General features: G+C 53.5%; 59 protein-coding genes, 4 tRNA genes and 1 riboswitch (2 of these 64 cut by a window edge). Of the genes, 45 read left to right on the top strand and 18 right to left on the bottom strand.

The annotated features are described in order from the left end of the window. On the bottom strand, positions 1-643 hold the 5' portion of the coding sequence (locus ACIQW9_RS06645) for a phosphatase PAP2 family protein (protein WP_402334486.1). It extends 74 nt beyond the left edge of the window; 643 of the gene's 717 nt are visible here — the first part of the coding sequence; it begins with the start codon at positions 641-643; the stop codon falls past the left edge of the window. A gap of 151 nt (positions 644-794) precedes the next feature. On the opposite strand from ACIQW9_RS06645, the gene ACIQW9_RS06640 reads away from it, so the two are divergent. Both ACIQW9_RS06640 and ACIQW9_RS06635 read left to right on the top strand, forming a co-directional pair. Further along, positions 795-1,232, top strand: a complete 438-nt coding sequence (locus tag ACIQW9_RS06640; protein WP_402334483.1) for an antitoxin Xre/MbcA/ParS toxin-binding domain-containing protein — start codon at positions 795-797, stop codon at positions 1,230-1,232. Between the two features lie 2 nt (positions 1,233-1,234). Further along, the gene (locus tag ACIQW9_RS06635) at positions 1,235-1,921 is read left to right on the top strand and encodes an RES family NAD+ phosphorylase (protein WP_402337928.1); all 687 of its coding nucleotides are present in this window, start codon (positions 1,235-1,237) and stop codon (positions 1,919-1,921) included. A 24-nt stretch (positions 1,922-1,945) separates the two neighbouring features. Here ACIQW9_RS06635 and ACIQW9_RS06630 read toward each other — a convergent pair whose 3' ends face one another. Next, positions 1,946-2,230: a hypothetical protein gene (locus tag ACIQW9_RS06630; RefSeq protein ID WP_402334480.1), complete on the bottom strand. Its 285-nt coding sequence runs from the start codon at positions 2,228-2,230 to the stop codon at positions 1,946-1,948. Positions 2,231-2,662: 432 nt separating this feature from the next. Between ACIQW9_RS06630 and ACIQW9_RS06625 the strand changes: the two genes are divergently transcribed. Next, positions 2,663-5,164, top strand: a complete 2,502-nt coding sequence (locus tag ACIQW9_RS06625; protein WP_402334477.1) for an ABC transporter permease — start codon at positions 2,663-2,665, stop codon at positions 5,162-5,164. Positions 5,165-5,228: 64 nt separating this feature from the next. On the opposite strand, the gene ACIQW9_RS06620 is transcribed toward ACIQW9_RS06625, so the two are convergent. Continuing rightward, entirely contained in the window at positions 5,229-6,116 is an 888-nt protein-coding gene (locus tag ACIQW9_RS06620) for a YdiY family protein (RefSeq protein ID WP_402334475.1), read from the bottom strand. Positions 6,117-6,421: 305 nt separating this feature from the next. Here ACIQW9_RS06620 and ACIQW9_RS06615 point away from each other — a divergent pair, with 305 nt between their 5' ends. From ACIQW9_RS06615 to ACIQW9_RS06605, 3 genes are all read left to right on the top strand, one after another. Next, positions 6,422-6,826 carry a group II truncated hemoglobin gene (locus ACIQW9_RS06615; RefSeq protein ID WP_402334472.1) on the top strand — a complete coding sequence of 135 codons (405 nt, stop codon included), beginning with the start codon at positions 6,422-6,424 and terminating at the stop codon, positions 6,824-6,826. Positions 6,827-6,889: 63 nt separating this feature from the next. Beyond that, positions 6,890-8,359: a DNA recombination protein RmuC gene (rmuC, locus tag ACIQW9_RS06610; protein WP_402334469.1), complete on the top strand. Its 1,470-nt coding sequence runs from the start codon at positions 6,890-6,892 to the stop codon at positions 8,357-8,359. Between the two features lie 100 nt (positions 8,360-8,459). After that, a riboswitch (FMN riboswitch) is annotated at positions 8,460-8,634 on the top strand. Between the two features lie 98 nt (positions 8,635-8,732). Further along, positions 8,733-9,236 (top strand): 6,7-dimethyl-8-ribityllumazine synthase, encoded by a 504-nt coding sequence (locus ACIQW9_RS06605; protein WP_402334466.1) that lies wholly within the window; start codon positions 8,733-8,735, stop codon positions 9,234-9,236. A 117-nt stretch (positions 9,237-9,353) separates the two neighbouring features. On the opposite strand, the gene ACIQW9_RS06600 is transcribed toward ACIQW9_RS06605, so the two are convergent. Continuing rightward, complete coding sequence (locus ACIQW9_RS06600) at positions 9,354-12,257, bottom strand: ribonuclease E/G (RefSeq protein WP_402334463.1); 2,904 nt, start codon at positions 12,255-12,257, stop codon at positions 9,354-9,356. A 699-nt stretch (positions 12,258-12,956) separates the two neighbouring features. Here ACIQW9_RS06600 and ACIQW9_RS06595 point away from each other — a divergent pair. The 4 genes from ACIQW9_RS06595 (at position 12,957) to ACIQW9_RS06580 (ending at position 16,124) form a co-directional block, all read left to right on the top strand. Then, on the top strand, positions 12,957-13,976 hold the full coding sequence (locus ACIQW9_RS06595) for an RluA family pseudouridine synthase (RefSeq protein ID WP_402334461.1): 1,020 nt from the start codon (positions 12,957-12,959) through the stop codon (positions 13,974-13,976). A gap of 74 nt (positions 13,977-14,050) precedes the next feature. After that, positions 14,051-14,710 (top strand): HAD-IA family hydrolase, encoded by a 660-nt coding sequence (locus tag ACIQW9_RS06590; protein ID WP_402334458.1) that lies wholly within the window; start codon positions 14,051-14,053, stop codon positions 14,708-14,710. Positions 14,711-14,716: 6 nt separating this feature from the next. Continuing rightward, on the top strand, positions 14,717-15,088 hold the full coding sequence (locus tag ACIQW9_RS06585; protein ID WP_402334455.1) for a Rieske (2Fe-2S) protein: 372 nt from the start codon (positions 14,717-14,719) through the stop codon (positions 15,086-15,088). Between the two features lie 28 nt (positions 15,089-15,116). Beyond that, positions 15,117-16,124 carry a S49 family peptidase gene (locus ACIQW9_RS06580; protein WP_402334453.1) on the top strand — a complete coding sequence of 336 codons (1,008 nt, stop codon included), beginning with the start codon at positions 15,117-15,119 and terminating at the stop codon, positions 16,122-16,124. A gap of 271 nt (positions 16,125-16,395) precedes the next feature. On the opposite strand, the gene ACIQW9_RS06575 is transcribed toward ACIQW9_RS06580, so the two are convergent. After that, positions 16,396-17,148, bottom strand: coding sequence for an SAM-dependent methyltransferase (locus ACIQW9_RS06575; protein WP_402334450.1), 753 nt, complete (start codon positions 17,146-17,148; stop codon positions 16,396-16,398). A gap of 48 nt (positions 17,149-17,196) precedes the next feature. Then, positions 17,197-17,811 (bottom strand): Maf-like protein, encoded by a 615-nt coding sequence (locus ACIQW9_RS06570; protein ID WP_402334447.1) that lies wholly within the window; start codon positions 17,809-17,811, stop codon positions 17,197-17,199. A 106-nt stretch (positions 17,812-17,917) separates the two neighbouring features. Here ACIQW9_RS06570 and ACIQW9_RS06565 point away from each other — a divergent pair, with 106 nt between their 5' ends. The 30 genes from ACIQW9_RS06565 (at position 17,918) to ACIQW9_RS06420 (ending at position 43,937) form a co-directional block, all read left to right on the top strand. Then, entirely contained in the window at positions 17,918-18,412 is a 495-nt protein-coding gene (locus ACIQW9_RS06565) for a YceD family protein (protein WP_402334444.1), read from the top strand. A 126-nt stretch (positions 18,413-18,538) separates the two neighbouring features. Continuing rightward, positions 18,539-18,721: a 50S ribosomal protein L32 gene (rpmF, locus tag ACIQW9_RS06560; protein WP_011871497.1), complete on the top strand. Its 183-nt coding sequence runs from the start codon at positions 18,539-18,541 to the stop codon at positions 18,719-18,721. A gap of 148 nt (positions 18,722-18,869) precedes the next feature. Then, on the top strand, positions 18,870-19,961 hold the full coding sequence (gene plsX / locus ACIQW9_RS06555) for a phosphate acyltransferase PlsX (RefSeq protein WP_402334441.1): 1,092 nt from the start codon (positions 18,870-18,872) through the stop codon (positions 19,959-19,961). Further along, a complete protein-coding gene (locus ACIQW9_RS06550; RefSeq protein WP_011871495.1) occupies positions 19,958-20,944 on the top strand; it encodes a beta-ketoacyl-ACP synthase III in 987 nt (328 codons plus the stop codon). The genes plsX and ACIQW9_RS06550 overlap by 4 nt, the downstream gene beginning before the upstream one ends. A gap of 58 nt (positions 20,945-21,002) precedes the next feature. Further along, positions 21,003-21,935 carry an ACP S-malonyltransferase gene (gene fabD / locus ACIQW9_RS06545; protein WP_402334438.1) on the top strand — a complete coding sequence of 311 codons (933 nt, stop codon included), beginning with the start codon at positions 21,003-21,005 and terminating at the stop codon, positions 21,933-21,935. Continuing rightward, the gene (gene fabG, locus ACIQW9_RS06540) at positions 21,935-22,678 is read left to right on the top strand and encodes a 3-oxoacyl-ACP reductase FabG (protein WP_402334435.1); all 744 of its coding nucleotides are present in this window, start codon (positions 21,935-21,937) and stop codon (positions 22,676-22,678) included. The genes fabD and fabG overlap by 1 nt, the downstream gene beginning before the upstream one ends. A gap of 126 nt (positions 22,679-22,804) precedes the next feature. Next, a complete protein-coding gene (acpP, locus tag ACIQW9_RS06535) occupies positions 22,805-23,047 on the top strand; it encodes an acyl carrier protein (protein WP_011871492.1) in 243 nt (80 codons plus the stop codon). Positions 23,048-23,076: 29 nt separating this feature from the next. Further along, on the top strand, positions 23,077-24,318 hold the full coding sequence (gene fabF / locus ACIQW9_RS06530) for a beta-ketoacyl-ACP synthase II (protein ID WP_402334431.1): 1,242 nt from the start codon (positions 23,077-23,079) through the stop codon (positions 24,316-24,318). 52 nt (positions 24,319-24,370) lie between these two features. Then, positions 24,371-24,871: a hypothetical protein gene (locus tag ACIQW9_RS06525; protein WP_402334428.1), complete on the top strand. Its 501-nt coding sequence runs from the start codon at positions 24,371-24,373 to the stop codon at positions 24,869-24,871. 82 nt (positions 24,872-24,953) lie between these two features. Then, positions 24,954-25,556, top strand: coding sequence for an RNA polymerase sigma factor RpoE (gene rpoE / locus ACIQW9_RS06520; protein ID WP_011871489.1), 603 nt, complete (start codon positions 24,954-24,956; stop codon positions 25,554-25,556). Positions 25,557-25,617: 61 nt separating this feature from the next. After that, the gene (locus ACIQW9_RS06515; RefSeq protein ID WP_402334426.1) at positions 25,618-26,193 is read left to right on the top strand and encodes a sigma-E factor negative regulatory protein; all 576 of its coding nucleotides are present in this window, start codon (positions 25,618-25,620) and stop codon (positions 26,191-26,193) included. A gap of 5 nt (positions 26,194-26,198) precedes the next feature. Further along, on the top strand, positions 26,199-27,215 hold the full coding sequence (locus ACIQW9_RS06510) for a MucB/RseB C-terminal domain-containing protein (RefSeq protein ID WP_402334423.1): 1,017 nt from the start codon (positions 26,199-26,201) through the stop codon (positions 27,213-27,215). Positions 27,216-27,243: 28 nt separating this feature from the next. Then, the gene (locus ACIQW9_RS06505) at positions 27,244-28,719 is read left to right on the top strand and encodes a DegQ family serine endoprotease (RefSeq protein WP_402334420.1); all 1,476 of its coding nucleotides are present in this window, start codon (positions 27,244-27,246) and stop codon (positions 28,717-28,719) included. Positions 28,720-28,787: 68 nt separating this feature from the next. Beyond that, on the top strand, positions 28,788-29,069 hold the full coding sequence (locus ACIQW9_RS06500; protein ID WP_402334417.1) for a glutaredoxin family protein: 282 nt from the start codon (positions 28,788-28,790) through the stop codon (positions 29,067-29,069). Positions 29,070-29,223: 154 nt separating this feature from the next. Continuing rightward, entirely contained in the window at positions 29,224-31,017 is a 1,794-nt protein-coding gene (gene lepA / locus ACIQW9_RS06495) for a translation elongation factor 4 (protein WP_402334415.1), read from the top strand. Beyond that, entirely contained in the window at positions 31,014-31,937 is a 924-nt protein-coding gene (lepB, locus tag ACIQW9_RS06490; RefSeq protein ID WP_402334412.1) for a signal peptidase I, read from the top strand. The genes lepA and lepB overlap by 4 nt, the downstream gene beginning before the upstream one ends. A gap of 18 nt (positions 31,938-31,955) precedes the next feature. Next, positions 31,956-32,348: a DUF4845 domain-containing protein gene (locus ACIQW9_RS06485; RefSeq protein ID WP_402334409.1), complete on the top strand. Its 393-nt coding sequence runs from the start codon at positions 31,956-31,958 to the stop codon at positions 32,346-32,348. Between the two features lie 20 nt (positions 32,349-32,368). Then, entirely contained in the window at positions 32,369-33,355 is a 987-nt protein-coding gene (gene rnc, locus ACIQW9_RS06480; RefSeq protein WP_402334406.1) for a ribonuclease III, read from the top strand. Beyond that, entirely contained in the window at positions 33,352-34,254 is a 903-nt protein-coding gene (gene era, locus ACIQW9_RS06475) for a GTPase Era (protein ID WP_402334403.1), read from the top strand. The genes rnc and era overlap by 4 nt, the downstream gene beginning before the upstream one ends. 12 nt (positions 34,255-34,266) lie before the next feature. After that, positions 34,267-35,121, top strand: a complete 855-nt coding sequence (gene recO, locus ACIQW9_RS06470; RefSeq protein ID WP_402334400.1) for a DNA repair protein RecO — start codon at positions 34,267-34,269, stop codon at positions 35,119-35,121. 13 nt (positions 35,122-35,134) lie between these two features. Then, positions 35,135-35,902, top strand: a complete 768-nt coding sequence (pdxJ, locus tag ACIQW9_RS06465; protein WP_402334397.1) for a pyridoxine 5'-phosphate synthase — start codon at positions 35,135-35,137, stop codon at positions 35,900-35,902. Continuing rightward, on the top strand, positions 35,899-36,291 hold the full coding sequence (gene acpS / locus ACIQW9_RS06460; RefSeq protein WP_402334395.1) for a holo-ACP synthase: 393 nt from the start codon (positions 35,899-35,901) through the stop codon (positions 36,289-36,291). The genes pdxJ and acpS overlap by 4 nt, the downstream gene beginning before the upstream one ends. A 74-nt stretch (positions 36,292-36,365) precedes the next feature. Continuing rightward, positions 36,366-37,379, top strand: coding sequence for a beta-N-acetylhexosaminidase (nagZ, locus tag ACIQW9_RS06455; RefSeq protein WP_402337925.1), 1,014 nt, complete (start codon positions 36,366-36,368; stop codon positions 37,377-37,379). Between the two features lie 40 nt (positions 37,380-37,419). Then, a complete protein-coding gene (gene uvrC / locus ACIQW9_RS06450) occupies positions 37,420-39,276 on the top strand; it encodes an excinuclease ABC subunit UvrC (protein ID WP_402334392.1) in 1,857 nt (618 codons plus the stop codon). 68 nt (positions 39,277-39,344) lie between these two features. Continuing rightward, positions 39,345-39,932 carry a CDP-diacylglycerol--glycerol-3-phosphate 3-phosphatidyltransferase gene (gene pgsA, locus ACIQW9_RS06445; RefSeq protein ID WP_011871474.1) on the top strand — a complete coding sequence of 196 codons (588 nt, stop codon included), beginning with the start codon at positions 39,345-39,347 and terminating at the stop codon, positions 39,930-39,932. Positions 39,933-39,995: 63 nt separating this feature from the next. Further along, positions 39,996-40,071: transfer RNA gene (locus tag ACIQW9_RS06440), tRNA-Gly, on the top strand. Positions 40,072-40,163: 92 nt separating this feature from the next. Continuing rightward, positions 40,164-40,239, top strand: a tRNA-Gly gene (locus ACIQW9_RS06435). A 372-nt stretch (positions 40,240-40,611) separates the two neighbouring features. Then, positions 40,612-41,979, top strand: a complete 1,368-nt coding sequence (locus tag ACIQW9_RS06430; protein ID WP_402334389.1) for an aspartate aminotransferase family protein — start codon at positions 40,612-40,614, stop codon at positions 41,977-41,979. Between the two features lie 13 nt (positions 41,980-41,992). Further along, positions 41,993-43,057 (top strand): GNAT family N-acetyltransferase, encoded by a 1,065-nt coding sequence (locus ACIQW9_RS06425; RefSeq protein WP_402337923.1) that lies wholly within the window; start codon positions 41,993-41,995, stop codon positions 43,055-43,057. Then, the gene (locus ACIQW9_RS06420) at positions 43,050-43,937 is read left to right on the top strand and encodes an arginase family protein (protein WP_402334386.1); all 888 of its coding nucleotides are present in this window, start codon (positions 43,050-43,052) and stop codon (positions 43,935-43,937) included. Before ACIQW9_RS06425 ends, ACIQW9_RS06420 begins: the two co-directional genes overlap by 8 nt. On the opposite strand, the gene ACIQW9_RS06415 is transcribed toward ACIQW9_RS06420, so the two are convergent. Genes ACIQW9_RS06415 through ACIQW9_RS06375 form a run of 9 tightly spaced genes read right to left on the bottom strand, consistent with a single transcriptional unit; the run spans position 43,938 to position 51,668 of the window. Beyond that, positions 43,938-45,179, bottom strand: a complete 1,242-nt coding sequence (locus tag ACIQW9_RS06415) for a DegT/DnrJ/EryC1/StrS family aminotransferase (protein ID WP_402334383.1) — start codon at positions 45,177-45,179, stop codon at positions 43,938-43,940. Further along, positions 45,166-45,579, bottom strand: coding sequence for a DMT family transporter (locus tag ACIQW9_RS06410; RefSeq protein WP_402334380.1), 414 nt, complete (start codon positions 45,577-45,579; stop codon positions 45,166-45,168). Before ACIQW9_RS06410 ends, ACIQW9_RS06415 begins: the two co-directional genes overlap by 14 nt. Next, entirely contained in the window at positions 45,576-45,950 is a 375-nt protein-coding gene (locus ACIQW9_RS06405; protein WP_402334377.1) for an EamA family transporter, read from the bottom strand. The genes ACIQW9_RS06410 and ACIQW9_RS06405 overlap by 4 nt, the downstream gene beginning before the upstream one ends. Beyond that, the gene (locus tag ACIQW9_RS06400) at positions 45,947-46,816 is read right to left on the bottom strand and encodes an alpha/beta hydrolase (RefSeq protein ID WP_402334374.1); all 870 of its coding nucleotides are present in this window, start codon (positions 46,814-46,816) and stop codon (positions 45,947-45,949) included. The genes ACIQW9_RS06405 and ACIQW9_RS06400 overlap by 4 nt, the downstream gene beginning before the upstream one ends. Beyond that, positions 46,813-47,538, bottom strand: coding sequence for an MtnX-like HAD-IB family phosphatase (locus tag ACIQW9_RS06395; RefSeq protein WP_402334372.1), 726 nt, complete (start codon positions 47,536-47,538; stop codon positions 46,813-46,815). The genes ACIQW9_RS06400 and ACIQW9_RS06395 overlap by 4 nt, the downstream gene beginning before the upstream one ends. After that, entirely contained in the window at positions 47,531-48,439 is a 909-nt protein-coding gene (locus ACIQW9_RS06390; RefSeq protein WP_402334369.1) for an HlyD family secretion protein, read from the bottom strand. The genes ACIQW9_RS06395 and ACIQW9_RS06390 overlap by 8 nt, the downstream gene beginning before the upstream one ends. Then, positions 48,436-49,185: an ABC transporter ATP-binding protein gene (locus ACIQW9_RS06385; RefSeq protein WP_402334366.1), complete on the bottom strand. Its 750-nt coding sequence runs from the start codon at positions 49,183-49,185 to the stop codon at positions 48,436-48,438. The genes ACIQW9_RS06390 and ACIQW9_RS06385 overlap by 4 nt, the downstream gene beginning before the upstream one ends. 3 nt (positions 49,186-49,188) lie before the next feature. Continuing rightward, positions 49,189-50,313 carry an ABC transporter permease gene (locus tag ACIQW9_RS06380; protein WP_402334364.1) on the bottom strand — a complete coding sequence of 375 codons (1,125 nt, stop codon included), beginning with the start codon at positions 50,311-50,313 and terminating at the stop codon, positions 49,189-49,191. Continuing rightward, positions 50,310-51,668: an efflux transporter outer membrane subunit gene (locus ACIQW9_RS06375; RefSeq protein ID WP_402337920.1), complete on the bottom strand. Its 1,359-nt coding sequence runs from the start codon at positions 51,666-51,668 to the stop codon at positions 50,310-50,312. The genes ACIQW9_RS06380 and ACIQW9_RS06375 overlap by 4 nt, the downstream gene beginning before the upstream one ends. Positions 51,669-51,679: 11 nt before the next feature. Between ACIQW9_RS06375 and ACIQW9_RS06370 the strand changes: the two genes are divergently transcribed. Beyond that, complete coding sequence (locus ACIQW9_RS06370) at positions 51,680-51,826, top strand: hypothetical protein (RefSeq protein WP_402338052.1); 147 nt, start codon at positions 51,680-51,682, stop codon at positions 51,824-51,826. Between the two features lie 28 nt (positions 51,827-51,854). On the opposite strand, the gene ACIQW9_RS06365 is transcribed toward ACIQW9_RS06370, so the two are convergent. Further along, positions 51,855-53,006: a sensor histidine kinase gene (locus tag ACIQW9_RS06365; RefSeq protein WP_402334362.1), complete on the bottom strand. Its 1,152-nt coding sequence runs from the start codon at positions 53,004-53,006 to the stop codon at positions 51,855-51,857. Then, the gene (locus ACIQW9_RS06360) at positions 52,991-53,713 is read right to left on the bottom strand and encodes a response regulator (RefSeq protein WP_402334359.1); all 723 of its coding nucleotides are present in this window, start codon (positions 53,711-53,713) and stop codon (positions 52,991-52,993) included. Before ACIQW9_RS06360 ends, ACIQW9_RS06365 begins: the two co-directional genes overlap by 16 nt. A gap of 379 nt (positions 53,714-54,092) precedes the next feature. Here ACIQW9_RS06360 and ACIQW9_RS06355 point away from each other — a divergent pair. The 4 genes from ACIQW9_RS06355 to ACIQW9_RS06340 all read left to right on the top strand — a co-directional run bounded on the left by ACIQW9_RS06355 (position 54,093) and on the right by ACIQW9_RS06340 (position 55,211). Then, positions 54,093-54,166 (top strand) — tRNA-Cys (locus ACIQW9_RS06355). Between the two features lie 58 nt (positions 54,167-54,224). After that, positions 54,225-54,311: transfer RNA gene (locus ACIQW9_RS06350), tRNA-Leu, on the top strand. A 5-nt stretch (positions 54,312-54,316) separates the two neighbouring features. After that, a complete protein-coding gene (locus ACIQW9_RS06345; RefSeq protein ID WP_402334357.1) occupies positions 54,317-54,739 on the top strand; it encodes a DUF1178 family protein in 423 nt (140 codons plus the stop codon). A gap of 16 nt (positions 54,740-54,755) precedes the next feature. Beyond that, positions 54,756-55,211, top strand: coding sequence for a MaoC family dehydratase (locus ACIQW9_RS06340; protein WP_402334354.1), 456 nt, complete (start codon positions 54,756-54,758; stop codon positions 55,209-55,211). Between the two features lie 57 nt (positions 55,212-55,268). Here ACIQW9_RS06340 and ACIQW9_RS06335 read toward each other — a convergent pair whose 3' ends face one another. Further along, positions 55,269-55,673, bottom strand: the 3' portion of a protein-coding gene (locus ACIQW9_RS06335) for a glutathione binding-like protein (protein WP_402334351.1). 288 nt of this gene lie beyond the right edge of the window; 405 of the gene's 693 nt are visible here — the last part of the coding sequence; its start codon lies off the right edge, out of view; its stop codon occupies positions 55,269-55,271.

Genomic DNA, 55,673 nt, shown 5'->3' with positions numbered 1-55,673 from the left:
CGACCCATGTTAGTGCCAGAAGGCAACTGCCGGCGATGTCAGATAGGTAATGCAGCCCGAGGTACATGCGACAGAGTGCGACCAGCAGCACAAAAGCGCAGGCTGCCAGCCCGATGGCCCGGATGCGTCGGCTGGCACGCAGCAACACGACCATGGCAACGGCAACGGCCATCGCTTGTGTTGTATGTCCGCTGGGGAAGCTGAAGCTGGATTGCGGTGATACGAGGGCCCACAGGTCAGGCCGGCTGCGCTGGATAGCATGTTTGAGTATGAGATTGAGAATGGACGAGCCGCCGACAGCGAGCAACCAGAACAAGGCGGTATGCCACAAGCGCCGGCAGCATAGATAAATCAGAACAAGAAAACTGAATACGCTGATAGCGCCCGAGATGCCTAGCGCCCATCGATCCAGAAGTGGCGTGGCATGCGCATGCAGCGTCAATAGAAAAGAGCGGTCAAACGGATAAATTTTGCCATGGCCGATATCCACGGCGAGTGCAAAAAAAAGAATCAGCGGAAAAATGACGCACAGCAGGATTTTCAGTCCTGTCCTTGCTTTGGCATGATCGGTAGGCGCTCCGCCAAGGTCGACGGCGAAAGCAGGTGGTGCTCCGGGCATCTTGAATTCGCCTTGCTCGTTCATTGCAACCTCGTCATTTGACTATTGAATGCCGGAAGCTTAGGGAGGGAAACTTAAATGTTTCTTAAGGTGCTTGCGAAAAGCTGCAGGGCCTGAAGTGCTCATGCTTGAATTTCCTTAAATGGAGTATATTATGTCCATAAATGGAGAAAATATGAGCGCTGCTTACACCTATCCAAAAAGCCGATTTGAACCGGCCGGGCTGCTTGACTTGAATGTGAAGTCGGAACGGGAACGTTTGTCGCGTTCTGCGCTGAAGGGATTTTTTCGTCTTGCAGAAGCCTGGAAAGTGCGCGATGAAGATGCGCGCGAGTTGCTGGGCGGGCTGTCGAGCAGTGCATTCTATGAATGGAAAAAGAATCCGGATCGTGTGCTCGAAGTCGATCGTATTACCCGCATTTCGTATCTGATCGGGATCTACAAGGCCTTGCATATCCTGTATGGCGACAAGCTGGCCGATGAATGGGTGAGCCTGGCCAACAAGAATGTCATTTTTTCCGGCCAGACACCGCTGGCCTATATGCAGGCGGGCGGCTTGCTGGGGATGCAGACCGTGCGGAAATTGCTCGATGCCCGCCGTGGCGGATTGTAATGATGGCTGCTTTGCCGATAGTGCCCTTGCGCCAGTTCGATACCTGCCGGCTGATTCCATCGCGCTTTGTCGATAGCGAAGATTCGGTGCTGGTTCCCCTGTCCGACAGTGACGCGCATCTGGCGGATATCTTTGAACTTGATAATGCCAGTAATGAAAGGCTGATTGCCGAGCACGGACGCGCAAGCGGAATCGGCGTGGATGAACTGGTATTCGGCGTGCCGAATTTCCGAATCATTAACGCAGCCTTTTCATATGCACGGCCGGAAGGCAGCCGCTTCAACAGCGATGAGCGCGGCGCCTGGTATTGCGGTTTCGATATCGAGACTGCGCTCGACGAAATCATTTTTCACAAGACGGTGGAATATTACGAGATCGATCGTTTCGACGATAGCGTGCGCTATCAGAATTTGCTGGCGGATTTCAACAGTGCATTCCACGATCTGCGCGGTGCTGGTCGTCATGCAAAATGCCTGGCTCCGGACAGTTATGTCGCTTCGCAAAAACTGGCGATGCAATTGCTGGAAGAGGGGTCGCTTGGCGTCATTTACCCCAGCGTCCGGCACGCAGGCGGGACCAATCTGGCCTGCTTTCGTCCCGCGCTGGTGGGTAATGTGCGGCGCGGCATGGCGTATGAGCTCACCTGGTCCGGTACGCCGCATCCCGAAGTTCGGGCTATCGCTCTTTGAATTTTCAGCTGCAGCGGCGGATGGCTAATCTTCCGGCTTCATTGCCTTGGCAACGCCCGCCTTATTCAGAGTATCCCCCCACGATTCAATACGATAGGTCTCGCTGAACTTATGGATGACCATGCCGTATTGTTCGCGCAACTTGTCGACCTCGCTGTCTATAATATTCTTGTCGATACCGGTCAGATCATCGATCGCGGTAGCGGTCGGGTGTTCCAGCAAATCGATTGCAGAAGCCAGCACAAATAATCTGCGGGCGTCGTCGTGAGGATACTGCGGTACGCCGAACTGGTTCTTGTGGAATGTCATTCGCTTTCCTCTTCCTGCTGTTTTTTATCGCCTGCGTTGCGAAACACCTTGCTGCTCCATCTTGATGATTCAAGACGTGAGTGGAGAGTGGGAGAATCGACGCTCCAGCTTTACTATAATACTGACCGGGGTATCTGACAAAAATTCCAATTGTTTTTCATTAATACGCAGAATGTCGGACGGCATTAGGCGTCACCTAGAATGAGACTTTTCCTTTGCAAAAATCTCATGTGCTGCAGTGTCATGGCCGCCTTCATTGACACGGAGTTCAAACAAAAATATCTCTCTGGCTCGATACCTTGTTTGCGGTATCTGCGACACTTGTACTTTTACGCTAATCTTGTGCGTGCTTGTTTTTCCTATTGCAATTTCCCGTGTCTGTCTCGCTTCATGAGAAGCTGAGTACAGCCTATCCAGAAAGCGAATACCCTGATGTTTGTTCAATCTTTTCGTATGACGCAGCGCGATTGGCGCGCCGGTGAGTTGCGCTTCTTACTGGTGGCATTGATTGTGGCTGTCGCTGCATTGTCGTCGGTCAGTTTTTTTGTTGATCGTATGCGTACCGGTTTGAATCGCGATGCACATCAGATGCTGGGCGCTGATCTGCTGATACGTACAGATGAACAGATTGCACCAGCATGGAAAGCGGAAGCTGAAAAGCGCGGCTTGCAATTGGCGGAAACTGTCGTTTTTCCAAGTATGGCAATTGCAGGTGAGGGCGATCAAGCGGTTTCCAAACTGGCATCAATCAAGGCGGTAACTCCCGGCTATCCATTGCGTGGCAATGTAAAAGTAGCTACACAGATCAACGGTGAAGGCGTTGCAGCAAGCTCTATTCCCGATCCAGGTACGGTGTGGGTTGATGCCGGTATTTTGACCAGTCTGAATACTGCAGTCGGCAATCCACTCAAACTTGGCGACAAAACTTTTACCATTGCCAAGCTCATTACGAATGAGCCGGATCGTGGCGCAGGGTTCATGAATTTTGCACCACGCGTGATGTTGTCTGCCAGCGATGTGGCGGCGACCGGTCTGATACAGCCTGGCTCACGCATTACTTATCGCTTGCTGGTTGCCGGTAAAGCAGCCGATGTCGACAAGTTCGATAAATGGGTGCAGGACAAAATTGATACAAAAAATCTGAAAGGCGTACGCACCGAATCACTGGAATCCGGCCAGCCGCAAATGCGCGCAACCTTGCAACGCGCTGAAGAATTCTTGTCTCTGGTTGGCTTGCTGTCGGCAATGCTGGCTGCAGTCGCTGTCGCCATGGCAGCGCGTCGCTTCATGCTCCGTCACGTTGATGCATGCGCAATGTTACGTTGCCTTGGCATGACACAGAATCAGGTGACATCGCTGTATTTGATCGAATTTTTCGTCGTGGGTTTGATCGGCAGTGCAATCGGTGCTGCAGTTGGTTTTGCTGCTCATTTTGTGTTGATCGAATGGCTAGGGCAGTTGATTACGAATGACTTGCCAGCGGCATCTATCCTGCCCGCGGTGCAGGGCGTTGCAACCGGCTTGTTGCTGTTGATAGGCTTTGCGCTGCCGCCGATCCTGCAATTGCGCAACGTGCCGCATAACCGCGTGATTCGCCGTGAGCAGGATATGCCGCAGCCGATTACGATCATGACGTATGCGTTGGGCTTGGCGACCTTCATTGGTTTGCTGTTGTGGCAGGCTGGAAATATCAAACTCGGTTTGCTGACGGCAGCCGGTTTTATCGGCGGCCTTGCCGGTTTTGCATTGATCGCTTGGTTGGCGTTGAAGTCCCTGCAGTCATTGCGAGGAATAATCAACAACGCGAGCTGGCGCTTTGCAGTGACAGCCTTGCAGCGGCGTCCAGGCGCAACGATAGTGCAAGTCGTTGCATTGGCACTCGGCTTGATGGCCTTGCTGCTGTTGACCGTGATTCGTGGTGATCTGGTCGATGCGTGGCGTAGTGCGACACCGCCGAATGCGCCGAATCGATTCGTCATCAATATTCAGCCGGATCAAAAAGCTGAATTTGAAGCACGTCTCGCGCAAAATAAAATTGCTGACGCCGATCTTTTCCCGATGATACGCGGCCGTCTGCTGGCGATTAATAACGTAGAGATCACTGGCGAAAGTTTTGTCGAAGATAGGGCCAAGCGTCTGGTCGATCGCGAATTCAATTTGTCGACGATGACCAAAATCCCCGCATCGAATGAAATCACTGCAGGTCGCTGGTTCGACGACAGCAAGCCGGAAGCCTCGGTAGAGGCCGGATTGGCAGAAACGCTGAAGCTGAAGATAGGCGATAAATTGAAATTCGAAATTGCCGGCGAAACCATCGAAGTGCCCATCACCAGTTTGCGCAAACTGGAATGGGGATCGATGAAGGTTAACTTTTTTGTCATCATCAATCCTGCCGCGATGAAAGATATGCCGCAGTCGTGGATCACATCCTTTCATCTGCCAGAAGGCAATACGGCTTTCGAGAATCAATTGACGCGGGACTATCCGAACTTGACGGTGGTCGATATTGGCAGCGTGGTTAAACAGATTCAGGCTGTGATCGATCAAGTGGTCACTGCTGTCGAATTCCTCTTCATGTTCACGCTAGCGTCCGGTGTGCTGGTCTTGTATGCAGCGCTCGCCAGTTCACAGGATCAACGTACACGTGAGGCGGGATTGTTGCGTGCGTTGGGTGCGACACGCAAACAATTATCGCAATCGCAGTGGATAGAATTCGCCTTGGTAGGTGGCCTGGCCGGTTTGCTGTCGGCGGGCGGCGCGACAGCCGTCGGCTGGTCGCTCGCACATTTCGTATTCGACTTCGAATGGAAATTCAGCCCGGTCGTCTGGATTGCCGGTTTTGCAGTTGGTGCGGCATGCGCATTCATCGGCGGTTGGGTCGGCTTGCGCAATGTGCTGAATCAACCGCCGTTGCAGACATTACGCGAGGCTTGATTTTTTGGATCGGCACTTTTTATGAATTGTCGGTCTTGAGTCGCAGGTATTCTGCCGAAGACGATTAGAACGCATAACCGACGTTGAAGATCAGCGCGGTATCCATTTTCTTCTTGTCGATAGCCGGTTCATTGTCGTAATCAATATTGAACTGCGTACTCAGGTTGAGGCCGGCGGCGATAGGTATGCGTATGCCCATACGATTACGCAGCAGTATGTCGCTGGTATCGCTCAAATTACTGTCGGCATTGAAATTGTTGAAGTAGACCAGCTTCTTGTTCAGGAATTTCTGTTCATACTTGAAGCCAAATCCAAGTGTCGGAAAAGATCGATCTTCGGAGGTGTTGTAGTCTTCCTTGATGTAATTCACGCTGACTTCGCTGGATAGTTTGGTCACGTCTGTATCGATGAGCTGTCGACCATAACCGAGGCCTGCGCCGCTGCGCAAATTGAGATCGGCGAGTTCATCGCGTTCTGCCTTTGCGTTCACGAACAGGTAGTTCATTGGATCGAAAAATACGTCGTACTGACCTAATAGCCGACGATTTGATGTCGTCGTCATACCCGCTGACGTGGCTTCGTTGAGTTCCCAATTAATCGTGTATCGATCATCAGGATTGCGCGCGACAAATTCGCCGTTGGTATGCAATTGATCGTCATGCGAATTGCCGCGATTGAAAGCGCCGCCCAGATCAAATTTTCCTGAGTACTTGGTAGAGTCGTCGACAACTGGCGGATTTAATGCGGCGATGTCCTGGCGAACCAGCGTTTGTGTTTGAGGTACATCTGTTTTTTCGAGAGCGACTTTACCGCTCTCATCCACGCTAACTTTTCCTGTCACCATTGCACCGTTGTCCAGTTGAATGCGGACACCATCATCAGAAACCAGTTTGGCGACATTCCCCCATGGAATTTTTACTTCGCCGAATACGCCAGACTTGAAGGTCAGCACGTCATCATTTAATTGATGCAGCTCGCCTGTAATTTGATCGCCGTTGTTGAGCGTAACGACGGCTGCGCGTCCATCAGCAGATGCAAGAAAGCTGCTTGCTGAAAATAGAACTAGAAGTGAAACGCAGGATTTTTTATGTCGGGTTCTCAGGTGATTTCTCAATAACATCGTACGGCTCCAAATGGTGATCGTTGTTTGGTAGAGCAGTGCTTTAGTCCTGAGTTCCTCGATGAGATTGAAATGCCAGATACTGGCGGCTATGCGAGAGGCGTGACGACGCTTAAGAACTGACTTGATGCGTTATCATGCAGGCTATGACTGAAAATCAACAACGCACCCTGTACGAACTTCTGGATGGCGAAGCTGGCGTACGCGCGCTGGTCGATCGGTTTTACGACCTGATGGATCTGGAACCGGCCTTTGCCGGGATACGCGCCATGCATCCGACGACGCTGGATGGTTCACGCGATAAATTATTCTGGTTCCTGTCCGGCTGGACTGGCGGCCCCAATCTGTTTGTCGAGCGCTTCGGCCATCCGCGTCTGCGCGCACGCCACCTGCCTTATGCAATTGCTACCGATGAACGTGATCAATGGTTGCGCTGCATGGAAATGGCGATGCAGGACGTCGGCATCGTTCCATCCTTGCAGGAACATCTGCAAAAGGCCTTTGCAGAAACCGCCGACTGGATGCGCAACACACATGGTTAAGAAGTTACATTCGTGCCTTAGCTGTTCCCGATTTGATTCGCCTTGCCCCGGACATACACTTACATGACACAACTGCATTTTATTATTTTGCTGCTCGCGGCAGTCGTCATCATTGCGCTGCAGATCGTCGCCATGTTGCGCAATCGTGCCGTGGATATCACGCCGCAACTGACTACTTTGCAAAACGAATTGCAGCGTCATCAGCAACAAGGCAGCGAGCGCATGGAACGCGAGTTGCGCGAGCAGGTGCAATCGACCGCACAGGCGACACGGCAGGAGCTGGGCAGCAATTTCACGCAATTCCAGCAGGCATTGGCAACGCAATTGACGAGCGTGGCCACGCTGCAAAACAACCAGATCGATTCGTTTGCGCAACAACTCGCCAAATTGAATGAGGTCAATGGGCTGCAACTGGAAGCCATGCGTCAGGCCATTACCCTGCAGGCGCAAACCGGACGGGAAGAGCAGGCAAGTGCGCTCAAGCGTTTCGGCGATACCTTGAATCAAACATTGACGACGCTGACGGAATCCAATGCGCAACGGATGGCCGAAGTGCGCGCCACGCTGGAAGCGAAAATCAAGGATCTGCAAACCGATAACGGCGCGCGCCTGGAAGAAATGCGCAAAACCGTCGATGAAAAATTGCATGCCACTCTGGAACAGCGTTTGGGCGAATCGTTCAAGCTGGTTTCAGACAGGTTGGAAAAAGTGCATCAAGGCCTGGGCGAAATGCAGCAGCTGGCAATCGGTGTCGGCGATCTGAAACGCGTGCTGACCAACGTCAAGACGCGCGGCACCTGGGGGGAAGTACAACTGGAAATGCTGCTGGAACAGGTGTTGACACCGGATCAGTACGCGAAGAACGTGGAAACGATCCCAGGCAGTGGCGCACGCGTCGAATTCGCGATCAAATTGCCGGGCAACGATGACGGCCATACGCCGATCTGGATGCCTATCGATGCGAAATTTCCGAAGGAACAATACGAACGCCTGGCTGAAGCGGCAGATCGTGCCGACGCAGATGGCGTGCTGTTGGCAGGGAAAGAGCTGGAAACCGTTGTGCGTGGCGAAGCGAAAAAAATCGCCGAGAAATATTTGTCGCCGCCGCTGACTACCGACTTTGCGATCCTGTTCTTGCCGACGGAAGGCTTGTATGCAGAAGTCATGCGTCGGCCCGGCCTGGCCGATGATCTGCAACGCACGCATCGTGTCAGCATTGCCGGCCCATCGACCTTGTCAGCATTGCTGAACAGTCTGCAAATGGGATTCCGCACGCTGGCACTGGAAAAGCGTTCGTCGGAAGTCTGGCAAGTATTGGGCGCAGTCAAAACCGAATTCGGAAAATTCGGCGATGTACTGGCCGCAACCAAGGCGACGCTGGAACGGGCGGCGAAAAACATCGAACAGGCAGAGACCAGAAGCCGCCAGATGACGCGCAAACTGAAGTCGGTAGAGGCATTGCCTAGCGAGGCTGCGCAGCAGCTCCTGGGCGTGGATTTGCCACTTGGTGATTTGCTGGATGACAAAGAATAGGATTTTGTTCGCTACCAGCAACATTTTTTGAATCATGATAAATTCATGGCTACTGATGTAATGAATCGCATGATTTTTCAGTGATTCATGACATCAATTTTTACGTTCTCGGGGCGGGGTGCGATTCCCCACCGGCGGTAATGACACAGTTTTTGTGTCTAGCCCGCGAGCGCTTGCTGGAGCTTCCATCCGGTTTCCGGATTTCTTCAGCAAGGTCAGCAGACTCGGTGTGATCCCGAGGCCGACGGTCATAGTCCGGATGATAGAGAACGGGATGATTCATGACGCACCGGTATATTCCGGTCATGTGCGTTTGCCATTCCCGCTTGATATTCCATGCCCTGTTATTTAATTTGCAAACAGGAGCTTCACAATGCAGCACGCTACCGACATCAAAGCAAAATCAGCAACACGTCGTATCGCCTTTATTCAAGCCAGCTGGCACAAGGAAATCGTTGACCAATGCCGTATCGCATTTGTCGAAGAAATGGCTGCGCGCGGCTATTCTGTGGATGTCATCGATTTCTTCGAGGTCGCAGGAGCATTTGAAATTCCGCTGCATGCCAAAGTGCTCGCCAAAAGCGGTCGTTATGCTGCAATCGTCGGCACAGGCCTGGTAGTGGACGGCGGAGTATATCGTCACGAATTTGTGTCGCAAGCTGTCATCAGCGGTTTGATGCAGGTGCAACTGGAAACGGAAGTGCCGGTGATTTCAGCCGTGCTGACGCCACATCATTTCCATTCGCACGATGAGCATCAGGGCTTTTTCTTCCAGCATTTCCTGGTGAAGGGGAGAGAAGCTGCACATGCCTGTGCCGATACCATCCAGCGCCTGCAGCAGATCGACGCGATGATGCAGGAGCGTATTGCGGCATAAGTTTTATTTGTCGCCAGGCTTTTACAGCTACCGGCAGAGGAAAACGAGGAAATAAAAAGGGAGCCTCGGCTCCCTTTTTTGCAACCGGACATCCCGCTTTTGCAGGATGAACAGGTCTTATCGTTTTGTTTCCATTTGCACCAAAGGCTCCGCCGATTGCGGTGGCAGTGGTTTGCGTTCACGCGGTACGCGTGGTGGCGGAACAAACTTCGCAGCTTCTTCCTGTGCCGCACGCAATTTTTCCGGATCGGTGGATGCCAATACCAAACCGGCACTTTGCAGCGCTTCGCTCAAGTCTTCAGCTTTACTTGCGCTTGCTGCCGGAGCGGCTGAGACTGTAGCAACAGGAGCCGGGGCAGGAGCAATGACCGGCGCTGCTTGGGGCGCTGGCGCTGGGGCGGCAGCGGCAACCGGTGCCGGCTCAATAGCAGGCGCTACTTCAACGACCGGTGCTGCTTCAACGGCAACGACTGGTTCCGGCGCCGGCGCCGGAGCAGCAGGTACGGCAACAACTAGCGCTGCAACTTCAGGTTCTGCCTGACGCATTACTTCTTGCGGAATCAGCGGTGCAGCGATTGCCGATGTCAATGCGCTGACTGGCGTTTCGCTTGCAATGCTTGCTTCCGTGACGTGTGCGACTGTTTCCTGGCGGACTGTGCTGACGACGGCAGACGCCATTTCCGTTGCACTTGCGTGCGCTGTGGCTGGAGTCTGAGCCGCTTCATCCTGCAAGCTATCTTCTTGCAGCGCAACTACGCCATCTTCATTGCTTTCGTTTTCAGTACCGGATTCGGTATTGTCACGATCACGACGATTACGGTTGCGGCCGCCACGACGACGACGACGACGCGGTTGCTCTTCACCTTCAACTGCTTCTACCGGAATACCGTTTTCATCCAGTACGACAGCAACGTTGCCGTTAGCTTCAGTCGCTGGCGGTGTTGTTCTGGCTGGAGCGGTACTGGCAACTACTGCGTCAACTGGCAACAAGGATGCATCTTCAGCAACGACTTCCTTGCGCTCTTCGCGCGGTGGACGTGGAGTGCGTTCGCGACGACCTTCATTACCTTCACGTGGTTCACGCGGTTCGCGTGGTTCACGAGGAGGGCGAGGCGGACGAGCATTTTGCGTTTCGCTTGCTGCCGGTGCCGGTTTTGTCGTCGTTTCTTCGCGCTCTTCACCGCGCTCACGGCCTCCGCGGCCGCCACGGCTGCGATTGCGTTGATTGCGGCCGCCGTCTTTACGTTCGCCGCGCTGGTTGCGTTGATTCTTGTCTTCCTGAACAACTTGGGCCGGTGCTGCTTTTGGCTGTTCCGAAGTGCCGCTGAAGAAGGCCATGAGTTTCTGGAAGAAACCTTTTTCGGCAGGCGCAGCAGCTGTTGCTGTTTCTACCGGTTTGCGTTCAACGATGGGCGCATGATCCGGCGTAATGCCTTTGACCATTGCTTCCTGGCGTGGCTTGGCCTCTACTTTCAGACGCTTGTCGTAGCTGATATCGGTATCCGCTTGCTCGGTCATCGCGTAGCTGGCTTGTACTTCTTCCAGACGTGGATCGTCGTGCTTGATGCGTTCCAGTTTGTAGTGCGGTGTTTCCAGATGCTTGTTCGGAATCAGGATGACGGAGACGCGGTGACGCGTTTCGATCTTCAGGATTTCGCCGCGCTTTTCGTTCAGCAGGAAGGCTGCGACATCGACCGGCGCTTGCACGTGGATAGATGCCGAATTTTCTTTCATCGCTTCTTCCTGGATGATGCGCAGGACTTGCAATGCGGACGATTCGGTATCGCGGATGTGGCCGGTGCCGTTGCAACGCGGGCAGGTGACATGGCTGCCTTCGGACAGCGATGGGCGCAGGCGCTGACGCGACAATTCCATCAGGCCGAAACGGGAAATCTTGCCCATCTGGACGCGGGCACGATCGTAGTGCAGAGCGTCTTTCAGGCGTGTTTCGACTTCGCGCTGGTTTTTCGAATTCTCCATATCGATGAAATCGATGACGATCAGACCACCCAGATCGCGCAAGCGCAATTGGCGGGCTACTTCTTCAGCGGCTTCACAGTTGGTATGGAATGCGGTGGTTTCAATGTCGCTGCCGCGGGTAGCGCGGGCCGAGTTGACGTCGACTGAAACAAGCGCTTCGGTGTGATCGATCACGATGGCGCCGCCGGATGGCAACGGCACAGTGCGCGAATACGCGGTTTCGATCTGGTGTTCGATCTGGAAGCGCGAGAACAGGGGCACGTCGTCGCGATAGCGTTTTACGCGATGCACCATGTCCGGCATCACGTGGCTCATGAACTGCTGAGCTTGTTCGTAGATGTCATCGGTGTCGATCAGGATTTCGCCGATATCGGGCTGGAAGTAATCGCGGATAGCGCGGATGACCAGTGACGATTCCTGATAGATCAGGAATGCGCCAGCGCCGGATTGACCCGCGCCTTCAATCGCACGCCATAATTGCATCAGGTAATTCAGATCCCATTGCAATTCGTCGACGTTGCGGCCGATGCCGGCGGTACGTGCAATCACGGACATGCCTTGTGGCAAATCCAGTTTATCCATCGTTTCGCGCAATTCCTGACGATCTTCACCTTCAACGCGACGCGATACACCGCCGCCGCGTGGATTGTTAGGCATCAAGACCAGGTAACGACCAGCCAGGGAGACGAAAGAAGTCAGTGCGGCACCTTTGTTGCCGCGTTCTTCCTTCTCGACCTGGACCATGATTTCCTGGCCTTCGCGCAGCGCATCTTTAATCGAAGCGTTACGGACATCGACGCCTTCTTTAAAGTAAGTGCGGGCGACTTCCTTGAATGGCAGAAAGCCGTGGCGATCTTCACCGTAGCTGACGAAGCAGGCTTCGAGCGAGGGTTCGATACGAGTGATAACACCCTTGTAGATGTTGGACTTGCGCTGTTCGCGCCCGGTTGTTTCGATATCGATATCGATGAGTTTTTGCCCATCGACAATGGCAACGCGCAATTCTTCCTGTTGCGTTGCATTAAATAACATGCGTTTCATGTAAAAGCTCCGTGACCCTAAGGTCGGTTTAATGCCATAGCGTTACCTACAGACATCAGATACAGACAGAAGGCATCTGGCGGGCCGGCGTGAAGCGATGAGCGGCAATAGCATCATGGCTATTGGGGAACATCGCAGCGAATTGCGGCTCGCTGAGCGTTTCTATCTTGCATTGACGGCAATAAGCGCCATCTACAGCATCAGTACAGGGATGTACGCGGGGCAGGAGTGCTTGGGAGAGGGAATTGCCTTGGTGTGTGATACTTAGCGCAGACGCGCTGTGGTCACAACGGGGCGCGGATGCAGTAAAACGGTTGCCGAATGTTCGCTTGATCCGCATCGTGCGCGTCGAATAAATCGAGCGCAACGAAACTTGCAGGGGGCGAACACAGTACTTGATCCATATGAAACATGGCAAATCGGCAAACAGTTAAACCACATCAACCAGCAAGCTTTCCATTAAACGGCGAGCTTGCCAGACTTATCCTTATAATCCAAACATTCTTGACCAACACCCTTGCGCGTTATCCGATTACAACAACGGTGCAACCTTGACTCGCACAGGGGCGGTGCATACACATCTTTTCCATCGAATTTGCAAATTGGCGAGGCCGATGGAGACGCCCCTGTGTAGAATGTCTTTTTTATTCTTACACCAGCAATGGTTTGTGACCATTGCGAAACGATTATATATTCAAAATGAAGGACTTAGCGAGATTTTCAGGGAAAGAGGCTGAAATGCCATCACCCACCCGCTCGTCACAGGTCCAATCCCAAGTTTCGGTCCAAGTTCAACTTGTCACCATTTCCGAAGAAGAAGCCGGTCAGCGCATAGATAACTTTTTGCTACGCATATGCAAAGGCGTGCCGAAAAGTCACATCTATCGTGTGTTGCGTTCCGGTGAGGTGCGTGTCAACAAAGGTCGTATTGATCAAACCTATCGTCTGACTGAAGGCGATGTTGTTCGCATCCCGCCTATCCGCATTGCAGAAAAAGCACCATCCACCGCGCCGGGTGCAGAATTCAAAATATTGCTTGAAGACAATCATCTGCTGGTGATCGACAAGCCGGCAGGGGTTGCCGTGCATGGTGGCTCCGGCGTCAGTTATGGCGTGATCGAACAATTGCGTGCAGCCCGCCCGGATGCCAAGTTTCTGGAACTGGTACACCGGCTGGATCGGGATACTTCCGGTGTGCTGATGCTGGCCAAAAAACGCTCGGCATTGACGAATTTGCACGAACAGATACGCGGCGGCGAGCCGGACAAGCGCTATTTAGTATTAGTACATGGCGATTGGAAAAATACGCGCCAGCATATTAAATTACCGCTGCACAAGTACTCGACCGCTGATGGCGAACGTCGGGTGCGCGTGCAGGCCGATGGCATGGAGTCGCACACGATCTTCAATCTGATTCAGCGTTATGGCGAATTCGCCTTGCTGGAGGCAGAATTGAAAACCGGCCGCACGCATCAGATACGTGTACATCTGGCATCCAGCGGCTTTGCGATTGCAGGCGATGATAAGTACGGTGATTTCGCATTGAATCGTGATCTGCAAAAAGCGGATGGCGAGCGCGTTGCCTTGAAACGCATGTTTCTGCACGCACATCAAATCACCTTCATTCATCCAGAAAGTGGCAAGCCGGTGACGCTGAATGCGCCGCTGCCACCAGAATGCGAACGTTTTCTCAAAAGTTTGAAAAAGACATCCAGTTAATTAAATAATCGCGAGTCTGTTCAAGACTCATAGATATCAGGAAAAGGAGCTGGCAGCGTGTGCTGTCGAAGTAAATGGCAAGAAAGCAATTTGATCTCATCGTTTTCGATTGGGACGGCACCTTGATGGATAGCACTGCGGTGATCGTCAACTGTATACAAGCAGCAGCCAAGGATCTTGGTTTGCCGATTCCAGACCAAAAGGCGGCATCGCACGTCATTGGCCTCAGTTTGCAAAATGCAATGGAAGTGGCGCTGCCGGATATTGACCCTAAATATTATCCGCGTATGGTTGAGCGTTATCGCTATCACTATCTGAATCAGGACGGTGGCCTGGTGCTGTTCGATGGCGTGCATGAAATGCTGAACGATCTTTCGCAGCAAGGTTATTTTCTTGCCGTGGCAACCGGGAAAAGCCGTGTCGGTTTGAACCGGGCACTGAATGCATCAAAATTATTGTCGCTGTTCGATGCAACACGCTGTGCGGATGAAACTTTTTCCAAGCCGCATCCGGCGATGTTGCAGGAATTGACGCGCGAATTGGGGCAGGACATGAAACGCACAGTCATGATAGGCGACACCACCCATGATTTGCTGCTGGCGCAGAATGCCGGCGCGTCCGGTATTGCTGTGCATTACGGTGCGCATACAGTGGCTGAGTTGCAGGCGCTTAATCCGCTATATGCGGCAAACTCGGTTGCCGAGTTGCATGCGTGGCTAGGCACAAACGGGTAATCGGTTTTGACGACGGTGCTTATTCCCATCTGTGACGCATCCTCTCTCGAAGAAGGCGGTAAAGGGATACGCTTTCCCGTGACCGCAGGCGGTGACGACGCGATTGGTTTTGTCGTTCGTTATGGCGGCCTTGCACGCGGTTATCTGAACCGGTGTGCCCATGTCCCGATAGAGCTGGACTGGAATGAAGGTGATTTTTTTGAATCGAGCGGCTTGTACCTGATCTGTTCCACGCATGGCGCGGTCTATGCGCCGGAAACCGGGCGTTGCGAGGGAGGGCCTTGTCGCGGCCGGAGTTTGCGCCGGATAGAAATCATGGAAAAAGATAATCAGGTATTCTGGCAGCCAGACGAATACGTAAGGCCCGCGCGCGCATAAGCCAGCGCGGAACAAAAAAAGTGATGACATGAGCAACGATAGCGACCAATTGAATCAAGCTCCATCGTGGCAGGCTGCAACGCCAGCTGCCGCGCCTAAAAAAGAAGGTTGGGAACGTGAGGTGCTGGAAAAGCTGGCCTTTGCGACGCTCAAGGAACAGCGTGCGCGTCGCCGCTGGGGTATCTTTTTCAAATTCATGACCTTGTTGCTGATTGCGTTCGCCTTGTGGACGAGTTTCGGCCCCAGCGTCAGTGATATGGAGAATGTCGGCCCGCATACTGCCCTGATCAAGATTGACGGCACCATAGAAGCGAAAGGCGCCGGTGATGCAGAAACGGTTATTTCAGCGCTGACCAAGGCGTATGCAGACCCGGGCTCGGTCGGACTGATCCTGCAAATCAACAGCCCGGGCGGTAGCCCGGTGCAGGCCGGCATCATCAACGATGAGATCACGCGCCTGCGCAAGCAATATCCAAAGAAACCCCTGTACGTGGTGGTGAATGAAATTTGCGCATCTGGCGGGTATTACATTGCCGCCGCTGCTGATCGTATTTACGTCAACAAGGCGAGCATCGTAGGCTCGATCGGCGTGTTGATGGATGGTTTTGGTTTCACCGGCACGATGGAAAAACTCGGCGTTGAACGACGCTTGCTGACAGCTGGTGAAAACAAGGGATTCCTGGATCCGTTCAGCCCGCAAACTGAAAAGCAGAAAGAGTATGCGCAAGGCATGTTGAATGAAATTCATCAACAATTCATCGATGTTGTGCGCAAAGGCCGCGGCAAACGCCTAAAAGAAACGCCTGAAATTTTCTCCGGTTTGTTCTGGAGCGGCGCGAAGTCGGTTGAACTCGGTTTGGCAGATGGTTTTGGCACCGTCGAAAGCGTGGCGCGCGATGAATTCAAAGCGACCAATATTGTGGATTACACGCAGCGCGAAGGTTTGTCTGATCGGGTGTTGCGGAAATTAGGTGCGGCAGCCGGTGAATCTGCAGTCAAGTCGTTTGCTGCGCAAACGGCACCCAGCCTCAAATAATTTTCTCTGCTGAAAGAGTGTAAATTATTTTTACAATGGCTTGGAATCGACTTGTAATTTGCTTGCGGCGGGCTATATTAATAAAGCGTTACCGACATCTGAAGATGTGAATGCAACAACGTCTGCAAGTGAAAAATTGCAACCGCTCGCATTTTGGCAACGTGTCGATGTAAAACATGAAGGTCTTTTGACCTCTCCTCATGTCTCCTTCGGAGGCAGGCAAAACGGCGGTGAAACACCGCCGTTTTGCGTATACCCATCAAGGATTTTTCTATTCTGCGAGCAATAAAAATACCGTCGGTTTTTTGTGGAAATCAGGCATCTTGCCGGATGCACATTCGGTTTTCCATTTTGCCGCTGTTTTCGTCTGGATATTTTCGGAAGGCAAGGTCAGATCGGTAGCAACGCTGATCAATGTATTGCCGCTGCAGTGGGTGGCTAGAGTTTCCAGCATGCCCGCGTTGCGATAAGGCGTTTCAATAAAAAACTGGGTCTGCTTTTCTGCACGCGATCGTTCTTCGAGTTGCTTGATGCGCTTGATGCGCGCAACAGCATCGATGGGTAAATAACCGTTGAATGCAAAATTCTGCCCGCTCAGTCCGCTCGCCATTACAGCCAGCAATAAAGAAGACGGGCCGACTAAGGGCTTGACTTGAATGCCCTGAGCATGTGCCAGACGTACCAGATTCGCGCCCGGATCGGCAACAGCCGGTACGCCGGCTTCGGAGATCAGTCCGGCATCTTGCCCGGCTAATATAGGCTCCAGCAAGGCAGGTAAATTCTTTGCGTCAGTGTTGACGTTCAGTTCGGCGATGCGAATTTCCTGTATCGGTTTTGTCAGTGCGTTGCGTGTACCGATCAACTTCAGAAACGCGCGCGTGGTCTTGGCGTTTTCAGCAATGAAGTAATCCAGTTTGGCGGTTATGGCCTGCACTTCGACGGGGATGATATGCGCGAGCGGGTCGGCAGCGTCGATTTCAGTCTGGCCTAGTGTGTTGGGGATGAGATAGAGAATGCCGGGCATATGCTGGATAGAAGTAATAATGGTTGAGTGCGTAGCCGGGTCTGGCCGTTACGGATGGAAAAAACCGATTCCGGCTTGCCGCAGCATGCTGGTGAGGGCGATCAGGGGTAAACCGGTTAATGCAGTCGGGTCGCTGCTTTCAATTTTTTCGAGGATGGCGATGCCCAAACCTTCATTTTTCGCGCTGCCTGCGCAATCGTAAGGTTGCTCTATACGCAAATAGGCGTCGAGTTCGGCGTCAGGCAAATGGCGGAAGGTAACGAAAGTCTGGATGTTTTCCAACTGGATTTTCGGTGATGCAATGCCGGAACGTCCATCGAACAGGCATAGGGCGGTATGAAATGTCACTTTGCGCCCACGCATTTTCTGCAATTGCCGGAGTGCATTTTCATGTGTGCCAGGTTTGCCGATCTGCTCGCCATCCAGCGTGGCTACCTGATCCGAGCCGATGACGATAGTATTTGGTACTTTTGCGGCGATGACCGCCGCCTTTTGCTGCGCCAGCCTCAAGGCAGTCGCTTCGGGCGATTCGCCGGGCAGCGCGGTTTCATCGATATTCGGCACCATGACTTCAAAGGGAAATCCTAGCCGGGCCAGCAATTCCTTGCGATAAATCGAGCTGGAACCGAGTATCAATCGTGCTTGCGGGGAAGGTGAGGGCATTATTTGGAGTTTATTTGAACGACCGCTCAATAAAAGTGCGCTAACACTTTGACGAGTAAGGGAAAAGGCTGTTATTATCGCAGGTTTTCCGGGTTCGACTAAGCCTATGAGCGCTTTTGTAATCGATGCCTTCGAGTTCAGCCGGCTTAAAGAGCGGCGTGAAGGCGATGTTCCCGTCGTCAGTATGGCAAGACTTGCGGCAGAAACCGTGAATACGTCTGCATCCCTGCATTGGTCCTTGCAAGGCGGTTCCGATACGCTGAATCATCCGCAACTGATCATGTCGGTTTCCGGTTCGGTTGAATTGATGTGCCAGCGCTGCATGATGCCGCTGAAATTCGCGATTGAGTCTGAATCCATACTGATTTTGGCGAAAGACGAAGAGCGTGCAGACGAGATTGATGCCTTGCTGGCGGACGATTCGATCGACGTGATTGTCGGGTCGAAGACGCTGAATGTGCTGGAGTTGATAGAGGATGAGGCTTTGCTGGCCTTGCCTTTGGCGCCCAAGCACGATGTTTGTCCGGATAATGCGGCACTGAATGATTTGATGGTGACAAAAAAACCATCGCCGTTCGATGTGCTGAAGGGCATGAAATAATAGATTTTTTGCAATCGTTGCGTGTTGAGCGGACGTATTGAAAATGTGTGGCAAGGATTACGGATTTTGCGTTGGTTTGCAAACCGGATGTGTTAAAATTTTAGAACTTAAGGTTTAGGAGTTATCATGGCTGTTCAACAAAACAAAAAGACACCGTCGAAACGCGGTATGCATCGTTCGCACGACTTCCTGGTTGCTCCGCAACTGAGCGTTGAGCAAACCACGGGTGAAACGCACATGCGTCACCACATCAGCCCGAACGGCTTTTACCGTGGTCGTAAAGTCCTGAAAACCAAAAACGACGAATAATTTGTTTGTCGTTCAGGCGAAGAAAGCGGCGCGATGAGTGTAAACTTTGCGCCGTTTTTTCATGTGCCGAGACAGCACAGTGCGTCATTTTGAATCAAGCCCGGATTTGGCCCACAATTGCGGCTAGAGTGAGGCACGAGTCAAGCCAATGACAATAAAAATATCTATCGACTGCATGGGTGGTGATCATGGCCCTGCGGTCACGATTCCCGCTGCCATTTCGTTCGTCGAAAGCGAGCCAGACGCCGAGCTGATTTTAGTCGGGCTGGAAGAGCAGCTTTGGGCGGAATTAAAAAAACACAAGGCAAGCGAACATCCGCGCCTGTCAGTCGTCAACGCGACCGAAGTCGTCACGATGGACGATACCCTGGAAGTTGCATTGCGCCGCAAGAAAAATTCTTCCATGCGTGTGGCAATCAATCTCGTCAAGCAGGGGCAGGCCGACGCCTGTGTCTCAGCCGGTAATACGGGCGCTTTAATGGCGATTTCGCGTTACGTGCTCAAGACCATTCCTGGCGTCGATCGTCCTGCCATCTGCAGTATTCTCCCCAATCAAAAAGACGGCCCGACCTATATGCTGGATCTCGGCGCCAATGTCGATTGCGAGCCGCAGCATTTGCATCAATTTGCATTGATGGGTTCTGCGCTGGTGTCGGCGATGGAGGGCAAGCCACGGCCGACGGTCGGCTTGCTGAATGTCGGCGAAGAAGATATCAAGGGCAATGACATCGTCAAGCAGACGGCTGTATTGCTGCGCGCCGATCATGAGCGTGGCACCTTGAATTTTTACGGCAATGTCGAAGGCAACGACATCTTCAAAGGCACGACCGATATTGTCGTTTGTGACGGCTTCGTCGGTAATGTGACCTTGAAGGCATCGGAAGGTCTGGGACGTTTCGTCAAAAGCGTTTTGACGACCGAATTCAAAAGAAATCCACTGACGATGCTGGGCGCCTTGATTGCGCGTTCGGCATTGAAGGCAATCTCACAACGCTTGAATCCTTCCCGCTACAATGGCGGCAGTTTGCTGGGCTTGCGTGGCCTGGTTTTCAAAAGCCATGGTGGTGCCGATGCCTACGGTTATCAATGGGCGATCAAGCGCGCCTTCGATGCAGCCAAATATGATGTGCTGGCGCGTATTTCGACCAAGATCGCTGACCTGATGCCGCAATCGGCGCTGACGCCGCTTCCTGAAGATTCAGTTACTGCAACAGAAACAATAGAACAGAAAACCGCATGACTCTCTATAGCAAAATTATCGGTACCGGCAGCTATCTGCCGCCTAACCGCGTCACCAATCAGGATTTGATAGAACGGCTTGCTCTCGATGGCATAGAAACATCCGATGAGTGGATTGTTTCGCGCAGCGGGATTTCCGCGCGCCATTATGCCGATGCTGATATGCAGTCGAGCGATCTGGCGGTTGAGGCGGCAAAACGCGCGCTGGACATGGCCAAATTGGCAGCTAACGATATCGACCTGATCATTTTGGCGACTTCGACGCCGGATTTTTTCGGCGGCTTTCCGAGCACCGCATGCGTGGTGCAACGCAAATTGGGCGTCACGAATGGGTGTGCCGCTGTCGATGTACAAGCAGTGTGCAGCGGCTTCGTGTATGCACTTGCGACGGCCGATAAATTCATCAAGTCCGGTTCGCACAAAAACGTTTTGGTGATCGGTGCCGAAGTATTTTCGCGCATCATCGATTTCAAGGATAGAACGACTTGCGTGCTGTTTGGCGACGGCTCCGGTGCGGTCGTCATGACTGCGTCCGAGGAGCCTGGTGTGCTGGCGACCAAGCTGCATGCAGACGGTAGTTATGGCGATATTCTTTGCGGGCCGGGAAGAATCAGCAATGGTGTGCTTGAAGGCAGCGCGTTCATGTATATGGATGGTCAGGCAGTATTCAAGCTGGCGATCGGATTGCTGGACAAGGTCGCCAATGAAGTTTTGCAACTTGCAAAAATGGATGCATCCGAAGTCGACTGGATAGTGCCGCACCAGGCCAATATCCGCATTATGCAAGGCACCGCCAAAAAACTCGGCCTCAGCATGGATAAAATGATTGTGACGGTTGATCAGCACGGTAATACTTCGGCTGCTTCGATTCCTATGGCGCTGGACGTCGGCGTGCGCGATGGCCGTATCAAGCCTGGTCAGAACGTCATGATGGAAGGCGTAGGCGGCGGCTTTACCTGGGGTGCCGTGCTGGCACGCATGTAAGCGCACGTGCAATTCCATGTACGCGTCCATCTGTTGATTATTCAAATTAAAAAATAATATGAGCAAATTCGCATTCGTTTTTCCAGGGCAAGGGTCACAAGCGATCGGTATGTTGAACGGCTTTGCCGACAACGCCGTTGTGCAACAAACGCTGGCAGAAGCATCGGACGCTTTGCAGTTCGATCTGGCCAGATTGATTGCCGAAGGCCCGAAAGAAGAACTCGATCTGACGACCAATACACAACCTGTGATGCTGACAGCGGCCGTTGCAATGTATCGCGCATGGATTGCGGCTGGCGGCAAAACGCCGGCGCTCGTCGCAGGCCATAGTCTGGGTGAGTATTCGGCACTGGTGGCTGCCGGTGTTATTCCATTCAAGGACGCTGTGCCGCTGGTGCGTTTTCGTGCCAAGGCCATGCAGGAAGCGGTTCCTGTCGGTCAGGGCGGTATGGCAGCGATTCTCGGTTTGTCCGATGCCGACGTGCTTGCCGTATGCGTAGAGGCAGCGCAGGACGATGTCGTTGAAGCGGTTAACTTCAATGCGCCGGCGCAAGTCGTGATCGCCGGGCACAAGGCAGCAATTGAACGTGCTTGTGAGCTTGCCAAGGCCAAGGGTGCCAAGCGTGCACTGGTGCTGCCGGTCTCTGCACCTTTCCATTCATCCTTGCTGAAACCCGCATCGGATCGTTTGCGCGAATACATGGCTGGAGTGGCTTTCAGCGCGCCGCAAATTCCATTGATCAATAACGTCGATGTTGCAGTTATCAGCGACGTGGACAGCATCAAGGATGCGCTGGTGCGTCAGGCGGCAAATCCGGTGCGCTGGGTTGAGTCGGTGCAGAAGATGGCCGCAGCTGGGGTAAAAGATGTGGTTGAGTGCGGTCCTGGTAAAGTGCTGGCCGGTTTGACCAAGCGTATCAATGGCGAGCTGACTGGCCACGCTATTGTCGATCAAGCATCGCTGGATGCTGTTTTGGAGCTATTGAAATAATGACTACAGTTGAATTGGCGGGTCAGGTTGCCCTCGTAACCGGCGCATCGCGCGGTATCGGTCGTGCAATCGCGCAGGCGCTGGCGAAACAAGGCGTAAAAGTAATCGGTACGGCAACGTCGGAATCCGGCGCGGCTGCAATCTCGGAATATCTCGCCGAAGGTGGCAAGGGTGTTGTACTGGATGTCAACGACGCTGCGCGCTCGGTGGCATTGATCGAAGAAATCCAGAAGGAATTCGGTACGGTAACCATTCTTGTCAACAACGCGGGTATTACTCAGGATCAGCTTGCCATGCGCATGAAAGACGAAGAGTGGGACAGCGTGATTGCGACCAATCTGACATCGGTGGGGCGCTTGTCGCGCGCCGTGTTGCGCGGCATGATGAAAGCCAAGCATGGTCGCATTATTAACATTACATCGGTTGTGGGTTCTGCTGGCAATGCAGGTCAAATGAATTATGCTGCAGCCAAGGCAGGTGTGGCTGGCATGAGTCGTGCGCTGGCACGCGAAATTGGCAGCCGCAACATTACCGTCAATTGCGTGGCGCCGGGTTTTATCGATACCGATATGACCAAAACGCTGAGCGAACAGCAAATTTCCTCCTTGCTGCAACAGGTTCCGTTGGGACGTTTGGGTGTGCCGGATGACATTGCTGCGGCTGTGAGCTTCCTTGCATCGCCCCAGGCGAGTTACATTACGGGTACCACCTTGCATGTCAACGGCGGGATGTACATGAATTAATGTTGTAATTAGGTACTTTTAGCTGAAGTTCCTGTTTTATTGGCGGCAAAAGCTAAAAGTGAATTTTCAGTGCGCAAACCTGCTAAAATGCGCGCACTTTCTGTAACCACTCATTGGAGTTAAAACATGTCGGATATCGAACAACGCGTTAAGAAGATCGTCGCTGAGCAACTGGGCGTCGCCGAAGCAGACATCAAAATCGAATCGTCTTTCGTGGACGATCTGGGTGCCGACTCGCTCGACACCGTTGAGCTCGTGATGGCGCTCGAAGACGAATTCGAAATGGAAATCCCTGACGAACAAGCTGAGAAAATCACCACTGTGCAGCAGGCGATCGATTACGCCAAGGCACACGTAAAAGCAGCCTAAGTTTTGTTGAACGACTCCAGGAGAATTGCTTGAGCCGCTCTAGTAAACGTCGTGTCGTAGTCACTGGTCTAGGTTGTGTTTCTCCCGTTGGCAACAATGTTGCCGATGCATGGAATGCCATCCTTGCAGGACAATCCGGTATTGCTACCATCACCAAGTTTGATGCGACTCCCTTCAGCACGCACTTTGCTGGAGAAGTAAAAAACTTCAATATCGAGGACTACATTCCCGGTAAGGAAGCGCGCCACATGGATACATTCATCCATTACGGCGTGGCAGCAGGCATGCAAGCCTGGCAGGATTGCGGACTGGTTGTTACTGAAGAAAATGCCGAGCGTATCGGTGTTATCGTCGGTTCCGGCATCGGTGGTTTGCCGCTGATCGAGAATACGCATGCTGAACTGGTGAATCGCGGCCCGCGCCGTATTAGCCCGTTCTTTGTGCCTGCTTCGATCATCAACATGATTTCCGGTCATCTATCGATCATTTACGGCCTTAAAGGGCCGAATCTGGCGATTGTGACTGCATGTACTACCGGTTTGCATTCGATAGGCGCGGCCGGTCGCATGATTGAATACGGCGATGCAGACGTGATGATTGCCGGTGGTGCAGAATCGACCATTTCGCCATTGGGTCTGGGCGGCTTCGCTTCAGCCCGTGCGCTGTCTTCGCGCAATGACGATCCGACGACGGCTTCGCGCCCGTGGGACAAGGATCGTGACGGCTTCGTGCTTGGCGAAGGCGCTGGTGTCATGGTGCTGGAAGAGTACGAACATGCCAAGGCGCGCGGTGCGAAAATCTATGCGGAGCTGGTTGGCTTCGGTATGAGTGGCGATGCCTACCATATCACTGCGCCGAACATGGATGGTCCACGTCGTAGTATGGTCAACGCCTTGAAGAGTGCGGAAATCGCAGCCGATCAAGTGCAGTACCTGAATGCGCATGGCACATCGACTCCGTTGGGCGACAAAAATGAAACAGATGCAGTGAAAGCTGCATTTGGCGCACATGCAAAAAAACTGACCGTCAATTCGACAAAATCGATGACCGGTCATTTGCTTGGCGGTGCGGGTGGACTGGAATCGGTATTCACAGTGCTTGCACTGCATCACCAGATTTCGCCGCCGACCATCAATATCCTTAATCAGGATCCTGAGTGTGATCTCGATTATTGCGCCAATACGGCGCGTGAGATGCCGATACAGTACGCCATGAAAAATAACTTCGGTTTTGGCGGTACGAACGGCACCCTGATTTTTGGTAAAGCCTGATAAAAATCCGGTCACCTTTCAAGGCTGACCGGATTTTTTACTTCAACCACACATGTCTATCGCGGTCTCTGCCGTGGTGCAGCCATCCAGGCGATTGTTTTTGCTGGTTGGCGGAATGCTTGTGATACTGTTTTTTATTGCCGGGCTTATTGCTTCCGGTCGCATGGAAACGCTGCCGATCGCGGCAAGAATCGTATTGACTGTGATGTGTATTGCGGTGGCATTGCATGTATTTTTTCATGTGATGTGGCACCGGAAAATATATGTCATTCACATTTCAGGCACTGGTCAGATTCGCGTACTGCAGCGACAAAAAAATGGGCCGTCCGAGTACGATAGTGCAGAAGGCGAGGTAGTGCATTTGCTGCCGGTATCCACACTATGGTCAGGTTTGTTACTCTTGCATTTGCAGAATGACCAGCAGCAAACTGTTGTCGTGACGATTTTGCCGGACTCGGTTTCTCCCGCCAGTTTCAAGGCAGTGCTGCTTGCTTGTCGCTGGATAGTGCTGCGTCATGCAGACACCGAAATCCAGCGCCAAAGCGGGAATTAATTCTGGAATTTTTGAACCAATCGCGTTTCGCTTAGTCAATAATGCGAACCGCGTGCGTGTTGCAAAATAACAAGGGAATGGATTGACGACAGAACGCGATATTGATCAGCTCCTTGTCGAACGCGTACAGCGTGGCGACAAAAAAGCTTTCGAGCTGCTAGTGATCAAATACCAACGAAAATTGATGCGACTGGTTTCGCGGCTTGTGCGCGACCAGGCTGAGGCTGAAGATGTGGTGCAGGAGGCATTCATCAAGGCGTATCGAGCACTGCCGCAGTTTCGCGGTGATTCAGCGTTTTATACTTGGCTTTATCGCATCGGTATCAACACTGCAAAAAATTATTTGGTTACTCAGGGACGTCGTGCACCGACATCAACTGAAGCTGATATCGAAGAGGCCGAAACTTTTGACGACGGCGAGCACCTAAGAGATATCAACACACCAGAATCGCTATTGGCTACCAAGCAAATCGCGCAAACGTTGAATCTTGCGATGGAAGAGTTGCCAGAGGAGTTGCGTATGGCAATTACCCTGCGAGAGATCGAAGGCTTGAGTTACGACGAAATTGCAGTGTCGATGGGTTGTCCTATCGGCACAGTGCGTAGCCGGATTTTCCGGGCACGCGAGGCAATTTCGGAAAAACTAAGGCCGTTGCTGGATACGGCGCTCGATAAACGTTGGTGAAAAATAAATAAACGCTTTTTGCTGTAAGTACAGGGGTAGCCTTAATTTTTTCGAGGTAGCGATGAATACGACGAATATGACGCGTGAACAGATTTCCGCTTTTGCTGATAACGAATTGTCCGATGGGCATTTCGACATCGCCTTGGCTGCGTTGCGTCAGCAGGATGGACGTGAGGCATGGACTCTTTATCACCAGATTGGCGATGCCCTGCGCTCCGACGATTTGAATCTACAGCCTGATACTGCTTTTACTGCACGGATCTTTGCCAGTCTTGAGGCGGAGCCGACGATCATGGTGCCGGCGGACAAACGCGTCGGTGGCGGTCGGGACAATACACTGAAACGTTTCGCCATGCCTGGCATGGCGGTTGCTGCCGTTGCGGTTGCTGCATTTCTGACTGTGCCGCAAATGATGCCGCAGCATGCGCCACTAGTTGCTTCCCATTCTGCATCCGCGCCTGTCGTACTGGCCGCAGCTGGACCGGAAACGGTGACGGTCGCCAGCCATGACGGCGATGTGTTGCGCGATCCGCGCATAGATGAATATTTGCTGGCACATCAGCGTTTCTCGCCTTCCGTATATAGCACTGCGCAATATGCGCGCTCGGCTACGTTCGCTGTTGACTCGGATAAGTAATTGACATGCAGCAGACATTAGGAATTTTCCGCCTGGTCATTCTTTTTTCCAGCCTTCTTGCGTTTACTTCACACGCACAAAGCGTTGAACCATCGGGCGCGCAGCAAGACACGCACGCCTGGCTGAAGAAAATTCAATCTTCGGCGCAGAAATTGAATTATTCCGGCACCTTTGTGTATCAGCAGGGGAGTCATGTCCGTACTTCCCGCATCACGCATATTCTGAATGGCAAGAACGAAGTCGAAAAACTTGAAATTCTCGACGGCAAGCCACGCGAATACATACGCAACAATGAAGAAATTACCTGCTATGTTCCAGAGAGTAAATCGATACGGGTAGAAAAACGCGTGACGCCGGATGTGTTTCCTGCAATTCTCCGCGCAAGCCCGGGCGATCTGGCAGAACACTACAAGCTGAAAAAAGGCGAGACTGGTCGCGTTGCCGGTTTTGATTGCCAGGCTATCATTCTGGAGCCGAAAGACAAGCTCCGTTATGGTTACAAGCTGTGGTCGGAAAAAACGACAGGTCTGTTGCTCAAAGCGCAAACCATCAACGAGAAAAATGATGTGGTCGAACAAATCGCCTTTACGCAATTGGTCATCGGCCATGTCGACCCCAGCCGCGTGAAACCCAGCTTCAAGAATACGCATGGCTGGCGGGTTGAAAATACCGTGATGAGCGAAACGAAGATTTCGGGCTGGTCAGCCAAGAACATGCCAGCAGGCTTCAAAAAAATTCGTGAAATGAAACGCCTGATTACCGATACGCCGGCAAATACAACATCCGACAATGCGGTGCCGACGCAGCGCGAAGTATCGCAGATTGTCTACTCGGATGGCCTGGCTGCAATCTCGGTCTTCATTGAATCTGCATCACAAAGCCGTACCGAAGGTTCGATGCAGCAAGGTGCGATGAATATCGTCGGCAAACGCCATGGCGAGCATTGGCTTACAGTAGTAGGTGAAGTGCCTGCGGAGGCCATCAAACAGGTGGCCAATTCGATAGAATTCAAGCCTGAATAATCATCGGCTTTTTGAGGGGGTGAAAAAAATGCTTACAGTTCAGAAAAAACTCTCAGTTATTTTGCTTGGCGTTGCAAGTGCATTTCTTGTTCCGGTCGCGACTGGTTTGGCGCCATCGGCGATGGCGGCGCCATCTGTTGCCGGCTTGCCCGATTTCACTGATCTGGTTGAAAAAACCGGTGCTGCAGTCGTCAATATCCGTACGACTGAAAAGGCCAAGATCAATCAGGGTAATCCGACCAGCGAAGATGAAGAGATGCAGGAATTCTTCCGCCGCTTCTTTGGCGTACCGATTCCTCCGCGCCAGCAGCAACCAGCGCCACGTGGCCGCAACAAGCCGGATGCAGAGGCCGAGGAAGAAGTACCGCGCGGTGTCGGTTCCGGTTTCATTATTTCCGCTGATGGTTACGTAATGACGAACGCACACGTGGTTGATGGTGCGGATGAAGTCTATGTCACCTTGACCGACAAGCGCGAATTCAAGGCGAAGATCATCGGTGCCGATAAGCGCACCGATGTGGCATTGGTCAAAATCGATGGCAGCAACCTGCCGCGCCTGACCATGGGGGACTCCAACAAGATACGGGTCGGCGAATGGGTAATCGCTATCGGTTCGCCGTTCGGGCTCGACAATACGGTGACGGCAGGGATTGTGTCGGCCAAGGCGCGCGATACCGGCGAATATCTGCCGCTGATCCAAACTGACGTCGCGGTCAATCCGGGCAACTCCGGCGGCCCGCTGATCAATATGCGCGGCGAAGTCATAGGCATCAACTCGCAAATCTACAGCCGTTCCGGCGGCTACATGGGTATTTCGTTTGCGGTTCCCATGGATGAGGCAATGCGGGTCTCGGATCAGTTGCGTGCCAGCGGTAAGGTGACGCGCGGCCGTATCGGTGTGCAGATTGGTGAAGTAACGAAGGATGTTGCCGAGTCGCTTGGCCTGACGCGTCCGCAAGGTGCGCTGGTACAGCGTGTGGAAGCGGGCGGTCCGGCGGAAAAGGCAGGAGTGGAAGCTGGCGACGTGATTTTGAAATTCAACGGCGTCGCAGTTGAGCGTTCCAGCGACTTACCGCGTGTGGTTGGCAGCACCAAGCCGGGCACCCGTTCTACCTTGACGGTTTGGCGCAAGGGCGCGATGCGCGATTTGAGTGTGACGATCACGGAACTTGAGCCCGAGAAGACCGCCAAACCGGAGGTGAAAAAAGCCAAGCCGGAGCAGGTGGCGAATACGCTGGGCCTGGTCGTCAGCGACCTCACGCCAGCACAAGTCAAGGATTTGAAAATCGAGGGCGGTGTATTGGTCGAGGCTGCGGAAAATTCTTCTGCACGTGCCGGCTTGCGTGCCGGCGACATTCTGTTGCGCTTGAATAATACGGATATCAAAGATGCGCGCCAGTTCAATGCACTGGTGACAAAACTGGATCCCAAGAAAACGGCCTTGCTACTGGTGCGTCGTGGCGACTCGTCGCAATTTGTCACAGTCAAGCCGCACGTCCAGTAAGCGTGCTTTCAGGGAAAAGGCTGCCTGCTGAAAAGCTTGCAGCCTTTTCTTTTGACCGGAATTCGACCTTGATCAAATTTACTCTTTATTCGCGCAGTTATTGCCATTTGTGCGATGACATGCTCGCGGCCTTGCATGCGCTCAACATCGTCGAAGCGCATACTGTTTCCGTCGTCGATGTGGATGCCGATGAGTCGCTGCTGGCCCGATACGATGAGCTGGTGCCGGTGCTTGTCGCCAGCAAAAGTGCTCAGCCGGCACGGCAGCTGTGCCATTATTTCCTGGATGAAGCGGCGGTACGGACGTTTGTCGCCCATGCCGACTCAGGTGCCGACGGGGACGAGGTATAGAGGAAATTTCTCCTTGCCGGCCCGCAAGCCCGGAATTTACGGGCTTTCGCCTCTGAAATACGGTAAAATGTCGGGCCGTCCTCCCTCTGTAACAAGGCGCTCGCTTGGGGAAATATCCCAGCACTGAGCGCTTTTTTTGTGTGCAACCTGGTTAATGAACAACATCCGCAATTTTTCCATCATCGCCCATATCGACCACGGTAAGTCGACGCTTGCCGACCGCATCATTCAATTGTGCGGCGGCTTGTCCGATCGCGAAATGGAGGCGCAAGTTCTTGATTCGATGGATCTCGAGCGTGAGCGTGGCATCACGATCAAGGCACAGACCGCTGCGCTGACGTACAAGGCGCGCGACGGTCAGGTCTACAACCTGAATCTGATCGATACGCCGGGCCACGTCGATTTCAGCTATGAGGTCAGTCGTTCTTTGTCCGCCTGCGAAGGCGCATTGCTGGTGGTTGATGCATCGCAGGGCGTCGAAGCGCAAACGGTGGCGAACTGCTATATGGCGCTGGATCTGGGCGTCGAAGTGGTACCGGTACTCAACAAGATCGATTTGCCGAATGCCGACCCGCCGGCCGCCATGGCTGAAATCGAGGACGTGATCGGTATCGATGCAACGGATGCCGTGCAATGTTCAGCTAAAACCGGTCTGGGTGTGGCCGATGTGCTCGAGTCACTGATCGCCAAGGTGCCGCCGCCTAAGGGTGATCCGGATGCGCCGCTGCAAGCGCTGATCGTGGACTCATGGTTCGATAACTACGTTGGCGTCGTGATGCTGGTGCGCGTGATGAACGGCACCTTGAAACCGAAAGAAAAAATTCTGCTGATGGCGAGCGGCTCGGTCAATTTGGTCGAAAACATCGGCATCTTTGCGCCGCGCTCGGTATCGCTGCCGACGCTGTCGGCCGGGCAGGTGGGCTTCATCATCGCCGGCATCAAGGAATTGAAGGCGGCCAAAGTTGGCGATACGGTGACGCTGGCCAGCCGTCCGGCTGCCACGCCCTTGCCTGGTTTCAAGGAAGTGCAGCCGCAAGTGTTTGCCGGCCTGTTCCCGGTTGAGGCCAACCAGTACGATGCCTTGCGCGATTCGCTGGAAAAGTTGAAGCTCAATGATGCCGCGTTGATGTACGAGCCTGAAGTCTCGCAAGCGCTCGGCTTTGGCTTCCGTTGCGGCTTCCTCGGTTTGCTGCACATGGAGATCGTGCAGGAAAGACTCGAGCGCGAATTCGACATGGACCTGATCACAACGGCACCGACTGTTGTGTATGAAGTCATCATGGGCGACGGCAGCCTGATCAAGGTGGACAATCCATCCAAGATGCCTGAGCCATCCAAGATTGAAGAAATACGCGAGCCTATCGTTACCGTCAATCTGTACATGCCGCAGGAATATGTAGGCTCTGTGATCACGCTGTGTATCGCCAAGCGCGGCATACAGATGGACATGAGCTACCACGGTCGTCAGGTGAAACTGGTGTACGAAATGCCGATGGCCGAGATCGTGCTCGACTTCTTCGATAAATTGAAATCGACCTCGCGCGGTTATGCATCGATGGATTACGAGTTCAAGGAATATCGCGCCTCGGATGTGGTCAAGGTCGACATGCTGATCAACAGCGAAAAAGTCGATGCGCTCGCCATCATCGTGCATCGCTCGAACAGCCAGTATCGCGGACGTCAGGTAGCGTCCAAGATGCGTGAACTGATTCCGCGTCAGATGTTCGACGTCGCGATTCAGGCCACCATCGGTGCCAACATCATCTCGCGTGAAAACGTGAAAGCCTTGCGCAAGAACGTGCTGGCGAAATGTTATGGCGGCGATATCAGCCGCAAGAAAAAACTGCTGGAAAAACAAAAAGCCGGTAAAAAACGCATGAAACAGGTGGGCTCGGTCGAGATTCCGCAGGAAGCGTTTTTGGCAATTCTACAAGTGGACGATAAATGACATTGCAAGACCTGTTGGGCAATTTTTCGCTAATCCTCTTCGTTCTGACGATAGGAACAGGCATCGTCTGGGTGCTGGATGTATTTTATCTGGCGAAAAAGCGTCGTGCAAAAGCGGATGCCGTGCTGGCCGAATTCGATGCGCGCAATGCCAAGCTGGCAGGCGAGGGTATCAAGCCGGACAATAATGGTCGCGCCGCGCTGCAGGCCAGCCTGATGCGCCAGCCGACGTGGATAGAGTATTCGGGCAGCTTTTTTCCTGTGATTGCGCTGGTGTTCGGTCTGCGTTCCTTCCTGTACGAACCGTTCAAGATTCCATCGACATCCATGGTGCCGACGCTGCAGGTGGGCGATCTGATTCTGGTCAATAAATATACCTACGGCATACGCTTGCCCATCATTAACAAGAAAATCATCGAAGTCGGCCATCCGCAACGCGGCGACGTGATGGTTTTCAAATATCCGGAAAACATGACGCTGGACTATATCAAGCGCGTGGTCGGTGTGCCTGGCGACACGGTGACGTATCGTAACAAGCGATTAATTGTTAATGGACAGCAAGTTTCTTACAAGCCATTGCCGGATTATCTGGATGAAGAGACACTGAGCTATTCCAAGCTGCTGACCGAGAATTTGAATGGCGTGGCGCATCAAATCCTGAATAATCCGCGGGCGCCGTCCTATGTATCGAATCCGCATGATTTCCCGAATCGCGATTTGTGTACCTACGATGCAGAAGGATTTACCTGTAAAGTCCCGGCTGGACAATACTTCATGATGGGCGATAATCGGGATAACAGTCTGGATAGTCGTTACTGGGGCTTCGTACCGGACAAAAATATTGTCGGAAAAGCATTTTTTATTTGGTTGAACTTGAACAGTTTCCCGAATAACCTTGGCCGTATCGGCAGTTTTCAATAATTCTTCAGGAGCGAGTACATGGCATTATCGTCAGGCATGCATCGTCAGCAGAAAGGTGTCACTCTGGTAGGATTGATTCTGGTCCTGGCTATCGTCGGCTTGATTGCAGTGCTTGCGCTGAAGGTAACGCCGACAGTGACCGAATATTTCTCGATCAAGAAGGCCATTGCCAGCGTCAAGGCTACTGGCGGCTCCATTCCTGAAATGCGCGCGGCCTTCAATCGGCAGGCCGAGGTTGGTTATATCGAGGCCATCACTGGCAATGATCTGGAAATCATCAAGGATGGCGATGTGGCCGACATCAGTTTCGCCTACCAGAAAATCATTCCACTCGTCGGCCCGGCCAGTCTGCTGCTTGATTATGCCGGCTCGACCAACGACAACAAATTAAAGAAAAAAGCTGTTCCTTAAGGTAGGAAGCGATCAATAAAATGGATGTAACGTTACTGCAAAACCGGCTAGGCCATACGTTCAAGGATGCTGTGCTGCTGCAGCAGGCCCTGACGCATCGCAGCCATAGCAGCGTGCATAACGAAAGGCTGGAATTCCTCGGCGACTCCATTTTGAATTGCGTGGTGGCTTCCTTGCTGTTCGATCGCTATAGCAAGATCGATGAAGGTGATTTGTCGCGTTTGCGCGCCAATCTCGTCAAGCAGCAATCCTTGTATGAAATCGCCCAACGGCTGGAGCTGTCGCAGTTTTTGCGTCTGGGCGAAGGCGAATTGAAGTCGGGCGGTTTTCGCCGTCCCTCCATTCTGGCCGATACGCTGGAAGCGCTGTTCGGGGCGATTTTCCTCGATGCCGGTTTCAATGCGGCGCGCGATGTGATACGTGCGCTCTACATTCCAATACTCGATAGCGTCGATCCGAAAACGCTGGGCAAGGATGCAAAAACGCTGTTGCAGGAATACCTGCAAGGCAAGAAAATCGCACTGCCGCAATACAATGTCGTTGCCACGCATGGTGCTGCGCACAATCAGGAATTCGAAATCGAATGTCTGGTGCCTAAGCTGGACATTCAGGTATTCGGCACCGGCGGCAGCCGTCGCGCAGGCGAACAGGCCGCGGCCAAACTGGCGCTGGAAGCCGTGCAGGCTGCACTGGTCAAAACACCTGGCACCAGCCGCAAGAGCAAGCCGCGCACCGCACAGTTGAAACTGGCCGGTATCGCGACCGTGCAGCCTGATGCACCACCGCTCAATGAAGTGGCGCCGGCATTAAAATCCTCGAGCAAGGCCGACGCAAAAAGCGCTAAGGCTGAGGTAAAAACAGAATCCGAGCCGGCGAAGCAGCTGGATGAACCAGCAGACGCACAAAAAAGCCTGATTGCCGAAACTGATGCAAAACAAATATCCGACGCTGCATCTGACAATGCAGCAAGCAAATCTTCTACCACTTCCCATTCCAAAATTGCATGACTGAATCTACCGCACTGTCTCACTTTCGATGCGGTTATATCGCGATCGTCGGTCGCCCTAACGTCGGAAAATCGACGCTGATGAATGAACTGATCGGCGCCAAGGTCAGTATTACATCGCGCAAGGCGCAAACCACGCGTCATCGCATCACCGGGATTCAAACCGTGGAAGATGCGCAGTTTGTGTATGTCGATACGCCGGGTTTCCAGACGCGTCATTCGAATGCGCTGAACAAGACCCTGAATCGCACGGTGACGACGACGCTTACCGCATCCGATGTGATTCTGTTTGTCATTGAGGCCGGCACTTTCGGCCAGGCAGATCAGCAAGTGCTAGATTTGATTCCAAAAAATGTGTCATGCATATTGGTGATCAACAAATCGGATCGCGTCAAAGACAAAGCGGTGCTGTTGCCGTTTGCGCAGCAAATTGCAGCCAAGCGCGACTTCACGGCGGTGGTGCCGGTTTCTGCAAAACTGCGTTTCCAGCTGGAAAATCTGCAAGGCGAGATCAAGAAACACTTACCGGAAAACCCGCCTGTCTTCGGCGAAGACGACATCACCGACCGCAGCGAAAAATTTCTTGCTGCTGAAATCGTGCGTGAAAAACTGTTCCGTTTCGTCGGCGATGAATTGCCTTATACTAGCACCGTGCTGATTGAAAAATTCGAGCTTGAAGGCAATCTGCGTCGCGTTTTTGCCGCCATTCTGGTCGAACGCGATACGCACAAGTCCATGGTTATCGGTAACAAGGGCGAACGCCTGAAGGATATTTCCACCCAGGCACGACTCGACATGGAGCGCCTGTTCGGCGGCCCCGTGTATCTGGAGATCTGGGTCAAGGTCAAATCCGGTTGGGCCGATAACGAAGCCGGCCTGCGCGCATACGGCTACGAATAAAACCGATTCAAGATGGCCGCACTCATTGTCGAGGTCGATTCTTCATTTGCTGCTTCCGCTGACGAAAAGTTGGCGAGCAGCGGCGATGCCGGCCTTGTCCAGACTGCTGTAACGCCTGCCAAAACTACCACGCGTCGCCCACGCACTCTGGAAAAAGACAGTCGCATCGCCGAACAACCCGGCTTCGTGCTGCACAGCTACCCCTATAAGGAAACCAGCCTGATCGTCGATGTGTTTACACGCGATCATGGTCGTATTGCGCTGGTAGCCAAGGGCGCAAAACGCCCGCATTCCAAACTGCGCGGCGTCCTGCAAACTTTTCAGCCGCTGTCGGTGAGCTGGAGCGGCAAGGCTGAAGTGAGAACGCTGACTTCCGCCGAATGGGTAGGCGGACTTTTACCCCTTGAAAAATCGGCGCTCCTGTGCGGTTTTTACCTCAATGAATTACTGGTCAAGCTGCTTGCGCGTGACGACCCGCATCCCGCCTTGTTCAATCATTACGTCAGTGCCTTGAATCAGCTGGCGCACGATGAACCGGCGGCCATCGTCCTGCGCAAATTCGAGCGTGCACTGCTGAAGGAAAGCGGCGTTTCCGGCGACTGGAAGATCTGTACCGCTACGCGAAATCCTTTGCTGGGCGGGGTAAATTATGTGGTCGATCCCGAGCGCGGCCCACGCCCGGCGCGTCAGGCCGATACCTGGCCGCAGGTTGCCGGCAAGACCCTGCTGGATATGGAAAAAGAAGATTACAGCGATGCGGCCACGCAAATGCAAAGCAAATTTCTGATGCGCTTTCTGCTCGCGCATCATTTGAATGGCGCGCCCCTGAATACGCGCCAGATACTGATAGACCTGCTGCAGCTTTAACGGAATATTCGACATGAGTTTTCTCCAGCCACAATCATCCATTATCGATCTCGGTATCAACATCGACCACGTCGCCACATTGCGCAATGCACGCGGTACCGTGTATCCCGATCCCTTGCAGGCCGCCTTGCTGGCTGAAGAAGCCGGCGCCGATGCGATCACATTGCATCTGCGCGAGGACAGACGGCACATCAAGGATGCTGACGTCGAATTGATCCGCCCGCAATTGCGCACGCGGATGAATCTGGAGTCGGCAGTAACGAGCGAGATGGTCGATTTTGCCTGTCGCATCAAACCGCAGGACGTTTGTCTGGTGCCGGAACGGCGCGAAGAGGTCACGACCGAAGGCGGTTTGGATGTCGTTAAATATTTTGCAGAAGTCTCGGCTGCGATTAAACAGTTGCAAGCCGAAGGCATACGCGTAAGCCTGTTCATCGATGCCGATGCGGCGCAGATCCAGGCCGCAGCTGAAGCCGGCGCGCCGGTCATTGAATTGCATACGGGACGTTATGCCGATGCGCACGATGCAGCGCAACAGCAGGCAGAATTGCAACGGGTCGAACGCGGCGTGCTGGAAGGTGTCAAGCGCGGCTTGAAAGTCAATGCCGGCCACGGCTTGCATTACACCAATGTGCAGGCGATTGCGGCGATTGAGGACATTGCCGAACTCAATATCGGCCATGCGATCGTGGCCCATGCTGTGTTCGTCGGCTGGCAAAATGCAGTGCGTGAAATGAAGGCGATCATGACGGCGGCACGATTGAGCGGACTGCAACGATGATTTACGGCATAGGCACGGACATCATCAAGATCGCACGTATAGAAGCAGCGGTGGGGCGGCATGGGGATCGTTTTGCCGAGCGCGTGCTGGGTGTCGAAGAACTGGAAAAATATCACAGGCGCAAGGCCAAGGTGGCGGCGCGCGGCTTGCGCTTTCTGGCGACACGCTTTGCGGCGAAAGAGGCATTTTCCAAGGCGATAGGTTTGGGCATACACATGCCGATGACATGGCGTGCCGCGCAGATTCTGAATGCGCCCAGCGGCAAACCTGTCGTGGTCACCAGCGGCAAGCTGGCAGAATTCATGCAGGAAAACGGACTGACCGCGCAGGTTTCGATTACAGATGAAGTCGAATACGCGGTCGCTTTTGTGATTGTGGAGAAAAAATGAACGCAGCAGTGGCTACAAATTCAGTTTCAACATCAGCTTTAAATTCGGCAGTAAATTCCGGCTTCGGTCCGGTGATGCTGGACGTAGTGGGCACGCAATTGTCCGCAGACGATATTCGCCGCATTCAACATCCACTGACCGGCGGCGTGATTCTGTTCGCCCGCAATTACAAAGACCGTGCGCAACTGACGGAACTGACAGCGGCGATCCATGCGGCACGTCCCGGCATCGTGATCGCGGTCGATCATGAAGGCGGTCGGGTACAACGTTTCAAGACGGATGGCTTCACGCATTTGCCTGCCATGCGCAAACTGGGTGCCTTGTGGGATAAGGATGTGCTGGCTGCGACCAAAGCGGCAACGGATATCGGCTATGTACTGGCTGCGGAATTGCGTGCCTGCGGCGTCGATCTGTCGTTCACTCCGGTGCTTGATCTGGACTATGGCGAATCCGGCGTGATCGGTGACCGCGCCTTCCATCGCGATGCGCGCGTGGTCAGCCTGCTGGCAAAAAGTTTGAATCACGGTTTGATGCTGGCTGGTATGCTGAACTGCGGTAAACACTTTCCCGGCCACGGTTTTGTGAAAGCGGATTCGCATCTGGAAATTCCGGTCGATGAACGTGAGCTGAAGGAGATTCTGGCAGAGGATGCCGCGCCTTACGACTGGCTCGGTTTGAGCCTCGCTGGCGTGATGCCGGCGCACGTCATTTATCCCAAGGTGGATAAACATCCGGCCGGTTTTTCCCGCAAATGGCTGACGATGTTGCGCAAGGATTTTGGCTTTGACGGAATTATTTTCAGCGACGATTTGAGCATGGAAGGCGCGAGCGTCGCCGGCACCGTGATCGATGGCGCGCATGCGGCTTTGGCTGCCGGTTGCGACATGGTCCTGATTTGCAATGCGCCGGATAAAGCCGATCAATTGCTGGCCGGCTTGCAGATCAAGAATGGCAAGGCAATGGCGCAATCGGCGGCACGCATTGCCGCGTTGACGCCGCAAGCGCCTGCACTGGATTGGAATGACTTGCAGCAGGAAGCGCGGTATATCGCAGCGAAAAAAACAGCATTGTCGCTGGCTGCGGCTTGATGATGTTTTCCGGTTTTCGATAATGGGCAGGTAGTGCAATATGTCTGACATGGAGAAGCCAGATCCGCGTGCAGTCGTGCTGGATACGGTAGCCAAGCTGCCGAATCTGCCGGGCGTGTATCGCTATTTCGATGCCGAGAATAATTTGCTTTATGTCGGCAAGGCGCGCGATCTGAAGAAGCGTGTCTCCAGCTACTTCCTGAAAAATCTCGCCAGTCCGCGCACGGCGCTGATGGTGGAAAAAATCGCGCGACTGGAAACCACGATCACGCGGAGTGAAGCCGAAGCGCTGCTGCTTGAGAATAATCTGATCAAGACTCTGCAGCCGCGTTACAACATCCTGTTTCGCGATGACAAGTCTTATCCCTACCTGAAAATCACCGGCCAGACATTTCCGCGCATGGCCTATTACCGCGGCGCGGTGGACAAGAAAAATCAGTATTTCGGCCCTTTTCCCAGCGGCTGGGCGGTCAAGGAATCGATGCAAATTTTGCAAAAGGTATTCCTGCTGCGTACCTGTGAAGATTCCGTTTTTGCCAATCGCACACGGCCTTGCCTGCTGCATCAAATCCATCGCTGCAGTGCGCCGTGCGTCAACTACATCAGCCAGGAAGATTACGCGCTCGATGTGGATAATGCAGCGAAATTCCTGCGAGGTCGACAGACTGAAGTGCTGGAAGTGTTGCAGGCCAAGATGCTGGCGTATGCGGAAGAACTGAAGTTCGAGCAGGCCGCGCTGGTGCGCAATCAGATCAATGCCTTGTCGCGCGTATTGCATCAGCAAAGCATGGACACCGGCGGCGATGCCGATATCGACATCATTGCGGTGATCGTGCAGGGCGGACGTGCCTGCGTGAATCTGGCGATGGTGCGCGGCGGCAGACATCTGGGCGATCGCGCCTATTTCCCGACGCATGTCGATAATGTGCTGACGAATGCAGAAGAGTCTGTGGCCGGGGAGGTGATGAAGGCTTTTCTGGCACAGCATTACATCGACAAATTCATACCCGGAACATTGATCCTGAATACGGAAATCGATGAGCCGGAACTGATGCTGGCCCTGATGCAGCAATGCGGCCATCGCATCAATCTGATTTTCCAGCCGCAGGGGCCACGCCGCCAGTGGCTGGAGATGGCGCAGAAGGGTGCCGAGATTTCGCTGGCGCGCCTGTTGTCGGAACAGGGCTCGCAACAAACACGCACGCGCATGCTGGTCGATGCACTGAAGATAGACGTAGAAGACATCGAAACATTCCGCGTCGAGTGTTTCGATATCAGCCATACGCAGGGCGAAGCGACGCAGGCTTCATGCGTGGTGTTCCATCATCACGCGATGCAGAATGGCGAATACCGTCGTTACAACATCAACGACATCACCCCCGGCGATGATTACGCAGCCATGCGGCAGGTACTGATGCGCCGCTATGAAAAAGTCGCCAACGGCGACGGCGTGATGCCTGACGTCGTGCTGATCGATGGCGGCAAAGGCCAGGTTGAAATGGCGCGTCAGGTATTTGTCGAGCTGGGGCTGGATATCAGCCTGATTGTTGGCGTTGCCAAAGGCGAGGGGCGCAAGGTCGGCCTGGAAACGCTGGTCTTCGTCGATGGTCGTGCGCCGCAGGAGCTGGGCAAGGAGTCCGGCGCCTTGATGCTGATTGCGCAAATTCGCGACGAGGCGCATCGCTTTGCCATTACCGGCATGCGCGCCAAGCGCGCAAAGGCACGGCAGACCTCGCGGCTGGAAGAAATAGAAGGCATAGGCGCCAAGCGACGGCAGAAATTGCTGGCGCGCTTTGGCGGCCTGCGCGGCGTGGTGGATGCCAGCGTCGAGGATTTATCGTCGGTCGAAGGCATTTCGCGGCAATTGGCAGAAGACATTTACAAGCAATTGCATTAGATTACGGGTGCGCATCCAATGCGTGCCTACGCAGTACTCAGCACATTCATGAAAATGTAAAGTTTGATATGCCCATCAATATCCCTATTCTTCTCACATGGTTGCGCGTTGCGCTGATTCCGCTGATGGTCGGCGTGCTGTATATACCAGACGCCTGGCTGGGATCGTTCAATAAAACGCAAGGCCTGGCGGCCACCCTGATTTTCATTGTTGCGGCTCTGACCGACTGGATAGATGGTTTTCTGGCGCGTCGCTGGAATCAGACTTCGGCCTTCGGTGCATTTCTCGATCCGGTGGCCGACAAACTGATGGTGGCCGGCGCCTTGCTGGTGTTGATCGAACTTGATCGGGTCAATGCAGTCATTGCCTTCATCATCATCGGTCGTGAAATCACGATTTCCGCCTTGCGCGAATGGATGGCGCAGATCGGTGCATCGAAATCGGTCGCCGTTAGTTCGCTCGGCAAGATCAAAACGATCGCGCAAATGGTAGCGATACCGATGCTGCTTTATTACGACAGCATCTGGGGTATCAATCTCAAATTCTGGGGTGACATTCTGTTATGGGTTGCTGCCGTGCTGACCGTCTGGTCGATGTTTTATTACCTGCGCAAGGCCTGGCCCCTGATCAAGGAAAGCGCAGGACATTTACTGTAAGTTTGACGCGTAGAGTGCTTGACAAGCAAAGTCATTCATCTATAATACGCACCTGTTGTTGATGCGGGAGTAGCTCAGTTGGTAGAGCGCAACCTTGCCAAGGTTGAGGTCGAGAGTTCGAGACTCTTCTCCCGCTCCAGATTTCTAAAGGGGAGCTGATCAGGCTTCCTTTTTTATTGAATGATGTGCGACATGATCATTCAAAACGGTTTGACGTAGTAAGAAGTACATGCGGGAGTAGCTCAGTTGGTAGAGCGCAACCTTGCCAAGGTTGAGGTCGAGAGTTCGAGACTCTTCTCCCGCTCCAGATTTAACTGCAATAATTTGCAGACATCAGGTGTTAAAAAAGGAGCTTATAGCTCCTTTTTTCATTTCTGCTTCACTTTCATATCTCTTCCACTGTTATTTGCCCGAGCTTGATGTATACGCTGTTGCGCAGCCTTGCCTATGCAAGATGGATATCGCCGCATTTCCGTTTTGTCATCAGCGAACTTCCGATGTGCTTTCAATTCTGCCATCGCCATGATGTTTGTGAAATGTTCTGGCCTTCCAGCTTTTCCCTCCACAAATTCCACACAATTCCTCGACAGTCGCGAAAGATTGCCATTCCAGAATGCTGGCTGTTGTCGTTGTGCCTGAATGGTAGCAACGACTTTTCAACGCACAATCTGGAGTATGCATGAGCGAAAACCTGTTGGCTGACGAAGCGAAATACTGTTCCTTCGGCGATACCGTCCATTACGTCAATCCGCCCAAAATTTTCGCCGGCTGCGAAGGCAGTTACATGATCGACGCTGAAGACACGCGTTACCTTGATTTGCAGATGTGGTATTCGGCCGTCAATTTCGGTTACAAGAACAAGCGTCTCGAAGACGCGATGAAGAAGCAGCTCGACATACTGCCGCAGATTGCCAGTCAGTATCTGCATCCGACCAAGATTGAATTGGCAAAATGGATAGCACAGGATGCAGAGAAAAAATGGGGCCGTGAAGGCCGCGTGCATTTCAACGTTGGCGGCGCGCAGGCGATCGAGGATTCACTGAAAATTGTGCGTAATGCCAGCAACGGTAAAAGCCTGATGTTTGCCTTCGAAGGTGGTTATCACGGTCGTACCTTGGGCGCATCGAGTATTACTTCCAGCTACCGCTACCGTCGTCGCTATGGTCATTTCGGCGACCGCGCGCATTTCCTGCCTTTCCCTTATCCATTCCGTCGCCCTAAAGGCATGACGGCTGAAGAATATGGCGAGTCGTTGGTCAAGGAATTTGCACGCAAATTCGAGAACGAATATCACGCAGTGTGGGATCCAAAGGCTAATCAGTGCGAATACGCTGCTTTCTACATTGAGCCGATTCAAGGCACCGGTGGTTACGTTATTCCGCCGCCGAACTATTTCAAAGGCATGAAAAAAGTGCTGGACGATCACGGCGTGCTGCTGGTGGTTGATGAGATTCAGATGGGCTTCTGGCGCACCGGCAAACTCTGGTCTATCGAAAACTTTGGCGTGCAACCAGACGTACTGGTTTTTGCCAAAGCATTGACGAATGGCTTGAATGCGCTGAGCGGTTTGTGGGCGCGCGAAGAGTTGATCAATCCTACGATCTTCCCTCCAGGTTCGACACACTCGACTTTCGCGTCCAATCCGCTGGGCACAGCCATCGGCCTGGAAGTATTGAAGATGACGCACGAAGTGGACTTCGGAAAACAAGTCTGCGAAAGCGGTGCTTACTTCCTCGAAGGTTTGCGCGATCTGCAAAAACGTCACAAGGAAATCGGCGATGTCGATGGCCTGGGTCTGGCCTTGCGCGCAGAGATCTGTACGGAAGATGGCTTCACACCTAACCGTGCCTTGCTCGACAAGATGGTCGATATGGGTCTGGAAGGTACGCTCGAATACAAAGGCCAGAAACGTGGTTTGGTACTGGACGTCGGCGGCTACTACAAAAACGTGATCACCTTCGCACCTTCGTTGATGATCAGTCGTGACGAGATCGATGAAGCAATGGTCTTGCTGGATCAGCTGTTGACACGCGCCAAGCGTGCCTGATGTGCAGGATGGCGTGTCGGCGACACGCCTGAATCAGCTCGAGCCGGATGCGCTGGTTACACTGTTTGAGGCGCATCCTCCGCAAGGGTTTGCGCCTCTTTCACTGTTGCACGGCACACCTGGTTTCGTCGCGTCTTTTGATTTATTGACGACAGCTGACGATACATTGCGGCGACGTGTGCATGCCTTGCCTTGGGCCAGCCGTTGGCTGCCATGGTTACGTGTGCGTACTGCGTTTGTCGGTACTACCGTTACTGAATACACGTTGTTGCCGGATGCCGAGCCTGTCACCTTTGCCGACAGCTTGCGCCGTGCGCCGGGGCGCGATTATCGTCTCGTCATCGTAAAAGACATTCCACAACAATCTCCTTTACTTGATGCACATGCCAATGCACGTGCGGAACAATTTTCGCTCGCGTGTGCGGAGCAGGGATTTGTCTTGGTCGAGGGACAGGCGCTGGCTTATGTGGCTATCGATTTCGATAGCATTGATACCTATCTGGAACGACTCTCTAACAGTCGTCGTAAGAACCTGCGCCGTAAATTACGCAAGCGTGATGGTTTGCAGATAGACCGCGTACATACCGGAAATTCACTCTTTGACGACGATGCTGCCGTCGATACTTATTACGCGCTGTATCTGGATGTGTATAAGCAGAGCGAAATACATTTCGATTTGCTCACGCGCGATTTCTTTGCGGCTATGCTGCGCGATGGCAATAACGGCGGTATCAGTTTCGAATATAGACACGAAGGTGAGCTGATAGGCTATAACCTGTGCTTTGAGCACAATGGACGATTGATCGATAAATATATCGGTTTGCGTTATCCGCAAGCACGCGAGAATAATTTGTATTTCATCAGCTGGTTCGTGAATCTTGAGTACGCTTTGGAGCGTGGGCTCACACATTACGTAGCAGGCTGGACCGATCCGCAGGTCAAGGCTGACTTAGGCGCATCCTTTACTTATACGAGGCATGCGGTGTATGTGCGTAATCGAGTGTTGCGTGCGCTGGCACGACGATTCGTAGGCAGCTTTGAAAGCGATAGACAATGGGGCGAGCAGCATCATGCATAAGCAGCCGATAGTGCTGGACCTTGACGGTTCTACCGGTGTGCCGGATGGCGCATTGCATGTGCCGTTGCAGGATTGGCAGGAGCGTTTGCGCTTTGGTTGCCGTCGCAGTGTATTGGATGCATTTGATCGTTATCTGGACACGCAGTTGCCAGCTGAATATGGTCCGGTGTTGATGGGGAGCGGCGATTTTCATCATCTGAGTTTGCCCTTGGTAAAACGTTTGGCTGAAAAGCGGCAACGCCCGCTACGTTTGGTAGTGATCGACAATCATCCAGACAATATGCGTTATCTGTTTGGTGTGCATTGTGGTTCATGGGTGCGACGCGTGGCGATGCTGCCGCAGGTCAGTCATGTGCATGTAGTCGGAATTACTTCTTCCGATATTGGCAGCGGTCATGCGTGGGAAAACTATCTGACGCCGCTGCTGGCAGGCAAGCTCAGTTATTGGAGCGTAGGTGTAGATACGAGCTGGTCGCGCTTCTTGCGACTTAAGCATGCTTTTCACAACTTCGATAATGTTGCAACGCTGACGGATGCAGTGTGCGTAATGCTGGCTGAGAACAAAGAAGATACTTATCTATCCATCGATAAGGATGCGTTCAGCCCGGATGTGGTGCGTACCAACTGGGATCAGGGGCAGCTGCTGGAAGAACAGTTGATGCGAATGATCGCTACCCTCGATGGTCAAATGATAGCCAGCGATATTACTGGTGACGTTTCGGAATACCGACATGCTAGTGCGTGGAAGCGTTGGCTGAGTGCAGGTGATGAACAGACCTTGGCGATTCCTTCTGCCATGTTGCAAGCTTGGCAGGTCGATCAGCAAGCCTTGAATGAGCGCTTGGTGACGCGTTTGCAGCAGGCGATGAGCATAGATTAATTATGCTTGTTTGCAGATACGGGCAAGCGTGTTGCAGATAGATGCAAATGTTGCGTCGTCCAGCCACGGACTATTGCTGATTGTCAGTACGCGTGTAGCCAGCATGCGTGCATTCGGCAAAGCATGTTGATCTTGCGCGGCAGCCGGTATCAATTCATTCAAATACGTATAGTCGGGCAGGGCATGCACAAAAGGCAGGCTCACACCGCATCCCATTCCCCATAAAGCCTGTAATGCCGCATCGCGACGCGAGTGGTCCGGCATGAGCAAACTGAGCACCGGCCATGTGCCGCTGCCTTCTTCATCTTCAAATGGCACGACTCCCTCGATGGCGCGCAATTGCGGCAGACGCCGTAGAGCTTGTTCACGTGTGCTTGTTTGAAATGCAGCCAATCTTGTTAGCGCACGTACGCCAACTGCCTGCCGCCATTTTCCAGGACGATGCAACACGGTACGAGTAGGGAAGCGATCACCCGCAGCCTCCAGCCAGTCGTTGACTTGTAGGGCACGACGTAATGGTTTGCCATAGGCGAGGGGTAATAGTGAAGGACGATACAGCACCGTATAGGCAGCCAGTTCCAGCGAACGCTGACATTCGACCAGAGGACGCGCTGGCGCAAGACGTGCACTAGCCTCGGCACAGGCAGCACGCACTGCGGCATCACGTGCGATCAGAATGCCACCTTCGTAGATAGTCAAACCTTTACCGACCGCGAGACTGAAAATGGCGAGGTCGCTTTCAGTGCCGACGCTGTGGCCATCTACACGCGCCCCCAGTGCTTGCGCAGCATCTTCAATCACCCATGCACCACAGGCGCGTGCACATATCTGTATAGGTGCGACGGCACAGATTCTTCCACATAAATGCGTGGGCAGAATGGCTAGTGTACTGGCATCGCACAGACTGGCCAGCATGACAGGGTCCATGCTCAGACTGTCAGGCAGCAGATCGCAGATGCGTAGCGTCAGGCCACATTGTGCGACTGCCAATGCAACCAGCGGGCAGGTATAGGCGGGGACGATGACGACGTCGCGTGTCGGTGCGATGTCATGCAGTGCATGCAAGGAAATGACCAATGCAGCGGTGCCTGAGCTTTCCAGTTGCACGTGTTCTACGTTCAGGAAATGTGCGATGGCGGCTGCCAGGTCAGCGCTGCCAGGCAGAAGATCGCTCAGGTACAAGGGCAGGCCGGCGGTCGGCGGTACCTCGTACCTGGCGTTTTTACTTTCAGCGAACGGCATGTTCCTCGCCATCTGCGGCTTCGGGGTGGAGTTCGTTTTCACTGAAGGCAAGACAGATGACGCCAGCCACAATCAGAACGGCAGCCAGCATCTGCGGCCAACCGATTTTTTCGTTAAACAGCCAGACTGACAGCAGCATGACGGAGAGAATTTCCAGATGCGAAGCAGCAAAGGCTGGACCGATGGGGGCGTGTTTCAGCAGCGTCATCCAGCTGAAGAATGCGCCGAGATAGCCGACAAAGGCACCATAAATCCATGGCATGCTGAATACACGCAGCAGCCATGCTGTATCTGCCTGCAGTGGCAATGCATGGATGGCAGCGTACTTGAAGCTTAGCTGCGCCAGCGTATCGAAGGCCAGCAGGGACAGAAAGCCGAATACATAGAAGCGTTTTTTCATGCCGGCAGTCCCACAATCGCTACACCCAATGACACCAGCAGGATGCCGATCACGCGCAAGCGCGTGAGTCGTTCACGGAATAGCCAGCGTCCCGCCAGCATGATGGCGACGATGTTGATCGATCCCATCAATACACCCTGCGACAGTGGCACCAGCGATAGAAAAGCCAGCCACAATACGAATTCCAGTACGTAACAGCCTATACCCAGCCATAGCCACGGTTGCTGCGCCATCCGATACCAGCGTGTCAAACCTTCGGCATCTGCATCATTGATGGCAGCGGCCTTGAATGCCAATTGACCGGCACTATCGACGATCACATTGGCGGCCCACAGCACAATTGCCAGCCACGGCAAGCTTGTGCCTGTCATGCCAGAACCAGTCCGGATGATGTAGAGCCGATATGCTTTACCGTAGTTGGAGAATCTATGTTTAAGGTCTGCGCGATGAAGTTGCACGCCTGTTCGATCACCAGCCGGCGCTCACGGTCTATGGTCACCATGTGATAACTGTCTTGCAGCCACAGTGTTTGTACCGGGCCTTTGACGCTATTTTTCACCAGTAATGCATTTTTTTCCAGGCTGGCCACATCGTCTTCAGTAGCGTGAACCAGCAAGCAGGGGGTGGTGATGGTAGGTAATTGACGGCGCACTTCTGCAGCCAGCCCATACAGTTCTGCTATTGACCACCAAGGATTGCCGGGCAGACCAGCTGCCGAGCTATCACCGGAATGCATCTGTGCCACGATGCGTTTACGTAATACAGCATCCTTGATGCCATACGGCGGTTGTTCAGTGAAGAAACCATTGCGGCCAATATGCAGCACTTTGAAAATACGCAGCAAAAAACTGAGTCGCGTATAAAACGGTATGCTCCAGCCATCATGTTGGAACATAGTCGCCAATGCGCCTACGCCGGCCACTTTTTCTGGTTGATCGGCGGCTAGCTTCAGAGACAACAGTGCGCCCATCGATAAGCCCATGACAAACATTCGATCCACGCGCGTGCGAAGATGATCGGCTGCAACGCGTACGCTGTCGTACCAATCCTGCCAGTTGGTGGCAATCAAATCATCTGTCGTGCCGCAATGGCCCGCGAGTTGCATGCCATACACGGTATGGCCGGCACGATGCAGGCCTTTACCGAGCAGGCGCATTTCATTTGGTGTACCGGTCAACCCGTGTATCAGCAGCACACCAGTACGTCCACCTTCGAACAGAAATTCATGTTCGGTCATGCCTGTACTTCCTCTCTTGCGACTACCTGCAACAGCAGCGTAATGGCTTCATCAAAGTCTGCAAAAGCGGCGTGCGCATAAGCGTGTTTACGGCAATGTTCTAGCAAGCGGCTGGTGGCCAATACGAAATCGGCTTGACCGGATACGCAGAAATCGGATGTGCCATCGCCGATGAAAAGCACGCGTGGATGCTTGGCGCGTTGTGTTTCCAGCAGCGCGCATTTGCAAGTGCCGCTGTTACGGCTGCAAGCCGCACTGGCGTGTGGTGATTGCAATTGCCAGTTACGTGGTCCGGTTTGTACCAAGTGATTGGCCAGGACCGGCAGATGGCCGAGGCCATGACGTTTCAATACATAAGAGATGACATAGTCCATGCCATCGCTGACGATTTGTAGCGGCAGTCCGCGTGCAGATGCAGCTTGTACGAAAGCAGGGAAGGCGGGATCGATTTCAATCAGATCCAGATGTGCGTGCAAGTCGTCCATGCTCATATCGAGCAAGGCGATTTGTTTTTGCATGCAAACGCGCGAGCCGATTTCTCCGCGTACCCACGCTTCTTCCAATTCTTCGTAGCCGTCACGGGCAAAGCGATTAAGCAGGGAATCGGTGACGTCAACGGTACTGATGGTACCGTCGAAATCACACTGGATTGCCCATTCCGACATCTCGGATGGTGCCTGTCTGGATGCCGTGACAGGGCGGAAGTTCAGGTTCTTATTCATGGAAACTCACTCTCACATTTTGTCCGATGCGTACATCAGGCACTTCATCGAAGGCCAGTACGCAATCGACCACGCGTAAATTGCTGCGTGGATTGCCATCGTCGCTGAGACGACTATTAGCGAATACCTGCCCGATGCGTACTACACGTGCGCGTAGGGGTTTGCGTTGCGGGTCAGCTTCGATGCTGACGTCGGCATGCATGCCGAGTTTGACTTGCGATACAAAACTTTCATTCAACTCGGCACGGATTTGCGGTGGGCGCGCTGGCAACAAGGTCATCAGTGGCTTGCCACCTTGTGCCAAAGTTTGTGTGCCGATGGTGGCGTCGAGCATGATGATCGTGCCTGCTTGCGGTGCGTGCAAAGTGCGTGCGGCAAGACGTTGCTTGGCCGCTTCTACTCGTTCACGTGCAATCGCGACATCATTACCGGAGATCGTGGCGGCAGCCTGTAGCTGTTGTACGCGTTGATTGGCTTCATCTGCGCGCTGTACATCGCTGGCGCCGGCTTCAGCCGCTTGATGCAGTCGTTGTGCCAGATCGCGTGCACCGGACAGCGGCAAAGTAGCGGCTTGCGCCTGTGCTTGCGCTTGACGTAGACGCGCCTCAGATTCACTTAATTCGATTTGCTCATTACGACTGTCGAGTTCTGCGAGTACAGCACCGGACGCAACTTGTTGTCCTTCGTTGACTGGCAAACGTACGACACGACCGTCTTGTGCTGGTTGGATAGAGACCAAGCCTCCTTGGGCTTCAATCTTGCCGCGTGCGATGGCAACGTAGGCATGATCGTTTCCAGCAGCTTTAGGTGCTGCTGCCGGTTTGTCATCGGAGCAGGCAGTCAGGCTTATGCAGGCGCTCAGAGTCAGCAGGCTGCAAATATGCCGGTGGGCATTCATCATTGTTGTCCTTCTTTATAAAGTGACGTGGGCCGGTTACGTTCAGGGCGCCAATCATTGCGGATCACGCCATCTTCCATTTCCAGTACGCGGTCGGCGTGCCGGATCAGGCGTGGATCATGGCTGACGCACAATACGGTGGCTTGATGCGTGTGGGCGATGCGATGCAAGATGTCGATCACGTTCTGACCATTGTCAGCATCGAGTGAACTGGTCGGTTCATCTGCAAATAAAAGTTGTGGTTGCTTGGCGATCGCGCGTGCAATGGCAACGCGTTGACGCTCGCCACCGGACAGTTTGGCTGGGCGTTCGTCGGCACGATGCGACATGCCGACTTCTTCCAACGCGGCCAATGCGCTTTTACGCGCATCGCTGTCGTTCATGCCCATATAACCAAGCGGCAATTGCACTTGTTCGCAAGCGGTCAGTGCAGGGAAAAGATTAAAGCCTTGAAACACGAATCCTGTGTGCTTGAGGCGGAAGCGTTCCAGTTGATGCCGGCCAATGTTGCCCAGCTCTTCATCAAGCGCCGTCACACGTCCTTCATCCGGTGCCTGCAGTCCACTGAGCAGCGATAGCAAAGTGCTTTTGCCGCAGCCGGATGGTCCGGAGATCAATGTCAATTCACCTGGGTAAATTGATACCGATAACCGTTGCAGGACGTGTATACGTACCAAGCCGGAAAGAAAAGACTTGCTGACGCGTTCGGCGGCCAGACTAGGTGGAGAGTTGTTAATGTCGAGCGGCATGATTTACCTTAACAACAGGGTAGGGTCTGCACGCATCAATCCGCGCAATGCAAACAGGCCGGAAACGAGTGCCAGTATCAGGACCAAGACCGTGCAAATCAGCGCGACCGATATGCTCATATTGATGGGCACACCATATGCGGCAGCGATAGAGAGCAATGCGGTAGAAGCCAGTGCTGCAATGATCAATCCGGCGCCGCCTATCCAGCCGGATTGCGAGATGACGACACGGCTGAGCGAACGATGACTGACGCCGAGCGCATTCAGCATCGCGTATTCACGCGCTGAAGATGCGACCACACCAAGCAACGACTGACTGGTAATTACGGCACCAACCAGCAACACTATCGTGGCCATGAACAGCACTGCTACACCGGCGCCGGTATCGAACAGCCAATACAGTTGGGAGCGTTTGGCAAAGGAGCGTGCGGTCCATACCGAGAATGGGCCGAATCGTGGATCAGGTTCGAAGTGCGCTGCAACCGTTGCTGGCTTCGCGTCACTGCGTATTTTGGCGACGTAATAGCTTGGGCCTTGCGCGCCGTCTGTTTGCAGCATGCGTGCGGTGTCCAGCGATGTGATCACGTTGACGCCACCCAGCCCGCGCAAGCCATTGAGAGCCGCAACAATATGGACGCGCTGGCCATTGATCCAGGCTGTATCATCGTTTCCAGCGCGTAATTGATCACGCTCGGCACGATCGATGATGACGGCACCAGGTTCTTGCAACAGTTGGCGCATACCTGGCGAAAGTATGCGCGAAAACATCATGCTGCCCTGTGTGTCGATACCGGATACATAAACCGAAACGCCGCTGGCACCGGCACTGCCGCGCCAATCGCCATCGACCCAGATGTATGGTTCTACCGCGGTCACGTCTGGATCCATGCGCAAGCGCATTTCTACATCCTGTCCTATCGGACGGCCGAAATTGACACTTTGCGTGCCGGGATAACCAGCCCATAAATCAGCGGAAGAGGCGGTGACATACACCGCGGCACTACCGAAAATTCCCATCACCAACGCAGCTTGTACGGCGAGAAGAACGCCGGCAAAGCCGACGGCCATCACAGCCGGCATGAAGCGGAACCATTCGTACAGTAGCGTCTTGCGTGCCAGTGGAATCATGATTGCGGCTCGTTATCAGCTAGTGGCAGCGGAGCGCCGCCGAGAGCGCGGAACAAGGTGGCGTATGCAATGCCGTAATCAGTTTCAGCAGCAGTCAGCGATTGCTTTGCCTGCAGCACATTTTGTTTGTATTCGATACCGCTCCACTCGCTGGATAATCCCAGTCGCGTTAATGAACGGTCTTTATCTGCCATCGTTTGCGTTGCTGCAAGTGCATCGCGCAGATGTTGCACGCGTTGTTGAGCTTGCGTGAGCAATGCAATGCCGGTTTCTACCTGCGCAACACTGTCCAGCAATACTTGTCGATAACCGGCGAGTGATGCGTCTACTTCATGTTGGCGCGCTGTGGCGATGGTTTTACGTTGTCCCCAATCAAACAGCGGCAGATCGATCAGCGGTCCGATGGTAGGCACGCCGTTTTGGGTCGATCTTCCGTTCTGGGTCAGATTGTAGGAGTACAGATAGGATGCGCCGAGTGCGATACGCGGATACAGCGCTGATTTGGCAATGCCAAGTTCGCCAACGGCTTGCAATACTTCTGCTTCGGCGACACGCATGTCAGGGCGGCTACGTAATAGATCACTCGGAATTTGTGTGATGCCTCCTGCTTGCAAAGCCGGTAAGGGATGAGGCTGTGACCAAGTACTGTCTGGTTGGGTTTGTCCGACTAATGCTGCCAACGCGTATAGCGCGCGCGCCTCTGCTTGTTTGGGCAGACTGAGTGCTGCTCGCGTGCGTGCCAATCGTGCTTGCAATTGCAAGCGTTGATCAGGACCGGCTAAACGGTTGGTGATACGTACCTCTGTTAATTCCAGGGTGCGTCTATCGAGAGCGACCAGTTCTTCTGCCGTTGCAATTTGTTGTTGTGCTGCACGCAGTTCCAGATAATTGCGGACGACTTCAGCCACCAGCCCCACTCTTGCTTCCTGCTCGGCAGCTGCAGCACGTTCTAAGCTGGCACCAGCGCGTCGTTCGGCACCTTCTTGATCGCCGAACAAGCCTAGTTTCCAGACTGCGTTCAAACTCAATTGATAATAAGCGTCTATTGCCGCAGCATCTTCTGTTCCATACGAACTGAAGTCCAATTGTGGCAAATAGCTTTTGCTGACATTGCCTGCCAATGCGCGTGCTGCCTGCAGTCTGAGTTTGGCTTGTCGCAGCGACATATTTGAACTCAATGCACGTTCGACCAGCGCATCCAGCTCGGCATCGCCGAAACGTTTCCACCAACCAGTCAGATCGACAGGTGGAATATTTTTATCGGGAGCAGATACGGCCGGCGTCTGCGTCCAATGGGACGGCAGAAGGTTGGGCAGCTTGGGCATGTCCACCTGCGCGCAGCCTGACACCAGCACTAGCGATACGCATGAAACAGCAAATCTGGGGAGAGGAAATCGCAGCAAATGGGTATCCGCTTGAAAGGGTGGCAAGAGGCAAAATAGCTCGAGGCTGCCAAAAACCCGATTCTGGCGGCGCAAGATTGCGCTGCCATGCAGATATTGTGGAGAAATGATGGAGGGGAGGGGTGTGAGGGGGATGAATTAGTCGTGCGGCAAGCGAATGATGAAACGCGCGCCGCCACGTTCGGATTTGTCGATGGAAACCTGGCCACCTTGCAATTCCACCAGCGTACGCACGATTGACAGGCCTAATCCGCTGCCGCCGGTGGCGCGATTGCGCGATGGGTCCAGGCGTTGAAAACGTTGAAATACCTGTTCATGCATATCCTCGGACAGCCCTTCGCCCGCATCGCTGACAGAAATAACAATATCGTTATTCCTGTATTGCAGATCGATGCCCAGCCAGCCGCCGCTTTCCGCATATTGCAGTGCATTTTCAATCAGATTATTCAATATCTGATGCAGGCGATCCTCATCTGCCTGAATATGGGGAATCCCTCCCTGTACGGTCATCTCGGCCTGTATCCCATGTGCTGCCAGACGGCTGGCGTACTTGGACAATACATCGTTGACCAGTGCGACCAGATTGATGTCCTGGCGATGCAGGGACAGACGTCCTGCATCGGCCACGGATAGCGTATGCAGGTCATCGACCAGACGCGTCAGATGGCGTACCTGATCGAGCAAGCGGGCAAACTCTTTCGGATTAGCCGGAATCACGTTATCGCAGATCGCATGCAGTCTGGCCTGCAGCACGGCCAATGGCGTGCGCAATTCGTGTGAAATAGCCGCCATGGTGGATTTGCGTTCGCGCTCCAGCGTTTCGAGCGCATCGGTCATGTGATTGAAATCGTTGACGAGGCTGGTCATTTCTCCGCCACGATTACGCGCATCGGCACGCACACTGAAATCGCCTACGGCAACCCGGCGCGCAGCCTCGGCAATCGATTGCACTGGTTGCGTGATCATGCGTGAAGTCCAGAATCCGGCGATCAGTCCAAACGGCAGGCACACCAGTAAATCGATGAAGAGCGCGAATATGTCCGTATCCCATCGATTGCCCAGCCAGTACTGTCTATAGATTTCTACCGCACGCGGACTGTCTTCCATATCGTGCGCATTGAGCAGATCGAATTCGACGCGTACCTTGTCTGGTAGGCTTTCGCGGAAACGTTCAAATTCCAGCTGTCCATAGACGTAGCTGGTAATGGCCATGACGCCCATCGTGACCAGCACCGTTGCAGCGATGCCCAGCCCGAAGCGTATCCAGATACGGTCTAGGAATCGCGCCATAAACGATATCCAATGCCACGCACGGTTTCGATCAAATCGTTACAGCCGGCATCCTGCAATTTTTTGCGCAGCTTGCTGAGATGAGAATCGATGACGCGATCGAGTGCATCGCTTTCCGGCAGGCATGCCTCAATCAGTTCCGCGCGTGAGAAGCAGCGCTTGGGGCGTTTTGCGAGACAGACCAGAATGCGGAATTCGGTCAGTGTCAGCGGCAGCACAACCGGGCGCTCCTGCGCATCGTAAGCGCGCACAGTGTAAGCCTGCTGGTCGATTTCGAGCTGGCCTATGCGCATGGGAACGTCGTTAAGTGGTTCCGGTGCACGCAAGGTTCGACGCAGCACGGCACGCACGCGCTCGATGACTACAGCCGGATTGTAGGGTTTGACAACATAATCGTCGGCTCCGAGTCGCAGGCTGAGCATCTTGTCTATATCGTCGGCCAGTGCGGTGGTCATGATGACAGGCGTATCGCTCTCCTGACGGATTTCCTTCAATACATCCACTCCATCCTTGCCTGGCAGCCGGATGTCGAGTAAGACGATGGAAGGATGATGTTCGCGGAACAGTCGCAAGGCGTCTGGTCCGGTTGCTGCATGCAAGGTACGCAGATTGTCGCGCTGTAGATAGGCCACCAGAATGTCGGACAGTTCGGGTTCGTCTTCGACGACCAGTACGAGGGGGAAAGACGTCGCGTGCGTTTTATGCATGAATAAAAATTCCGATTCTGTCACGGTGGGGAAGGCAACATTCTAAGCAAAGAGATATCGCATGACCAGTGTCGTTGCGGCGGTTGATTTTTTCCGGTTTTTTGTGCCAGCGGAAAGATCGCAACTGCAGGGGCAGATATGCTCACGCCGTTTATTGGGCTCTGCGAAATGCGTTGTGAAATAGTTGTGCACCGGTACGTCTTGCAAACGTGAGCCATACTAGGGCATAATACGCGCTGCCGGAAAATCTTTCCGCATCGGATTTCCTAAAGGGAGCTCGTCAGCAGCTTCCTTTTTTATGCGCCGATGCTCTGAAATTTCGGATACGGTTTGTATGCGCGTGTGGAAATATGACAAGCGCGGTACAATACGGCCCCATGGCGGGGTAGCAAAGTGGTTATGCAGCGGCCTGCAAAGCCGTTTACGCCGGTTCGATCCCGACCCCCGCCTCCAGTTTTTCCAAAAGCGCCGAGAGCGCTTTTATTTTTTGTCTGTTTTAGAATCGTGACATGCCCGGGTGGTGAAACAGGTAGACACAAGAGACTTAAAATCTCTCGCCGGTAACGGTGTACCGGTTCGATTCCGGTCCCGGGCACCAAACTCATGAAAGTCTATAACCTTTGTTGTGAACACGATCATTGCTTTGAGGGATGGTTTTCCTCCGAAGATGACTTTCTCACGCAATCCTCGCAACATTCGATCGAATGCCCACTGTGCGGCAATCAAGCGATCAAACGCCTGCCATCTTCTCCTCGTTTGAATTTATCCGGTGCCACTGCGCGTGCGCGTGAGGACGGTAATCGTGTGCAGGATCAATTGATGGAATTTGCGCGCAAGGTGATTGCCGATACTGAAGATGTTGGTACCCAGTTTGCCGAAGAAGCGCGTCGTATTCATTACAATGAGGCGCCCGAGCGCGGCATTCGCGGTGTGGCGACGGTTGACGAACGTGCAGCACTCGCCGACGAAGGTATAGATGTCGTATCCTTGCCGATGCCAATTGCATCGAAACAATCGCTGCAATAACTTAACCGGAACCGATATGCGCCACATCGCCTCGTTGGACGAACTCAAGAATCTGGCAGGGCAGGAAGTCACAATATCCGACTGGGTGCTGATCGATCAGGCGCGCATCAATCTGTTTGCGCAAGCCAGCGGCGATCATCAATGGATACATGTCGATATCGAACGCTGCCGTAGCGAATCACCATACGGTGTGCCGATTGCACATGGCTTCCTGACGCTTTCCCTGCTGCCCATGCTGTTGCAGTCTTCAATCACTTTTCCACCTTGCAAACTGGCCGTGAATTACGGCTTGAATAAAGTGCGCTTCCCGGCGCCTGTGCCGGTCGATAGCCGGGTGCGCGCACGACTGATGCTGCAATCGGTGGAAGAAATTTCCGGTGGCGTGCAGATGATCTGGAAGACGACGATGGAACGTGCGGAGAGTGAAAAACCGGTCTGTGTGGCGGAGCTGATACTGCGGCATTACGTCTAGCAGAGAAGACGAACAATTTTTCCTGCTGCGAAAAATCGTTCGCCTGGTCTGTCTTGATTAATGTTTGGCGTACTGCGTTGCACCGAATAATATTTCCTTCGACTTATCGTCCGTGATCGGCTTGCGTACATCGGTAAAAATTGTCACGCCTTTTTGCACTGCCGGACGTGCACTGATTTCATTGAACCAGCGTTGCACGTTGGGGAAATCCGCTAACTCTATCCCCTGATTTTTCCACGAGCGCAGCCACGGAAAAGTGGCAATGTCGGCGATGGTGTAGGTCTCGCCGGCAAGGTAGCTGCTTGCTTCCAGACGCTTGTCGATGACGCCGTACAAACGCTTTGCTTCATTCGTGTAGCGATTGACCGCATAGTCGATTTTTTCCGGTGCATAGAGACGGAAGTGATGCGCCTGACCGAGCATCGGTCCGACACCGCCCATTTGAAACATCAGCCATTGCAG

Source organism: Herminiimonas sp. NPDC097707 (genome assembly GCF_044761395.1).
GTDB lineage: Bacteria > Pseudomonadota > Gammaproteobacteria > Burkholderiales > Burkholderiaceae_D > Oxalicibacterium.
The sequence above is the reverse complement of the archived record's forward strand: the minus strand, read 5'-3'. Positions and strand labels throughout refer to the sequence as shown.

Excerpts from the sequence above, each read along its gene's own strand:
- ACIQW9_RS06400 (WP_402334374.1), bottom strand. The coding sequence starts at position 46,816 with ATGACCGAACATGAATTTCTGTTCGAAGGTGGACGTACTGGTGTGCTG.
- rmuC (WP_402334469.1), top strand. The coding sequence starts at position 6,890 with ATGACACAACTGCATTTTATTATTTTGCTGCTCGCGGCAGTCGTCATC.
- ACIQW9_RS06390 (WP_402334369.1), bottom strand. The coding sequence starts at position 48,439 with ATGATGAATGCCCACCGGCATATTTGCAGCCTGCTGACTCTGAGCGCC.
- ACIQW9_RS06485 (WP_402334409.1), top strand. The coding sequence starts at position 31,956 with ATGGCATTATCGTCAGGCATGCATCGTCAGCAGAAAGGTGTCACTCTG.
- fabD (WP_402334438.1), top strand. The coding sequence starts at position 21,003 with ATGAGCAAATTCGCATTCGTTTTTCCAGGGCAAGGGTCACAAGCGATC.
- ACIQW9_RS06615 (WP_402334472.1), top strand. The coding sequence starts at position 6,422 with ATGCAGGCTATGACTGAAAATCAACAACGCACCCTGTACGAACTTCTG.
- nagZ (WP_402337925.1), top strand. The coding sequence starts at position 36,366 with ATGCTGGACGTAGTGGGCACGCAATTGTCCGCAGACGATATTCGCCGC.
- lepA (WP_402334415.1), top strand. The coding sequence starts at position 29,224 with ATGAACAACATCCGCAATTTTTCCATCATCGCCCATATCGACCACGGT.
- ACIQW9_RS06595 (WP_402334461.1), top strand. The coding sequence starts at position 12,957 with ATGAAGGACTTAGCGAGATTTTCAGGGAAAGAGGCTGAAATGCCATCA.
- ACIQW9_RS06370 (WP_402338052.1), top strand. The coding sequence starts at position 51,680 with ATGAAACAGCAAATCTGGGGAGAGGAAATCGCAGCAAATGGGTATCCG.
- ACIQW9_RS06635 (WP_402337928.1), top strand. The coding sequence starts at position 1,235 with ATGGCTGCTTTGCCGATAGTGCCCTTGCGCCAGTTCGATACCTGCCGG.
- ACIQW9_RS06340 (WP_402334354.1), top strand. The coding sequence starts at position 54,756 with ATGCGCCACATCGCCTCGTTGGACGAACTCAAGAATCTGGCAGGGCAG.
- recO (WP_402334400.1), top strand. The coding sequence starts at position 34,267 with ATGGCCGCACTCATTGTCGAGGTCGATTCTTCATTTGCTGCTTCCGCT.
- ACIQW9_RS06640 (WP_402334483.1), top strand. The coding sequence starts at position 795 with ATGAGCGCTGCTTACACCTATCCAAAAAGCCGATTTGAACCGGCCGGG.
- ACIQW9_RS06420 (WP_402334386.1), top strand. The coding sequence starts at position 43,050 with ATGCATAAGCAGCCGATAGTGCTGGACCTTGACGGTTCTACCGGTGTG.
- ACIQW9_RS06525 (WP_402334428.1), top strand. The coding sequence starts at position 24,371 with ATGTCTATCGCGGTCTCTGCCGTGGTGCAGCCATCCAGGCGATTGTTT.
- ACIQW9_RS06515 (WP_402334426.1), top strand. The coding sequence starts at position 25,618 with ATGAATACGACGAATATGACGCGTGAACAGATTTCCGCTTTTGCTGAT.
- ACIQW9_RS06430 (WP_402334389.1), top strand. The coding sequence starts at position 40,612 with ATGAGCGAAAACCTGTTGGCTGACGAAGCGAAATACTGTTCCTTCGGC.
- rnc (WP_402334406.1), top strand. The coding sequence starts at position 32,369 with ATGGATGTAACGTTACTGCAAAACCGGCTAGGCCATACGTTCAAGGAT.
- ACIQW9_RS06600 (WP_402334463.1), bottom strand. The coding sequence starts at position 12,257 with ATGAAACGCATGTTATTTAATGCAACGCAACAGGAAGAATTGCGCGTT.
- ACIQW9_RS06550 (WP_011871495.1), top strand. The coding sequence starts at position 19,958 with ATGACTCTCTATAGCAAAATTATCGGTACCGGCAGCTATCTGCCGCCT.
- rpmF (WP_011871497.1), top strand. The coding sequence starts at position 18,539 with ATGGCTGTTCAACAAAACAAAAAGACACCGTCGAAACGCGGTATGCAT.
- fabG (WP_402334435.1), top strand. The coding sequence starts at position 21,935 with ATGACTACAGTTGAATTGGCGGGTCAGGTTGCCCTCGTAACCGGCGCA.
- pdxJ (WP_402334397.1), top strand. The coding sequence starts at position 35,135 with ATGAGTTTTCTCCAGCCACAATCATCCATTATCGATCTCGGTATCAAC.
- pgsA (WP_011871474.1), top strand. The coding sequence starts at position 39,345 with ATGCCCATCAATATCCCTATTCTTCTCACATGGTTGCGCGTTGCGCTG.
- ACIQW9_RS06415 (WP_402334383.1), bottom strand. The coding sequence starts at position 45,179 with ATGCCGTTCGCTGAAAGTAAAAACGCCAGGTACGAGGTACCGCCGACC.
- ACIQW9_RS06510 (WP_402334423.1), top strand. The coding sequence starts at position 26,199 with ATGCAGCAGACATTAGGAATTTTCCGCCTGGTCATTCTTTTTTCCAGC.
- ACIQW9_RS06570 (WP_402334447.1), bottom strand. The coding sequence starts at position 17,811 with ATGCCCTCACCTTCCCCGCAAGCACGATTGATACTCGGTTCCAGCTCG.
- ACIQW9_RS06405 (WP_402334377.1), bottom strand. The coding sequence starts at position 45,950 with ATGACAGGCACAAGCTTGCCGTGGCTGGCAATTGTGCTGTGGGCCGCC.
- ACIQW9_RS06365 (WP_402334362.1), bottom strand. The coding sequence starts at position 53,006 with ATGGCGCGATTCCTAGACCGTATCTGGATACGCTTCGGGCTGGGCATC.
- ACIQW9_RS06505 (WP_402334420.1), top strand. The coding sequence starts at position 27,244 with ATGCTTACAGTTCAGAAAAAACTCTCAGTTATTTTGCTTGGCGTTGCA.
- acpS (WP_402334395.1), top strand. The coding sequence starts at position 35,899 with ATGATTTACGGCATAGGCACGGACATCATCAAGATCGCACGTATAGAA.
- ACIQW9_RS06410 (WP_402334380.1), bottom strand. The coding sequence starts at position 45,579 with ATGAAAAAACGCTTCTATGTATTCGGCTTTCTGTCCCTGCTGGCCTTC.
- ACIQW9_RS06345 (WP_402334357.1), top strand. The coding sequence starts at position 54,317 with ATGAAAGTCTATAACCTTTGTTGTGAACACGATCATTGCTTTGAGGGA.
- acpP (WP_011871492.1), top strand. The coding sequence starts at position 22,805 with ATGTCGGATATCGAACAACGCGTTAAGAAGATCGTCGCTGAGCAACTG.
- ACIQW9_RS06565 (WP_402334444.1), top strand. The coding sequence starts at position 17,918 with ATGAGCGCTTTTGTAATCGATGCCTTCGAGTTCAGCCGGCTTAAAGAG.
- era (WP_402334403.1), top strand. The coding sequence starts at position 33,352 with ATGACTGAATCTACCGCACTGTCTCACTTTCGATGCGGTTATATCGCG.
- plsX (WP_402334441.1), top strand. The coding sequence starts at position 18,870 with ATGACAATAAAAATATCTATCGACTGCATGGGTGGTGATCATGGCCCT.
- ACIQW9_RS06590 (WP_402334458.1), top strand. The coding sequence starts at position 14,051 with ATGGCAAGAAAGCAATTTGATCTCATCGTTTTCGATTGGGACGGCACC.
- ACIQW9_RS06630 (WP_402334480.1), bottom strand. The coding sequence starts at position 2,230 with ATGACATTCCACAAGAACCAGTTCGGCGTACCGCAGTATCCTCACGAC.
- ACIQW9_RS06380 (WP_402334364.1), bottom strand. The coding sequence starts at position 50,313 with ATGATTCCACTGGCACGCAAGACGCTACTGTACGAATGGTTCCGCTTC.
- ACIQW9_RS06360 (WP_402334359.1), bottom strand. The coding sequence starts at position 53,713 with ATGCATAAAACGCACGCGACGTCTTTCCCCCTCGTACTGGTCGTCGAA.
- ACIQW9_RS06625 (WP_402334477.1), top strand. The coding sequence starts at position 2,663 with ATGTTTGTTCAATCTTTTCGTATGACGCAGCGCGATTGGCGCGCCGGT.
- uvrC (WP_402334392.1), top strand. The coding sequence starts at position 37,420 with ATGTCTGACATGGAGAAGCCAGATCCGCGTGCAGTCGTGCTGGATACG.
- ACIQW9_RS06605 (WP_402334466.1), top strand. The coding sequence starts at position 8,733 with ATGCAGCACGCTACCGACATCAAAGCAAAATCAGCAACACGTCGTATC.
- ACIQW9_RS06575 (WP_402334450.1), bottom strand. The coding sequence starts at position 17,148 with ATGCCCGGCATTCTCTATCTCATCCCCAACACACTAGGCCAGACTGAA.
- ACIQW9_RS06580 (WP_402334453.1), top strand. The coding sequence starts at position 15,117 with ATGAGCAACGATAGCGACCAATTGAATCAAGCTCCATCGTGGCAGGCT.
- ACIQW9_RS06395 (WP_402334372.1), bottom strand. The coding sequence starts at position 47,538 with ATGAATAAGAACCTGAACTTCCGCCCTGTCACGGCATCCAGACAGGCA.
- lepB (WP_402334412.1), top strand. The coding sequence starts at position 31,014 with ATGACATTGCAAGACCTGTTGGGCAATTTTTCGCTAATCCTCTTCGTT.
- ACIQW9_RS06385 (WP_402334366.1), bottom strand. The coding sequence starts at position 49,185 with ATGCCGCTCGACATTAACAACTCTCCACCTAGTCTGGCCGCCGAACGC.